This is a genomic window from Streptomyces sp. NPDC055189, from assembly GCF_053606765.1.
In genome coordinates this window covers 1-49162 of the sequence record NZ_JBSGSG010000074.1, presented here as the reverse complement: position 1 = coordinate 49162, position 49162 = coordinate 1, and the positions used below count along the sequence as shown (strand labels likewise).

The following is a 49162-nucleotide window of genomic DNA, read 5'->3' as shown; positions in this document are numbered from 1 at the left end:
GTCACCCGGTGGGTGACCGCCCCTTCTATGTCTTCGTGCGCGTCAGCCGAGCGTCGCCCTGCCCGGCAGCTCCACCTTCGCGCCGAGCTCCACGAGCTTGTCCATGAAGTTCTCGTAGCCGCGGTTGATCAGGTCGATGCCGTGCACGCGGGACGTGCCCTGCGCCGCCAGAGCCGCGATCAGGTACGAGAAGCCGCCGCGCAGGTCGGGGATGACCAGATCGGCGCCCTGGAGCTTCGTGGGGCCGCTGACGACCGCCGAGTGGAGGAAGTTGCGCTGGCCGAAGCGGCAGTCCGAGCCGCCCAGGCACTCCCGGTAGAGCTGGATGTGTGCGCCCATCTGGTTGAGCGCGGAGGTGAAGCCGAGCCGGGACTCGTAGACCGTCTCGTGGACGATGGAGAGGCCCGCGGCCTGCGTGAGCGCCACCACCAGGGGCTGCTGCCAGTCGGTCTGGAAGCCGGGGTGCACGTCCGTCTCCAGGGCGATCGCGTTGAGCGAGCCGCCCGGGTGCCAGAAGCGGATGCCCTCGTCGTCGATCTCGAAGGCACCGCCCACCTTCCGGTAGGTGTTCAGGAACGTCATCATCGACCGCTGCTGGGCGCCGCGGACGTAGATGTTGCCTTCGGTCGCCAGGGCCGCGGAAGCCCACGAGGCGGCCTCCAGGCGGTCCGAGAGGGCGTGGTGGTTGTAGCCGCCCAGGCTGTCGACGCCGGTGACCCTTATGGTCCGGTCGGTGTCCATCGCGATGATCGCGCCCATTTTCTGCAGGACGCAGATGAGGTCTTCGATCTCGGGCTCGACGGCGGCGTTCGAGAGCTCGGTGACGCCCTCGGCCAGCACGGCGGTCAGCAGAACCTGCTCGGTGGCGCCGACGGAGGGGTACGGCAGCTTGATCTTCGTGCCGCGCAGCCGCTGCGGGGCCTCCAGGTACTGGCCGCCCTCGCGCTTCTCGATGGTCGCGCCGAACTGGCGGAGCACCTCGAAGTGGAAGTCGATGGGCCGGCCGCCGATGTCGCAGCCGCCGAGGCCGGGGATGAAGGCGTGCCCGAGGCGGTGCAGGAGCGGCCCGCAGAAGAGGATCGGGATACGCGACGACCCGGCGTGGGCGTCGATGTCCGCGACGTTGGCGCTCTCCACGTGCGAGGGGTCCATGACCAGCTCGCCCGGCTCCTCACCGGGGCGGACCGTCACGCCATGCAGCTGCAGGAGTCCGCGTACGACGCGGACGTCGCGGATGTCGGGGACATTGCGCAGCCTGCTCGGAGCGCTGCCGAGCAGCGCGGCGACCATGGCCTTGGGCACGAGGTTCTTCGCGCCGCGGACACGGATCTCGCCCTCCAGCGGGGTTCCGCCGTGGACAAGCAGTACATCGTCGGTGACGGTCATGAATCTCGCGTTCCGATTGGATGGACGGGTGGACCAAAGGGCAAGCGTAATGGGCGTGTACCCCCTTCCCGTAAGGCCAAGGGCGTCCAGAACGCGTCATGAGTTCGTGACAACACGAACCGTTCGGAACCGGACACTCCGGGTCACCATCGAAAGCGTGCGCTCCGGACGCCCCGATGCGCCCCTGAGCTGCATTCACTCCTGTACGGGCATTGCCTCCCCCCGCGGGGCAAAGATGCGGGATCATGTCGTTCATGACGGAGGTGTCCTCGCTCACAGGGCGGCTGCTCGTGGCCACGCCTGCCCTGGCGGACCCGAACTTCGACCGCGCGGTGGTGCTGCTCCTCGACCACGACGAGGAGGGCTCGCTCGGCGTGGTCCTCAACAGGCCCACGCCGGTGGACGTCGCCGACATCCTGGACGGCTGGGGCGATCTGGCCGGCACTCCGGGGGTCGTCTTCCAGGGCGGCCCCGTCTCGCTCGATTCCGCGCTCGGCGTGGCGGTGATCCCCGGCGAAGAGACCGCACCCCCTTCTTCTCTTTCCTCTCCTTCCTCACCTTCCACTCCTGCCCCTTCGTCGCCCGGCACCCGGCCGCGCCCGGCCAGAGGCGAGCCGATCGGCTGGCGCCGGGTGCACGGCGCGATCGGCCTGGTCGACCTGGACACACCCCCCGAACTCCTGGCCCCCGCACTCGGCTCGCTGCGGATCTTCGCCGGATACGCGGGCTGGGGCCCGGGCCAACTAGAGGACGAACTGACGGAGGGCGCCTGGTACGTGGTCGAGTCGGAACCCGGCGACGTTTCCTCCCCGTCGCCGGAGAGGTTGTGGCGGGCGGTGTTGCGGCGGCAGCGGAGTGAGTTGGCGATGGTGGCTACTTATCCGGATGATGCTTCGCTGAACTGAGCGGCGGTTCGCAGGATTTGGGGTGGCGCGTGGCGTGGCCCGGGTGAGGCGATCGGCGCCAGATTGGCATATGCCGGAGTGTGCCGCTTGAGGTGCGCATGCAAATGTGGCTGGGCGCCCTGCGTTGACTGCTACGCAGTGTCGCAACCGGCATGCGGGCCCCACGAGCCCGGAGTGCGGAGCTGACTGCGCGCCGCGGCGTGCCTCACTCGCCCCGGCCGCTAGCGGAATCCGCTCTGTTGTCACCTGCGATGTCACGGATAGTGTTCGCGTGCTTACGCTAACCGCACCCCCGGAGACCAGAGTGAACCGCCCCGCCCGGCTCGTAGCAGCCGTGTTCGCCGCATGTGCGGCCCTGTGTACGGCCCTGCTGTTGACCGCCTGTGGTGGGTCGGCCGACGACATGGGCAACGACAAAATTGCCGGTACTGACGAAGGCGGCACGGAGTCGGCATCGGCATCGCCGTCGGCGGACGGGATCGACAGGCCGGAGATCAAACTGGCTTCGGACATGGAGAACGTCTTCGATGGCCAGGAGGCCGGTGACGCGGTGAAGAACGCGATCCTGGCGGACAACGAGCGCCGCATCAACGCGACGGACGCGGCGCTCGCGACGGGGGACCTGACGCATTCCGCCCTCGCCTTCTACGCCACGGACCGGGCATTGACCGGCCTCTACGAGTACGCCAAGGGCAACATCGACAAGAACACGAGTTGGGCGGGAACGGTCCGCTATTTCGACCGGCGGGTAACGGTGTTCAGCAAGACGTCGGCGGCGGTGACGTACTGCGTGGACGAGAGCCGGGCGAACCTCAAGGACCGCAAGACGAACAAGGTGACCAAGGCGGAGACGTCGCCCGACAGCTACGTCTTCTACAACACCGCGATGAAGAAGAACAAGGACGGCGTTTGGCAGACCCGGGACCTCGGCGAGGACCGCGGGTCGCAGAAGTGCCAGCCGTGATCTTGCATCGGGGCGGGACGGTGACTGTGTTCGCCGCCGTGGTGTGCGTTTTCGGAACCCATGAGGCCCTGGCCGGAGGCCGTGCCGACTCCGGATCTCAGGAGTCGGCGTCGTCGGGCCAGTCCTACGGGAGAGACCTGGTGTCGCGGGTCCTCTTCAAGGTGGAGGGCGGCTCCGCCGAAGCTGAGGGCTCCGGCGCTCTGACCCCCGCCGTGACGGACTGGAAGTCCCCTGCCTGCTGGTACGAGCCGTACTGGAAGGCCAAGGACTTCAAGACCTTCGTGGAGGCTCAGTGGTCCATCTACGAATCGGTCGGCGGAGACGCCGCGAGCATCGCGGGGGACAAGGCGCGCTACAAGGGTGGCAAGCCGTATAAGGACTTCAATGCCGACAAGAACGGCAAAGGTATGTGGTGGGTGGGCGTCAAGAACCCGGACATGGGGGAGGACCCGGCCACCGGCGCTTGTGGGCGCCAGCCCTTCTGGGTGAACAACGGCGAGCCTTCGAACGTCCCTCAGGCCATCGACCCAGAGACACTCGCCGCCCTCGCCTACCAGCAGACCAGGGTGCCGGACACCGAGATCGAGCTGAAGCCCGAGGCCAAGTCGACGGTGAATCTGCCTACTTGGGCCTGGCTGGACAAGGGCACGTTCAGGGCGGTCAAGGTCCGCGCCGTGCTGCCCGGCACCGGGTTGTGGGCGCAGACCACCGCGGAGCCGATCAGCCTCCACCTGGAGCCGGGTACGGCGGACGCGGAGACGTACCCGGTATCCGGTGAGTGCGAGTTCAACAAGGACGGCAGTATCGGAATTCCGTACACCAAGGGCGCTTCTCGGCGGAAACCGCCGTGCGGGATCAATTATCTGCGGGCCACCAGCGGTCAGCCCTACCACTTGAAAGCGTCAGTGACCTGGGCGATCGAATGGTCCGGCACCGGTGGCGCAAAGGGTGACCTCCCGGACGGCACGTTCGAGACCACCCAGAACATGAACGTCCAGGAGATCCAATCCGTCAACCGCTGAAGGCGGTTCGTCCGCACGCTGCGAGTTCAACCGAATTGACCGTCTGGGAAAGGGGAGTCCGGATAAGTGTCTGATTTGACTGTCGACTATGAGTTGCTCAATAAGTCGGCGAAGCAGCTGGGAGCCATTCAAAGGGAGTTCAAGAACCTGGGTGAGTGGAAAGATGACATTAAGGCGGTCGTCGGGGCTTCCGGAATTAAAGGGGCCATGTCTGATTTTATCGACAACTGGGACGACAATCGCAAGCGTCTTCTTGAGTCGCTGGACGCTGTCGGGGCGATGGTCGAGGGAACCCGGAATGCGTTTTGCGGACTCGATGACAAGTTGTCGGAGTCCGGCAGGAAGAAGAAATAGTGATGCGTCAAGCACGTCGGCCTGCTAGCTGGCTTCGGGGGGAAAGTGGCGCGACCAAAGGATTGGCATCCTCTGTGCGAAGTTGATCCTGTACCGGGTGATCCCGACGGGATTCGTGACCAGGTCAAGCACATGAAGAAGATCGCCGAGTATCTGCGCACCCAGGCGGCGGCGCTCAATGCGATGGCTGACGCCGACAATCTCAAGGGAAAGTACGCGGAGAAACTCGCTGAGGACGCGCGTGGTTTGGGCCGAAAGCTCGATGAGGCGGAAGACCGGTACCGCGAGGTAAAAGGTCACCTGTCCTGCTGGGGCAACGAGCTCGAAGAGTTCCAGAGGAGGGCGGACAAGGCGCTTGGTGACGCCAAGGACGCCCAACACGTGATCGACACCCGTGAGGGCAAGGCAGACGACAAGCCCGGTTCCGGCGAGAGTGAAAAGGGTCCTGATGCGAAGGACCCCGCGCTCAAGCGCGCCAAGGAAGACTTGGAGAACGCTCGAGGGCGACTTGCCGTGGCGGTCGGCGAATACGACGAACGCTCCGGTCATTTCGCCGGCAAGATCCGGTACTCCATCGACGATGACATGAAGGACAGCTTGTGGAACGACGCCAAGGGGGCCGTTGCTGACGCGGAATGGATCGGCGAATGGGCAGACAGGCTGAGCTGGGTTGCGACGGCAGTAGGCGTGGCCGCCATGCTCTTCCCTGGTATCGGCTGGATTGCGGCCGCCCTGACCGTAGCCGTGCTGGCTGCCCACGTCGTGCAGGCGGCAACAGGGAACGGGTCATGGTTCGACGTTGTCATGGACATCGGGGCGTTGAAGCTGGCGCGTATTGGCGTGAAGGCGGCCAAGGGGATGAAGCTCCTGCAGGAGAGCTCACGTCAAGTCGCTGCCAAATCGGCCGGTACTGCCCAGCGGGTGCAGAGCGCGTCGAGAACCGCGGGGTCGCGGGCCAGCTCGGTGGCGAAGTCCAAGAAGGGGGGTGGCAGGTCGGGTAATGCGCGCAAGAACGCCAGAGCCCGTAACATGCGCCAATTGACCAAAAGCCAGGCAGACGGGAAGAAGGCGGCCGGCGAGGTGCGCGATGCCGAGATGCCGCAGATTACCGCGCAGGAGAAGGCGGGTGTGCTGGGAGACGCCCAGCTCGGCCGTCAGATGAAGGACATCAAGAAGTGGCGGGACGAGTTTCCCCGCAACACGCAGCTCGCGGACAACGCCCGCGAGGCCGATCGTCATAAGGACGCGCTCGTAGGATCGTGGGGAGCCAGCACGGTTCTCGATAGCGGAGACAAGGGCGGCGACGTGGTCTCGGATGGTGAGTACAGCAGAATGAAGGATCGCATGACGAGGCCGGTTGGCTCGCAGTGGTGAGGAAGAGTGGGTCGATGACCGCGGAAAGTTCCGACCGGGCAGCCCGCAGTGAGCGGCGATTGGCGTTGCACCTTGGCTTCTTCAAATGGTTCTTCCTGCTGTCCATGCTGCGCATGTTCGCCACACCCGCGAGCAAGGACTTCTTTGGCAGGGAACTGGTGCCGTGGCCGACGTGGGACTGGGCCCTATGCGCGGTGGTGCCCGTTCTCCTGATCTATCTGTCCCGGCGCTCGGATGATTGGAAGGACCTGCGAGGCGAGCGCAGCCTCATCAAGTGGGCACTCATTCTGTATCTCTTCTACGCATTGATGGGAGCCGTGGGCAGAGGCTTTTGGGTTCTCTGGCTCGCTGTGGGTATCTGTCTCGCCGGCTTCGCGGGAATGTGGCATCTCAACCGCGAGGAGCGACTTCGTGCTCACTGACCAAAGCAGGCCGACCCTGCAGGCCGAGGATGCGGGCCGTCCGGTCACCGGCTACCGCGTCATCATCCCTGATGAGTGGGCCCAAGTCCCCCTGCGCCAGGGCACGGAGGACGCCGTCCGCCGGATCCTCGACGACGCCTGCGCCCGCATTCCCGACGATGCGCCGCACGACAAGATCGGTCCCTACAAGCGTGAGCTGGAGCGCCGCTTCCGGGAAGCCGTCGGGCAGGCTGCGAAGAGCAAGGCTCTGGACCTCTACCTGCCGGTCAAGCCGATGGGCGGAGTCAGCATCGGGGCCTCGATCCTCGTCTCCGAAAGCCTTCTGCCCCGACGTTCGGGGCTGTCGCAGAGTGGGGTCGAGCCGACCGAGGCGGCGGTTCAGCTCCTCTCCAGGGACGGTGTAGAGGGCGCCGACCTGAGTTCGGGGGAGGTCGACGGGGCCCTCGCGGTCCGCCGCGAGCATGTGGTCGAGGCCGACCGCGGTCAAGGAGTGGAACTCGCCTCCCGGCGCGTCGAATACATGATCTCCGTGCTGGATGACCCGGATCGATGGTTCGTGGCTGCCTTCTCGACCGTGGGTGGCAGCAGCCCCCAGGACGAGCTGGCCGAGGTCCTCGTCGAATGGTTCGACGCCCTTATGGCGAATTTCCGCTGGGTGCGGGGATGAGCGAGTACTTCCGGGCCGTCATCGACATCGAGGACGTCGACCCCACGCCCTGGGTCATGGTGCCGCCGCGGTCCGGGCTGACGGCTCCCTGGTCCGTGTGGGAGGACATCCGCGCCTGGTCGCGGGAGGTCGCCGAAGAACTGTGGGAGGACCACGATCTCGACCCCGGACCGAACGGTGTGGACTTCGTCGCGGGCACCTTGCAACGCTGCGCCGAGGCCTTTGCGCCCCCTGGATCGGACCACTGGGTCTTCCTCCATCTCGATGACCCCACCGATCTGCCGCTCCCGGTCTGCGTGGCGATCGGGCCCGCGTCGGGTGCTCGTGAGGCGACCCTGCGTGGCCTCACTGAGGCGGACGATCCGACAGTCGTCGAGCCTGCGGTCGTGAAGAGTGTCAAGTCCGAGAAGCTGGGCGAAGGGCTGACCACGTTCCGCTATGTGCCGCAGGAGGACTCGCCCCACCTGTTGGCCTGCGTCCGTTACGGCTGGCAGGTGGAGGAGTACGAGGCGGATGTCGTCGTATGGACGGCCACCACCGATGTCGGCCATCTCCTGCGTGCCGCCGATGACCTCGAGGACCTGGCACGGTCGCTCAAGATCTGGGTGGTTCCCTGAAGCTCGCGCGCGGGTGGCACGCACCTGACGGCGACAATAGACGGGAGACTCGGTGCGTGGCGGTCACCGAGTGCAGCACCCGGCACACACGATGCCCGCGTCCGGACGATGCCCGGACGCGCCCGCCGTAGGTACCCTTGGATGCCATGAGCACTCTTGAGCCCGAGCCCGAGCGCGGGGCAGGTACGGGGACCCTCGTTGAGCCGACGCCGCAGGTGTCGAGCGGTGACGGTGACCACGAGCGCTTCGCGCACTATGTCCAGAAGGACAAGATCATGGCGAGCGCGCTCGACGGTACGCCCGTCGTCGCGCTCTGCGGCAAGGTGTGGGTGCCGGGTCGTGACCCGAAGAAGTACCCCGTATGCCCCATGTGCAAGGAGATCTACGAGTCCATGAGCGCCGGCGGCGACAAGGACAAGGGTGGCAATGACGGTAAGGGCGGCGGCAAGAAGTAGCCCGCCCGGAGCTGAAGCCCGGAGCTGATCCGAACCTCCTCGCGTAGGGGCGTTGCGTGTACCGCAACGCCCCTTTTGCGTTGTGCAATGGCATGGCAGCCTCGCCGCATGACCTTTGAGCAACTCATCCCGGCGCCCGCACGCGCCGAGGGACCGCATTCCGAAGGCTTCATCCTCGACTCCTCGACCGCGCTGCGGGCCGGACCCGGCACCGAGTCCACCGAGCGCTGGCTGCGCGCCACCCTCGGCGGCGCGCTCGGGCTGCCCCTCGCCCCGGGGGAGGGCAAGGGAGTGTCGCTCACGATCGACGACTCCCTCGCCGCCGAGGCGTACCGGCTCGGAGTGACGGAGAACGGTATCGAGATCGCCGGTGGCGCCGCCCCCGGCGTCTTCTGGGGCGCGCAGACCCTGCGCCAGCTCGTGGGGCCGCAGGCGTTCCGGCGGGCCCCGCTGCGGGCCGCCGAGAGGCACGCCGTCGCGGGGTGCCTCATCGAGGACAGCCCGCGCTTCGGGTGGCGCGGCATGATGCTCGACGTGGCCCGGCATTTCATGCCCAAGGACGGGGTTCTGCGGTATCTCGATCTTCTTGCCGCGCATAAGTTGAACGTCTTTCACTTTCATCTCTCCGACGATCAGGGCTGGCGCGTCGAGATCAAGCGCTACCCGAAGCTGACGGAGGAGTCCTCGTGGCGGCCGCGCTCGAAGTGGGGGCACCGCGCGTCCGAGCTGTGGAACGACACCCCGCACGGCGGCTACTACACGCAGGACGACATCCGCGAGATCGTCGCGTACGCCCATGAGCGGCACATCGCCGTCGTACCGGAGATCGACATCCCCGGGCACTCGCAGGCCGCCATCCACGCCTATCCGGAACTCGGCAACACCGACGTCGTCGACACCGCATCGCTCGGCGTCTGGGACAGCTGGGGCATCACCCCGAACGTCCTCGCACCGACCGAGAACACCCTCCGTTTCTACGAGGGGGTGTTCGAGGAGCTCCTTGAGCTTTTTCCCTCCACCTTCATTCACGTGGGTGGGGATGAATGTCCCAAGGACCAGTGGAAGGCATCGGCCACCGCGCAGGCCCGCATCAAGGAGCTCGGAGTCGGTGACGAGGACGGCCTTCAGAGCTGGTTCATCCGGCACTTCGACACCTGGCTGACCGAGCGCGGCCGTCGTCTCATCGGCTGGGACGAGATCCTGGAGGGTGGTCTTGCCGAAGGGGCCACCGTTTCCTCCTGGCGCGGGTACGGCGGTGGCATCGCGGCGGCCAAGGCCGGGCACGACGTCGTCATGTGTCCGGAGCAGCAGGTGTACTTGGACCACCGGCAGCACGGCGGGCCCGACGAGCCCGTGCCCATCGGCTTCGTCCGCACCCTGGAGGACGTGTACCGCTTCGAGCCGGTGCCGCCTCAGCTCACCGAGGAGGAGGCCCGGCACGTCCTCGGCACCCAGGCCAACGTCTGGACCGAGGTGATGGAGTACCACGCACGCGTGGACTACCAGGTGTTCCCGCGTCTGGCCGCCTTCGCCGAGGTCGCCTGGAGCACGCTGCCCGCGCCCGCCGAGCGGGACTACGCGGACTTCGAGCGGCGAATGACCGAGCACTACGCGCGACTTGACGCACTCGGCGTCGACTACCGCCCGCCCGGCGGCCCGTTGCCGTGGCAGAAGCGCCCGGGCGTGCTCGGACGCCCGATCGAGGGGGCGCCCCCGAACAGGTGAGGCACACCCCGTAGTCCGCGTGTCGGGCTGCCCGCGCTGGGAGCGTGGGCAGCCGGACCAAAGGCGGACAATGATCACCGAAGAGTGGCAATTCCCGCTGACCGGCAAGGGAGTGCGAAAACGGTTCATCTCCCAGGACTGCGGACGAATGGCTCCTAGCGGACCCCCGCGCCGGGGGCCGGGGAAGATGTGCCAGAGTTGCCACGTCCGGGCTGTGAACACGTACCGTACGGCGGAACAGGCGTAACGGTGAGAACGGCGAGAAGGCCGCCGGGCATCGGGAAGGGGCAGCCGGTTTGACCACGCACGCACCGCAGGCGGCGCAGAACGCGCAGACGGCGAAGCTGCCTGGGACGTTGGACGAGGCCGTCGAGGCGCTCGCCGCGATGCCCGCCGCCGTGCCCGTGGCCGGCGGCACCGACCTCATGGCCTCCGTCAACGCGGGCCTCCTGCGCCCCGCCGCGCTCGTCGGCCTCGGCCGCATCAGCGAGATCCGCGGCTGGCAGTACCAGGACGGCCACGCGCTGCTCGGCGCGGGCCTCACCCACGCACGCGTCGGACGGCCCGACTTCGCCGCCCTGATCCCGGCGCTCGCCGCTGCCGCGCGCGCGGCGGGACCCCCGCAGATCCGCAACGCGGGCACCCTCGGCGGCAACATCGCCACCGCGGGGCCGACCGGCGACACCCTGCCCGTCCTGGCCGCCCTGGAAGCCGTCCTCATCATCGCGGGACCCGGCGGCGCGCGCCGCGAGGTGCCCGTCTCGCACCTGCTCGCGGGGATGGACATGCTCCGCCCCGGCGAGCTCATCGGTTTCGTACGGCTGCCGCTCCTGCACGCCCCGCAGGTCTTCCTGAAGGCCACGGGGCGGACCGGACCCGGCCGCGCCACCGCGTCCGTCGCGCTGGTCCTCGACCCCGCGCGGCGCGGGGTGCGCTGTGCGGTCGGCGCCGTCGCGCCGATGCCGCTGCGGCCCCTTGAGGCCGAGCAGTGGGTGGCCTCGCTGATCGACTGGGACGGCGGCCGGACGATCGTGCCGGAGGCGCTCACCGCCTTCGGTGAGTACGTCGCCGCCGCGTGCATCCCCGACCAGCCCCCGGCGGAGGACGGCTCCCCGCAGCCGCTGCCGCCCGCCGTACTGCATCTGCGGCGCACCGTCGCCGCGCTGGCCCGACGAGCACTGGGGAGGGCGCTGTCGTGAGCGACGACCAGAACAACAACAACGGCGGCTGGCAGCCGCATCCGCAGGGCGAGTACGACTCGGACGCCACGGCCTTCGTGCAGCTGCCGGAAGGCGCGCTCGACTCCTTCGACCACTCGCCGCTCGCCGCGCCCGGACACGGCTACGTGCCGCCGCAGATAACGGTCACCCCGACGACCGCCGACGCGACGGACCCGGCGGCCACGGGCGTCTGGGCGATGCCGCCCGAGGTGACCGGCGTCCAGAACGTGCAGTGGCCCGCCGCGGGCGGGGCCGGCGGGGTGCCCGAGCCGGCCGGTCACGACGTGCAGGAGCACGCGTACGACCCGCGGGCCACCGGGCAGTGGAGCTTCCACGAGGCGGAGGAGCACGCGCCCGCCGCCCCCGCCCCGGCCGATGTCACCGGCCAGTGGTCAATTCCTGTCGCCAATGGTGATCTTCCGGATGAATCGGGCGAGTTCACCGCGTCTTCGCTCGCCGCGCAGTGGGGCGGCACGCCGCCCGCGACGCTGCCTGGCGGTGCCGCGGCGCCGTGGGCGACCGGCGGCGCGGACGCGGGCGCGCCGTGGTCGGAGCCGGTGCAGCAGCCGCACGTGGAGCCGCAGCAGTACGCCGAGCCGCATCCGCATCTGAACCCGCACCCGCATGCCGGGCCCGAGCCGTACGCCCAGCCGGATCCGTACGACCACCAGCACCAGCACCAGCAATACGTCGAGCCGCAGCACCACGAGCCCGTTGTGCCCCCGGAGCCGTTCGTTCCCGAGGCGCCGGTCGCTCCGGAGATGCACGTGGTGGTGCCCGAGGCGCCTGCCGTCCACCCGGAGCCGGAGCCGGAACCGGAACTCGTGCCCGATCCGGAGCCCGAAGCCGAAGCGGCGCCCGCGCCCGAAGCCGAGCCCGAGCCGGAGCCGGACACCCCGGCCGAAGCGGAAGCCGAAGCTGAGGCCGAGGTCGAGGCCGAGGCCGAGGGAGAGGGCGAAACCGAGGCCGCCCCCGAAGCCCCCGAAACCGACGAAGAGGCAACGGCGGTCACCACCACCGTCCTCGGCGACGAACACCCCCTCTGCTCGTACGTCCTGCGCGTCAACGGCACCGACCGCCCCGTCACGGACGCCTGGATCGGCGAGTCCCTGCTCTACGTCCTGCGCGAGCGCCTCGGCCTCGCGGGCGCCAAGGACGGCTGCTCGCAGGGCGAGTGCGGGGCCTGCAACGTCCAGGTGGACGGCCGCCTCGTCGCCTCCTGCCTGGTGCCCGCGGCCACCGCCGCCGGCAGCGAGGTCCGCACCGTCGAGGGCCTCGCCGTCGACGGCAGACCCTCCGACGTGCAGCGGGCGCTCGGCGCCTGCGGTGCCGTCCAGTGCGGCTTCTGCGTACCGGGCATGGCGATGACCGTGCACGACCTGCTGGAGGGCAACCCCGCCCCGACCGACCTGGAGACCCGCCGCGCCCTGTGCGGCAACCTGTGCCGCTGCTCCGGCTACCGCGGTGTGCTCGACGCCGTGCAGGAGGTGGTCGCCGAACGCGAGGCGTCCGCGTCCGCCGCCGAGCCGTCGGCCCGCGGCGACCAGTCGGGCGAGGCGCGCATCCCGCACCAGGCGGGACCCGGCGACGGAGGGGTCAACCCGACGGCGCAGGACGGCACGTACGAAGGTCCCTACGGCCAGGACGGAGGCCAGGCGTGAGCAACGAAGCCGCGGCGCACACCGCGACCGCCGTGGAGACGCAGCCAGGACCCGAGCCGCTGCCGCACGGCATCGGCGCCTCGCTGCCGTCCGCCGAGTCCCGCGCCAAGACGGAGGGCACGTTCCCCTACGCGGCCGACCTGTGGGCGGAGGGGCTGCTGTGGGCGGCCGTCCTGCGCTCGCCGCACGCGCACGCGCGCATCGTCTCCATCGACACGTCCCAGGCGCGCGAGATGCCCGGCGTGCGCTCCGTCGTCACGCACGAGGACGTGCCCGGCGAGGCGCTGCACGGCCGCAAGACCGCGGACCGCCCGGTCTTCGCCTCCGACGTCGTACGCCACCACGGCGAGCCCATCGCCGCAGTGGCCGCCGATCACCCCGACACGGCGCGGATGGCCGCCGCCGCCATCTTCGTCGAGTACGAGGTGCTCGAGCCGGTCACCGACCCCGAGAAGGCGTTCGCGGCCGAACCCCTGCACCCCGACGGCAACCTGATCCGGCACATCCCGCTGCGGCACGGCGACCCGGAGGCGGCGGGCGAGCTCGTCGTCGAGGGGCTCTACCGCATCGGCCGGCAGGACCCGGCGCCGATCGGCGCCGAGGCGGGTCTTGCCGTACCGCGTCCGGACGGGGGCGTGGAGCTGTACATCGCCTCCACCGACCCGCACACCGACCGCGACATGGCCGCGTCCTGCTACGGCATCGACCCGGACATCGTGAAGGTCGTCGTGACCGGCGTGCCCGGTGCGACCGCCGACCGCGAGGACGCCAGCTTCCACCTCCCGCTCGGCCTGCTTGCCCTCACCACCGGCTGCCCGGTGAAGCTGACGGCGACCCGCGAGGAGTCCTTCCTCGGCCACGCCCACCGCCACCCGACCCTGCTCCGCTACCGCCACCACGCGGACGCCGAGGGCAAGTTGGTGAAGGTGGAGGCGCAGGTCCTGCTCGACGCGGGCGCGTACGCGGACACCTCGTCGGACGCGCTCGCCGCGGCCGTCTCCTTCGCCTGCGGTCCGTACGTGGTCCCCAACGCCTTCATCGAGGGCTGGGCGGTCCGCACGAACAACCCGCCCTCCGGACACGTCCGGGGCGAGGGCGCCATGCAGGTCTGTGCCGCGTACGAGGCGCAGATGGACAAGATCGCCAAGAAGCTGGGCATCGACCCGGCCGAGCTGCGGCTGCGCAACGCGATGGCGACGGGCGACATCCTGCCCACGGGCCAGACGGTGACCTGCCCGGCGCCGGTCGCCGAACTCCTCGCCGCCGTACGGGACTTCCCCCTCCCCGAGCTGCCCAAGGACACCCCCGAGGACGAGTGGCTGCTGCCCGGCGGCCCCGAGGGCGCGGGCGAGCCGGCCGCGGTGCGCCGCGGCGTCGGCTACGGCCTCGGCATGGTCCAACTCCTGGGCGCCGAAGGCACGGACGAGGTCTCCACGGCCACGGTGAAGGTCCACGACGGCGTCGCGACCGTCATCTGCGCGGCGGTCGAGACGGGCCAGGGCTTCTCCACGCTCGCCCGCCAGATCGTCCAGGAGACGCTCGGCATCGACGACGTCCGCGTGGCCCCCGTCGACACGGACCAGCCCCCGGCGGGACCGAGCTGCCACGGCCGCCACACGTGGGTGTCGGGCGGTGCGGTGGAGCGCGCGGCGAAGATGGTCCGCACGCAGCTCCTGCAGCCCCTGGCCCACAAGTTCGGGATGTCCACGGAGCTGCTCCAGATCACCGACGGCAAGATCACCTCGTACGACGGCGTGCTGAGCACGACCGTCACGGAGGCGATGGACGGCAAGGAACTGTGGGCCACGGCCCAGTGCCGCCCGCACCCCACGGAGCCCCTCGACGAGGCGGGCCAGGGCGACGCGTTCGTCGGGATGGCCTTCTGCGCGATCCGCGCGGTCGTGGACGTGGACATCGAGATCGGTTCGGTACGGGTCGTGGAGCTCGCGGTCGCCCAGGACGTGGGCCGCATCCTGAACCCGACCCAGCTGAAGGTGCGTATCGAGGCCGGCGTAACGCAGGGTGTCGGCGCGGCCCTCACGGAGAACCTCCGCACGCCGCGCGGCCTGGTCCGCCACCCCGACCTCACGGGTTACGCCCTCCCGACCGCCCTGGACACCCCCGACATCCGCATCGTGAAGCTGGTGGAGGAGCGGGACGTGGTGGCTCCTTTCGGCGCGAAGGCGGCGAGCGCGGTGCCGGTCGTGACGACTCCGGCGGCGGTGGCGTCGGCGGTGCGTGCGGCCACCGGGCGCCCGGTGAACCGCCTCCCGATCCGCCCGCAGGCGGCGGTCGCGACGTGACGGAGCCCTTGGCCGGTGTCGTCGTCATCACCGGGATCATGGCCTCGGGCAAGTCCACGGTGGCGCAGGCGCTCGCCGAACGCCTTCCGCGCGCGGCGCACGTGCGGGGCGATGTCTTCCGCCGGATGATCGTGTCGGGCGGCGAGGAGTACGAGCCCGGGGCGTCGGAGGAGGCTGCGGCCCAACTCCGCCTGCGTTACGGCCTGTCGGCGGCGACAGCCGACGCCTACGCCGCCGCGGGCTTCGTCGCGGTGGTCCAGGACGTCATCCTGGGCGAGGAATTGAAGACGTACGTGGATCTGCTGCGTACGCGTCCCGTGCACGTCGTCGTCCTGGCCCCGCGCCCGGACGCGGTCACCGCGCGGGAGGCCGGCCGCGGCAAGACCGGCTACGGCGCGTGGACCGTGGAGGCCCTGGACTCGGGGTTCCGCGCCACGACCCCGAGGCTCGGCCTCTGGCTGGACAGCTCCGACCTGACGGTCGACGAGACGGTGGACGCGATTCTCGCGGGGCTCGAAGGGGCGCGGATCTAGGGGCAGGGGGTCCGACTTCTGCGCGCGCCATCGGGCCCGTCGGACCGGTCGCGTGCGGGCCCGGTGGGGGCTGGTCGCGCAGTTCCCCGCGCCCCTTCGGGGCGCTCTTTGAGGCCGTGGCGGGAATCGAACCCACGTAACTCGCTTTGCAGGCGAGTCCCTAAACCACTCGGGCACACGGCCGAGTTCGAACTCGACTCCTTGAACCTAAGCGCCCGGAACCGGCCGCTCAAGGAAATCGCCGCCCCCGCAACGGGACTGCCACACCCCGTTCATGAACGGGCTCCGACGGGGCGAGTGGTCGTACGACCAAGGGACCAGTACCGTCCCGCCTCCGGACAGGGGCCATCTCGTAGTACGCCCCTTACGCTGGCCAGCATGAGCGCCCTCGAACCCCGCGACGCCGAAGTCGCAGCCGCCCCGATAGCCCCGCCCTCCGAGCTCGAGGGCGGAGTGCTGCGCGCCCCCTATCGCGCGCTCAGCCTCGGCATCGTCTCCGTGGTGCTGCTCATCGCCTTCGAAGCGACCGCCGTCGGGACCGCGATGCCGGTTGCCGCCCGTGAGCTGGACGGCATCTCGCTCTACGCCTTCGCCTTCTCCGCGTACTTCACCACCAGCCTCTTCGGCATGGTGCTCTCCGGGCAGTGGGCCGACCGGCGCGGGCCCCTCGGGCCGCTCGCCACCGGGATCGCCGCCTTCGCGGCGGGGCTGCTGCTCTCCGGGACCGCCGGGGCCATGTGGATGTTCATCCTGGGGCGGGCCGTGCAGGGGCTTGGGGGCGGTCTTGTCATCGTCGCCCTCTACGTCGTCGTCAGCCGGGCCTACCCGGAGCATCTGCGCCCGTCCATCCTCGCGGCGTTCGCGGCCAGCTGGGTCGTGCCGTCCGTGGTGGGGCCGCTGGTCGCCGGGACGGTCACCGAGCACCTGGGGTGGCGCTGGGTCTTCGTCGGGATTCCTGTCCTCGTCGTGGGGCCGCTCGCCCTCGCGCTGCCCGCCATCCGGCGCACCGCGTCCGGGCCCGTCGACCCCTCCGCGCCCGCCGAGGCCTTCGACCGGCGGCGCGTACGGCTCGCGCTCGGGATCTCGCTGGGGGCGGGGCTCCTCCAGTACGCCGGCCAGGATCTGCGCTGGCTCTCGCTGCTCCCCGCGGCCGTCGGCGCCGCCGTGCTCGTGCCCGCCGTGCTCGGGCTGCTGCCGCGCGGCACGTACCGGGCCGTGCGGGGCCTGCCCTCCGTCGTGCTGCTGCGGGGCGTCGCCGCCGGGTCCTTCATCGCCGCCGAGTCCTTCGTGCCGCTGATGCTGGTCACCGAGCGCGGACTCACCCCGACCATGGCGGGGCTCTCGCTGGCCGTGGGCGGTGCGACCTGGGCGTTCGGGTCGTTCGTGCAGTCGCGCCCGGCCATGGAGCCGCACCGGACCCGGCTCACGGTCGTCGGGATGATCCTGGTCGCCGCCGCCATCGCCACCGCGCCCACAGTCCTGATCGACGCCGTCCCGGTATGGATCGTCGCGGTGGCCTGGGCCTTCGGCTGCCTCGGCATGGGCACGGTCATCGGGTCCACCAGCGTCCTGCTCCTGCGCCTCTCGCCCCCGAAGGACGCGGGCGCCAACTCCGCCGCCCTCCAGATCTCGGACGGCCTCTCCAACGCCCTGCTCCTGGCCGTGGGCGGCGCGGCCTTCGCCGCACTCGGCGGCGGCATGGTGGGCGCCGGACACGTGGCGGGCGAGGCGAGCGGGTCCCATCCGGGGGCCTTCGTCGCGGTCTTCCTGCCCATGGCGGTGGTTGCCCTGGTCGGGGCCTGGGTGGGGACGCGCCTGAAGGAACGCACGCCCTGAGCAAGCCGTGTGACACCCGTCGCACCTGCCCCCGGCCCCGCATTGTCATCGGACTCGCGTCAACACATCACCGGTAGGGTGGCCCGGTTGTCGTACGTACCCGCCGTATCCGTCGTACTCGCCTGTCGTCCGTACCCGAGCGCCAAAACCGGAGACCGTGACTACCACCGCCGCCAACTCCGCCTCGTCCCACCACCTCTCTCCCGCCTTCCCCGGCCGCGCCCCCTGGGGCACCGCCAACAAGCTGCGTGCCTGGCAGCAGGGCGCGATGGAGCGGTACCTCCAGGAGCAGCCGCGTGACTTCCTCGCCGTCGCGACACCCGGCGCCGGCAAGACGACGTTCGCGCTGACGCTCGCGTCCTGGCTGCTGCACCACCATGTCGTGCAGCAGGTGACGGTGGTCGCGCCTACCGAGCACCTGAAGAAGCAGTGGGCGGAGGCCGCGGCGAAGATAGGGATCAAGCTGGACCCCGAGTACAGCGCGGGGCCGCTCAGCAAGGAGTACCAGGGCGTCGCCATCACGTACGCGGGTGTCGGCGTGCGGCCCATGCTGCACCGCAACCGCGTCGAGCAGCGCAAGACCCTGGTGATCCTCGACGAGATCCACCACGCCGGTGACTCGAAGTCGTGGGGCGAGGCCTGCCTGGAAGCCTTCGAGCCCGCGACCCGGCGGCTCGCGCTCACCGGTACGCCCTTCCGCTCCGACACCAACCCGATCCCCTTCGTCGCGTACGAGGAGGGGAACGACGGCATCCGGCGCTCGGCCGCCGACTACACGTACGGATACGGCAGCGCGCTCGGCGACGGCGTCGTCCGGCCCGTCATCTTCCTCTCCTACTCCGGCAACATGCGCTGGCGCACCAAGGCCGGTGACGAGATCGCGGCGCGGCTCGGCGAGCCGATGACCAAGGACGCCATCTCGCAGGCCTGGCGCACCGCCCTGGACGCGCGCGGCGAGTGGATGCCGAACGTGCTGAAGGCCGCCGACCAGCGGCTCACCGAGGTCAGGAAGGCCATCCCGGACGCGGGCGGGCTCGTGATCGCCTCGGACCAGGACTCCGCACGCTCGTACGCCAAGCTCATCCGCGAGCTCACCGGGGAGAAGGCCACCGTCGTCCTCTCCGACGACACCGGCGCCTCGAAGCGGATCGACGACTTCACCGCGAGCAACGACCGGTGGATGGTCGCGGTCCGCATGGTCTCCGAGGGCGTCGACGTGCCGCGCCTGGCGGTGGGCGTGTACGCGACCACGATCTCCACGCCGCTCTTCTTCGCGCAGGCAGTGGGCCGTTTCGTACGTTCCCGGCGGCGCGGCGAGACCGCGTCCGTCTTCCTGCCGACCGTCCCCGACCTCCTCGGCCACGCCAATGAAATGGAGGTCGAGCGCGACCACGTGCTCGACAAGCCGAAGAAGGAAGGCGAAGAGGACCCCTACGCCGAGTCCGAGAAGGAGATGGACGAGGCGAACAAGGAGGAGGACGAGGACACCGGGGAGCAGGAGCAGTTCTCCTTCGAGGCCCTTGAGTCCGATGCCGTCTTCGACCGGGTTCTCTTCGACGGCGCCGAATTCGGCATGCAGGCTCACCCGGGAAGCGAGGAGGAGCAGGACTACCTGGGCATCCCGGGTCTCCTCGAACCCGACCAGGTGCAGATGCTGCTCCAGAAGCGGCAGGCCCGGCAGATCGCGCACAGCAAGAAGCGGCCCGACGACGAGGCCGATCTTCTCGAACTGCCCGCCGAGCGGCGGCCCGTCGTCTCCCACAAGGAGATGCTGGAGCTGAGGAAGCAGCTCAACACCATGGTCGGCGCGTACTCCCACCAGAGCGGGAAGCCGCACGGCGTGATCCACACCGAGCTGCGGCGCACCTGCGGCGGGCCGCCCAGCGCGGAGGCCACCGCGGGGCAGCTGCGGCAGCGCATCGCGAAGGTCGGGGAGTGGGCCACCCGCATGAAGTAGGGCCCCTCTCCTGGTGACCGGGGGCCCTTCTCCCGGCGGTCGGGGGAGGAGGGGTGTGTTCCGTGTGTGGGGGAGTCGTGCGTACTCCTGCCCGCAGGCCCCGCGTATAGGGCATTGCGCCCCTAACAGTCGGCTGCATGCCCGGATTCTGGACGGAGTCTTCCGCTGAGCGGGACGGTCTCGCTAATGTCCCCGAAACGTACACGCCCCGTGGCAGCGCCGCCGCGGAGCGCAGCCGGAGTTCCGACCGGCGGCCTCTGACGCGCGTCGCCCACGGGACCGGCGACGCAACCGCCGCGTAAAGGGGCCGTCGACCCTCACCTAAGGAGTGGGCGTCGTGACCGCGGAGACTTCCCAGACCCTCGACAGAGGGCTGCGTGTCCTCAAGTTGTTGGCCGACACCGATCACGGGCTCACCGTCACCGAGCTCTCGAACAAGCTCGGTGTGAACCGCACCGTGGTGTACCGCCTTCTCGCCACCCTTGAGCAGCATGCCCTGGTCCGCCGCGACCTGGGCGGCCGCGCCAGGGTCGGCCTCGGGGTGCTGCGCCTGGGCCGCCAGGTGCATCCGCTGGTGCGGGAGGCGGCACTGCCCGCTCTCCGCTCGCTGGCGGAGGACATAGGGGCCACGGCGCATCTGACGCTGGTCGACGGCACCGAGGCCCTCGCCGTCGCCGTCGTCGAGCCGACCTGGACGGATTACCACGTGGCCTACCGCACCGGCTTCCGGCACCCCCTGGACAGGGGCGCCGCGGGCCGGGCGATCCTCGCCGCCAGGCAGGGCCTCGCCACCGACCCCGGCTACGCGCTCACGCACGGCGAGCTCGAGGCGGGCGCGAGCGGGGCCGCGGCACCGCTGGTGGGCGTCACCGGCATAGAGGGCAGCGTGGGGGTCGTCATGCTGTCGGACTCGGTGCCGGAGCGGGTGGGGCCGCGGGTCGTCGACGCGGCCCGTGAGGTAGCCGATGCGTTGCGCTGACTCCTGCCCGTCGCGCCGGTCGCGTTAGATTGATCCCGTGTTCTCCCTCTCCAGCCTCACGCGCCCCAAGGCCCTCGCTGTCTGTGCCGTCCCCGTGGTCGCCCTGCTCGCCGTCACCGCGCTGGCGCCGCTGCCCTTCGCGGTGGCCCAGCCGGGGTCGACGGCGAACGTGCTCGGCATGAGCGAGGGCAAGCCGGTCATCACGATCACCGGTGCGCCCACCCGCGAGACGAGCGGGCAGCTGCGCATGACGACGATCGTGGCGACGGGGCCCGAGATGGACGTGAGCCTGGGCGACGTGGTGGACGGCTGGTTCCGTACGGACCGTTCCGTGATGCCCAAGGACTCGGTGTACCCCACCGGCGACAACGACGAGGAAGTCGAGAAGCACAACCTCGGCGACATGAAGAAGTCGCAGGACACGGCCACGGAGGCCGCGCTCTCCTATCTCAAGGAGAACGGCGTGGACGGCACCGACAAGGTGAAGGTGAAGGTCGACCTCGGCAAGATCGGCGGCCCCAGCGCGGGCCTCTTCCTCTCGCTCGGCATCATCGACCTGATCGACGGGAACGGCAGCGGCGGGGACCTCACGGGCGGCCGGAAGATCGCGGGCACCGGCACGATCGCCGCCGACGGCAAGGTCGGCCCGGTCGGCGGTGTCTCGATGAAGACGCAGGCCGCGAAGCGTGACGGGGCGAGTGTCTTCCTGGTCCCTCAGGCGGAGTGCTCGGACGCGCAGGCGGAGCTGCCGAAGGGCCTGCGGCTGATCCCGGTCAAGACACTGAAGGAAACGGTCGAGTCGCTGCGGGCGCTGGACAAGGGCGGGAAAGTTCCGAGCTGCTGACCAGCTTTAACCCCAACTCGACCATGGTCCAGCCCAGTTGCGTACGCAGAGGCGGGCGCCGGGGGCGTGGGGGAGCGGCCTGGTGCAGTTCCGCGGCCCTGGCGTGGTGCAGCAGCAGGTGTACGTCGGAGTGCATGACTGGCTGAGCCCTTTCACTCGGTGTAGTTCGTCGGGAAGATGTGCGTGTGCAGGCGCACCCTGGCGGAGCCCGGATGCGTCTCGTCGACCGTCAGCGCGCGGTAGCTCTCGATGAGTTCCTCGATCTTTCCCTCCAGTTCGGTGGTGAGCTCGGGCGTCAGGCGCAGTGTGTAGTCACTCATGTCGGAGCTCTCGATCCACTCCGTGGACCACTCGTGCTGGGTGCCGATCCAGGTGGAGAGTTCCGTGGCGTGGAACGTCGCGACCTCGTGGAGGTAGAGGGAGACCGCGCCGCGCACCGCCGGGTCCGGGTCGCTCATGAGCGAGTCGTTCAGGCGCATTCCCTGGTGCGCCGACTGCCACCAGCGCTCGCGTCCCTTGCCGCGCTCCGGTGCGTCCTCGACGAAGCCGTGGGCCGCGAGCTGTCGCAGGTGATAGCTGGTCGCCCCGCTGGACTCGCCCAGGCGGTCCGCCAGTTGGGAAGCGGTCGCCGGTCCGTCCTTGCGCAGTGAGACGAGCAACTGCATGCGCAGCGGATGCGCGAGCCCCCGCAGCGAGCGAGGGGTGAGGTTGTGGATCTTCCGGGTCTCTGGCTCTGCCGTCTGTGGCTCTGCCGTGCCGTCCGTCATGCCTAGAAGGTAAGCATGCAAAGACTCCGTTGCAACCCTTTCTTTGCAACGGAGTCTTTGTAACTTCCGGAAGCTGCACTTCCGTTGGGCGCCCCGCCAGGTCAGGCGCCCCCGCCAGAGCTACTCCTTGACGAACCCCTCCTGGATCAGCCACTCCTTCGCGACCTCATGCGGGTCCTGGCCGTCCACGTCCACCTTGGAGTTCAGCTCCTGGGCCACCTTGTTGTTCAGTTTCTTCGTGATGGGGGCCAGGACCTCCGCCATCTCCGGGTGCTCCTTCAGGGACTTGCTGTTGATCTCCGGGGCGACGTTGTAGTTGGGGAAGAAGTGCTTGTCGTCCTCCATCGGCGTCAGGTTCATCGCCTTGATGCGCCCGTCGGTGGTGAACACCTCGCCGTACACGCACGATCCCTTGGCGGCCTGGGTGTAGATGATCCCGGTGTCCATCTTGGTGATGTTGGAGTTGGGGACCTTCATCCCGTACTCCTTCTGCATGCCGGGCAGGCCGTCCTCGCGCGAGGAGAACTCGCTCTCCACGCACAGCGTGACCGCCTTGGGGTCCGACTTCGACAGCGCCGCCACGTCGGAGAGCGTCTTTGTTTTGTACTTGGCCTTGTTCTTTTCGTTGAGGGCCAGGGCGTAGGTGTTGTTGAGCTCGGCGGGCGGCAGCCAGCTGACGCCGTTCTCCGCGTCCGCCTTGCGCACCGCCTGCCACTGCTTCTGCGGGTCGTCGATGGGTTCGGAGTTGCCGAGGTACGTGATCCAGGCGGTGCCCGTGTACTCGTACATGGCGTCCGCGTCACCGCTCTTGACGGCCTCGCGGGCGCCGATCGAGCCCTGGATGCCCGTCCGGTCCAGGACGTCCGCGCCGGCCGCCTCGAAGGCGATGCCCATGATCGCGCCGAGGATCAGCTGCTCGGTGAACTCCTTGGACGCCACGGTGAGGTCGGCGCCCTTCAGGGGCAGCCCCTTGCCGACCGTGCCCGGCTTGACGTCGTCCACCATCGGGCTGCCGCTGGTGAGGCCGCAGCTCACGAGCAGCGCCCCGCCCATGACACCGGCGACCGCCGTACGCAGCGTCATCGTCATCCTCATCCTCATGACCCGGCCTCCAAGCCGCGCGGACGCAGGACCAGTTCGGCCAGGGAGGCCAGCCAGTCCACGAGCAGCGCGAGCGCGATCGTCAGGATCGAGCCGAGCATGAGCACCGGCATCCGCTGGTTGGTGATCCCGGTGGTGATGAGGTCGCCGAGCCCGCCGCCACCGCCGAAGGTGGCGAGCGTCGCCGTCCCGACGTTCAGGACGAGCGCGGTGCGCACACCGGCGAGGATCAGCGGTACGGCCAGCGGGAGTTCGACCTTGCCGAGGACGCCCAGCGGCGACATGCCGATGCCGCGCGCGGCCTCCAGGAGGGTCGGGTCGTTGGCGTTCAGGCCCGCGATCGTGTTGGAGAGGACCGGCAGGACGGCGTAGATGATGATGCCGATCAGGGCGGACTTCTCGCCGATGCCGATCCAGATCACCAGGAGGGCGAGGAGACCGATCGCCGGGGTCGCCTGGCCGATGTTGGCCAGGGCCATCGCGACGGGAGCCCCTTTGCGGAGCCTTCTGCGGGTCAGCAGGATGCCCAGCGGGATCGCGATGATCAGCACGAAGAACGTGGAGATCACCGTCAGCTGGATGTGCTGGCGGAGCCTGAGCCAGACGTTGCCGTCCGCCAGGGCGTTCTTCGAGATCGAGTCCAGGTCGGCCTGCTGGAACCACAGCCAGGTGAGCAGCAGGAGCAGGACGAGGAACGCGGGCAGCACGGTCAGCTTCAGCCAGCTGATCCGCCGCGGCCTGCCCGTGGCCGCCGGGGGAGGGGGCTCCGGCTCGCCCTCGCCCGTGTCGCGGAAGAGATGGCCCTTGACCTCGTGCTCGCCCTCGGGACGTGGTTCGGGGGCGTCCAGGGGCGAGGGCTTGTGCTCGGGGATCCGGGGGTTGTTCCCGGGGATGCCGCTCACGCCTTCGCCGCCCCTCCGTCACCCTCCTGCTCGTGGTGGGTCAGCAGAGCCCGCTGCTCCTGGAGTTCGTGCTGGTGCTCCACGGCGTCGAGGCGGTCGGCCTCCAGCATTTCGTGGACGGAGTTCATCAGGGTCTGCATGTCCACGACGCCGGTGAACTCGCCGCGCCGCCCGGTGACCGCGACCCGCCCTGCGTTGTCGGTCAGGACCGCTTCGAGCGCGTCGCGCAGGGTGGCGTCACGGGTGACCGTGTCGTGGACGAGGGTGCCCGCGCGGGCAAGGGATCCCTCGGCGCGCATCAGGTCGCCGCGCCGCAGCCACTTGTAGGGGCGGCGGCGCTTGTCCAGGAGCAGCAGTTCGTTCGTGCCGCTGTCACGCAGCTTGTCGAAGATGTCCTGGAGCGGGTCGTCGACGGTCACCGTCGCGAAGTCGGCGATCTCCACGTCCCGTACGCGGGTGAGGTTGAGCCGCTTCAGGGCCGCGCCCGCGCCCACGAAACCGGAGACGAAGTCGTCGGCGGGGTTGGTGAGGATGGCTTCCGGGGTGTCGAACTGCGCGATGTGCGAGCGCTCCCGGAGGACGGCGATGCGGTCGCCGAGCTTGATCGCCTCGTCGAAGTCGTGCGTGACGAAGACGATCGTCTTGTGCAGTTCGTGCTGGAGTCGGATCAGCTCGTCCTGGAGGTGGTCGCGGGTGATCGGGTCGACCGCGCCGAACGGCTCGTCCATCAGGAGGACGGGCGGGTCGGCCGCCAGGGCCCGCGCCACGCCCACGCGCTGCTGCTGGCCGCCGGAGAGCTGGCGCGGATAGCGGCCGTGGAACTCGGCGGGGTCGAGCCCGACCAGGTCGAGCATCTCCTCGACCCGGTTCTTGGTCTTCGTCTTGCCCCAGCCGATCATCTTCGGCACGAGAGCGATGTTCTGGGCCACGGTCATGTGCGGGAAGAGCCCGGACGACTGGATCGCGTACCCGATCTTGCGGCGCAGCTTGACCGGGTCCATGTCGGTGACGTCCTCGCCGCCGATGCGGATACGGCCGCTCGTCGGCTCGATGAGGCGGTTGATCATCTTCAGCGTGGTCGACTTACCGCAGCCCGAGGGGCCGACGAGGATGACGATCTCGCCCGCCTTGATCTCCATGCTGACGCTGTCCACCGCGGGGTCGCCGCTGCCCGCGTACCGCTTGGTGAGGTTCTCCAGCTCGATCGTCGCGCCCGTGGTGTCGCCGGGGGCCGCCGCGCCCTCGGCCGTCGCCCCGTCGGTGGAAGTCGCGGTGGTCTCAGACACGGATCCCCCTCGGGATGGTCAGCCGGCCGATCAGGATGTACGCGGCGTCGAAGAGCAGGGCAAGGACGATGATCCCGAGCGTGCCCGCGAGTACCTGGTTGAGCGCGTTCTTGCTGCCGAGCGAGCCGATGCCGCGGAAGATCTCGTTGCCGAGGCCGGGCCCCGACGCGTACGCGGCGATGGCCGCGATGCCCATCAGCATCTGCGTGGAGACGCGGATGCCGGTCAGGATCGGCGGCCAGGCGAGCGGCAGCTCCACCCGCAGGAGGCGGGCGGCCCGCGACATCCCGATGCCTTTCGCCGCGTCGACCAGCGAGGGGTCGACGCCGCGCAGGCCGACGATGGCGTTGCGCACGATGGGGAGCAGGCCGTAGAGGGTCAGGGCGATGACTGTCGGGGCGACACCGAGGCCGACGACGGGGATCAGCAGACCGATCATGGCGAGCGAGGGGATCGTCAGGATGGTGGAGGTCGCGGTCGTTGCCAGGCTGCCCGCCCACTCGCTCCGGTACGTGATGACGCCGATCAGTACTCCGATGACGGTCGCCACGACCATGCACTGGAAGACCGCGCTCGCGTGCTGGTAGGCGTCCGCCAGCAATTGCTGGTGGCGGTTGCCGAGGTAGTCCCAGAAGTTCACTGAACTGCTCACCTCGTCCGGGCGCGGTTCAGACGGCTCCGGGAGTCTCCCGCAGCCCGCGTGCTGCGTACGTAGTGGGGCCGTACCGCCCTGTGTCCGTCCGGCCGTCCGTTCTCCTACTTACCCGCATCAGGTGCCCTCTGACGCCTGTTCGACCAGCGGGATGATCCGCAGCGGAACAGGGTTCTCCATGACGATCGCCGTGGAGGCCCGGACGATGCCATCAAAACCCAGGACCCGGTCGATCACACGTTGGAGATCGGCGTTCGAACGGGCGACGAGACGGCAGAGCATGTCCCCGTGGCCGGTGATGGTGTGCAGTTCCAGGACCTCGGCCACGGTCGCCAAATGCGCCCGTACGTCCGCGCCCTGGCCCTGTTTGATCTCCAGCGTGGCGAAGGCGGTGACGGGGTAGCCGAGGGCGGCGGGGTCGACCTCCGGGCCGAAGCCGCGGATGACTCCGTTCGACTGAAGACGGTCCATCCGGGCCTGCACGGTCCCGCGCGCGACGCCGAGCCGGCGCGACGCCTCCAGGACACCGATGCGGGGCTCGCGCGCGAGCAGCACGATGAGCCTGCCGTCCAGATGATCGATCGTCATGGGGTGTTCTTCTCCGCTTCAGAAGTGGTCATCGTGTACAGATGGTCCGCTCACTCTGCCCTGTCGCTGTGCAGATTGCCCACTGAGTACGCAAACTATTGCGCACCTTGCGATACGGCGGGAGCCTGCGGGCATGGCAGCTACCGCGAACACCCAGCACACGGCCACCACCCCCCACACCGCGCGCGAGGCCGATCCCTTCCCGGTCAAGGGAATGGACGCGGTCGTCTTCGCCGTGGGCAACGCCAAGCAGGCGGCGCACTACTACTCCACGGCGTTCGGCATGAAACTCGTGGCGTACGCCGGACCTGAGACGGGCAGCCGCGAGACCGCGTCGTACGTCCTCACGAACGGCGGCGCCCGCTTCGTCCTCACCTCCGTCATCAAGGCATCCACGGACTGGGGCCACTTCATCGAGGGCCACGTCGCCGAGCACGGTGACGGCGTCGTCGACCTCGCCATCGAGGTGCCGGACGCGCGCGCCGCGTACGCGTACGCCGTCGAGCACGGCGCCCGCGGCCTCACCGAGCCCTACGAGGTCAAGGACGAGAACGGCACGGTCGTCCTCGCCGCCATCGCGACGTACGGCAAGACCCGCCACACGCTGGTCGACCGCACCGGATACGACGGCCCCTACCTGCCCGGCTACACCACGGCGGCCCCGATCGTCGAGCCGCCCGCCAAGCGCACCTTCCAGGCGATCGACCACTGCGTCGGCAACGTCGAACTCGGCAAGATGAACGAGTGGGTCGCCTTCTACAACAAGGTCATGGGCTTCACGAACATGAAGGAGTTCGTGGGCGACGACATCGCCACCGAGTACAGCGCGCTGATGTCGAAGGTGGTCGCGGACGGCACCCTCAAGGTGAAGTTCCCCATCAACGAACCCGCCATCGCCAAGAAGAAGTCGCAGATCGACGAGTACCTGGAGTTCTACGGCGGCGCGGGCGTCCAGCACATCGCGCTCGCCACGAACGACATCGTGGAGTCCGTACGCACCATGCGCGCGGCCGGCGTCCAGTTCCTCGACACCCCCGACTCGTACTACGACACCCTCGGCGAGTGGGCCGGCGAGACCCGCGTCCCCGTCGAGACCCTGCGCGAGCTGAAGATCCTGGTCGACCGCGACGAGGACGGCTACCTCCTGCAGATCTTCACCAAGCCGGTCCAGGACCGCCCGACGGTCTTCTTCGAGATGATCGAGCGGCACGGCTCCATGGGCTTCGGCAAGGGCAACTTCAAGGCCCTCTTCGAGGCGATCGAGCGCGAGCAGGAGAAGCGCGGCAACCTCTAGGGCGACCCGGGGATCACTGGCTAGAGTGCGGGCATGGCCAGGATCAACGACGTCGGCGGGATGACGGGCTTCGGGCCCGTCGACACCACCGACGACACGGAGCCCTTCCACGCGGACTGGGAGGCGCGGGTGTTCGCGCTCAACAGTGCGCTGGTGCGCGAAGGCGTCTACAACCTGGACGAGTTCAGGGACGCCGTGGAGACGATGCCGCCGGGGGAGTACCTGGCGGCGTCGTACTACGAGCGGTGGTTCCACGCGATCCGCGTGCTGCTCGAACGCAAGGGCGTCGTGGCGGCGGGTGATCTTGATGACTGACCGGTTCGCGCCGGGCGCCCGCGTCCGCACCGCCCACCACGACCCGACGCACCACACCCGCCTGCCCCGGTACGCCCGCGGCAAGCGGGGCGTGGTGGTCGAACCCGAGGGCAGGCACCCGCTGGCGGACGTCAGCTCGCAGGGGCGTGGCGACGCGCCCCTGGAGCAGGTGTACGCGGTGCGGTTCGCCGCCCGTGAGCTGTGGGGCGAGGGCGACCACGGGGTGGTGCTCGACCTGTGGGAGAGCTACCTGGAGCCGGAACCGGAGGTACGGAACTGATGTCCGGCACGCACTCGGATGCGGCGATCTCCCGCCAAGTACGCAAGCTGGAAGCCCTGTTGGAGGAGCGCGGGATCGTCGCAGGGGCAGCCCTCGACGAGGCACTGGACGCGTTCCTCGCCGGATCGTCCCCACTGAACGGGGCCCGCGTCGTGGCCAGGGCGTGGACGGACCCGGCATTCAGGGAGCGCCTGCTCGCGGACGGTACGTCGGCGGTGGCCGAGCTCGGCTACGCCGCGGGCGGCGTACAGCCGCAGCGCCTGCGGGTCGTGGAGAACACCGCCCGCACCCACAACGTCGTCGTCTGCACCCTCTGCTCCTGCTATCCGGTACGGCTGCTCGGCCCTTCCCCCAGCTGGTACAAGAGCGAGGCCTACCGGTCCCGGGTGGTGCGGGAGCCGCGGGCGGTCCTCGAGGAGTTCGGCTGCGCGGTGCCCGACGACACGGAGATCACCGTCTGGGACTCCAGCGCGGAGACCCGCTACATGGTCCTGCCGCGCCGCCCCGAGGGCACGGAAGACCTCACGGAGCAGGCCCTCACCGACCTCGTCACCCGCAACGCCCTGATCGGCACGGCGGCGCTGTAACCGCGGGCGAGCGGGGTCAGCTCTGCTGCGTCGGCTTCGGCTTGGGTTTGGGCTTCGACGTCGGAATGGGGTCGGGGGTCGACCCCGGAGGCGCGTACATCTGGTCCGGGCCGCCGTCCGGGGGATCGCCCAGGGCCTCCATCGCCTCCTTGGCTGCGGGGGCCAGCAGGGGCGAGAAGTACGGGTTGATGCGCAGGGCCTCGCCGATGTGCCGCCGCGCGGCCCCGTACTTGCCGATCTCCCGCTCGATCTCGCCCCGGTGATAGGCGAACAGCGCGCTGATCGGCCCCTTCTCCGTCGCCCGCGTCGCGAACTTCAGGCCCTCCTTGCTCTCACCGTCCCGGTGCAGCGCCCAGCCGAGCGCGTCCGCCACCTCCGGACTCGGGTGGCGCTTGAACTCCGCCCGCAGCCGGTCCACCGCCGCTTCCGGGTCCCCGTGGTCGGCTTCGTAGAGGCCGAGGATCCGCTCGTCGTTGACGCCGTTGACCCCCTCCTGCTTCACGCGGGCCCGCAGCACGTCGTACTGGGCGCGGGATGCCGGAGCGAGCCGCAGCGACTCGTACAGCTCGCCGAGCGCCAGGGCGTACTCCGGGTTGGGCTGCCTTCTCAGCGCGTTCTGATAGGAACGCAGCGCGTCCGCCGTACGGCCGAGCGCCGCCAGCGCGCGGCCCTTCCCGGCGAGGGAAGGGTGATGGTCCGGGTCCGCGACCAGCGCCGTGTCGTAGTAGCGAAGGGCCTCCGCGGGCTCGCCGCGTTCCCACGACAGCTCGCCCACCCGGTACAGACAGACCGCCTTCTGCGCGGGACTCTCCGCGAGCGACGCCGCGTCCATCAGCGACGTGGCCGCGTCCTCGCGCCAGCCGCGGTCCCGGTAGACCTGCCCGGACCTGGCCTTCACCGCGGCGCCCGACTTCAGCTCCTTGAGCGTCTCCAGGGCCTTCTCCACGCCCTTCGCGTCGCCGAGGCCGCTGTACGCGTCGATCAGGACGGGATACGTCGACCACCGCTTCGGCGCGAGGGCGACCGCGGCCCCGGCCCACTTCTTCGCCCCGCGGAAGTCGTGCCGCGCGTTCGCGAGCACCGCCATGCCGGTCAGCGCCTGCGTGTTCCCCTGCGGCCTGGTCTTCAGCGACGTGCGCAGCGCCTGCTCGGCCTTGGGGTAGTACGCGGAGTCCGCGGTCCGCAGCCCACGCTCGACGTAGGCGGCCCCGAGCACCGCCCACGACTCGTCGTCACCGGGATGCTTGCGCACGTGCGCCTCCCGCTCCCCGATCAGGACCGTGAGATCGGGCAGCGCGGCAGGCGCACCGGCCCCCGCCGCCGCCATCGCCCGCCCGGCGGGCCCGAGGGCGGGCGGCGGCGCCTTCTCGTCCTCGGGCAGCAGCACGAGGACGCCGCCGAGCACCACGCACCCGGCGACGGAGGCGATCAGGGCGCGCCGCAGGAGGGGGGACCGGCGCGAACCCCGTGGCGACTCGCTCCAGACGCGGGGCGCGGCCGGCGGCCCCTGTTCCTTCGCCGTCACGGTCTCCGACCGGCTCTCGATCTCCATGGCGTTCACTGTGCGTCAATACGAAGAGCACATCCCGGCATGCGGACCGGCGTCGCACACGGGTTCACACCGATGGCCCCGGGTGCGAGGCTGTGATCATGAGCCGCACACTCATCGAACTCCTCCGGGAGGGCCAGGACGGCCTCCCCGCCGAGGCCGTCCTCACGGACCCCGACATCACGTCCTCGTACGCGAACGACATGGCGAGCTTCTGCGACGCGGGCACCCCGGCCGTCGTCGTCCTGCCCCGCACCGTCGAGCAGGTCCAGCACGTCATGCGCACGGCCACCGAGCTACGGCTCCCCGTGGTCCCGCAGGGCGCCCGCACGGGTCTCTCGGGCGGCGCGAACGCCAGCGAGGGCTGCATCGTCCTTTCGCTGGTCAAGATGGACCGCATCCTGGAGATCAACCCCGTCGACCGGATCGCGGTCGTCGAACCCGGCGTCGTCAACGCCACGCTCTCCCGCGCAGTGAACGAACAAGGTCTCTACTACCCGCCGGACCCGTCCAGTTGGGAGACCTGCACCATCGGCGGGAACATCGGCACGGCCTCGGGCGGCCTGTGCTGCGTGAAGTACGGCGTGACGGCGGAGTACGTACTCGGGCTCGACGTCGTCCTCGCCGACGGGCGGCTCATGAGCACCGGACGCCGCACGGCCAAGGGCGTCGCGGGATACGACCTCACCCGGCTCTTCGTCGGCTCCGAGGGCAGCCTCGGCATCGTCGTGCGCGCGACCCTCGCCCTGAAGCCGCAGCCGCCGCAACAGCTCGTCCTGGCAGCGGAGTTCGGCTCGGCGCAGGCCGCCTGCGACGCCGTCTGCAAGATCATGGAAGGGGGGCACGTCCCCTCACTCCTTGAACTGATGGACCGTACGACCATCAGGGCCGTGAACGCCCTGGCCCACATGGGCCTCCCGGAGACCACCGAGGCGCTGCTCCTCGCCGCCTTCGACACCTCGGATCCGGCCGCGGACCTCGCGGCCGTCGGCGCGCTGTGCGAGGCCGCGGGCGCCACCCAGGTGGTCCCGGCCGAGGACGCGGCGGAGTCCGAACTCCTCCTCCAGGCGCGGCGGTTGTCGCTCACCGCGCTCGAAGCGGTCAAGGGCACGACGATGATCGACGACGTGTGCGTGCCGCGCTCGAAGCTCGCCGACATGCTCGAAGGCGTGGAGCGCATCGCCGAGAAATACAGCCTCACGATCGGGGTCTGCGCGCACGCGGGCGACGGCAACACCCACCCCACCGTCTGCTTCGACGCCGCGGACGCCGACGAAGGCCGCCGAGCCCGCGAATCCTTCGACGAGATCATGGCCTTGGGCCTGGAACTCGGCGGCACGATCACCGGCGAGCACGGCGTGGGCGTCCTGAAGAAGGAATGGCTGGCGCGCGAGATCGGCCCGGTGGGCGTGGAGATGCAGCGCGCCATCAAGACGGCGTTCGACCCGCTCTCCCTCCTCAACCCCGGCAAGCTGTTCTGACCCCGCGCGTACCCCCGTGGCCGCGCGGTTCACTCACCGTCCTTGGACTCGTCCGAGGGCCACGGGTCGCGCAGCCAGAGCTCGTCGACGCGGCCCGTGGTCGGCATGAGCAGCTCGGCGAGGCCGTCGTCGATGCCGAGCCGCTCAGCCTCGGAACCCGGAGGGACCACCCGCAGAGTGCGCTCGAGCCAGGCGGACACGGCGGGCGCCGGCGCCTCCAGGAGGGCGTCACCGTCGGGTGAGGTCAGCGCCATCAGTACGACGCTGCGCCCTTCGACCTTCGTGGGCCACACCCGGACATCGCCGTGCCCGCAGGGCCTGAACACCCCCTCGACCAGGAGCTCGCGGGCGAACGTCCAGTCCACGGGGTGGTCGGAGCCGATGTGGAAGGAGATGTGGACGGCGTAGGGGTCGTCGGTCCGGTAGGACAGGCGGGCCGGGACGGGGACGGCGCGTTCCGGCGAGATGACGAGTTTGAGCTCTAGCTCGCGTTCCACCACGGTGTGCATGTCGGTGCTGTTCCTTCCTCGTTCGGAACCCTGGAGCGGGTCCGTGCAAGGAGAGAGCGCGCCCACGGCGGAGCGTTACGCGGGTTTCGGAAAGTTTCTCCGTACGAGTTCGGAACGAGTTTCGCGTGAGTTCCGTATGTGGTTGAACTGTGCCCGGAAAGTGGTCTGTGAGGCAGGACCCGCACTGTGAGGCGCGGAGGTCTGATAGATGTGGAGCCTCAAAAAGACCCCCGAGCAGATACGGGACGACGGACATGAGCGCCCCAACTCCGGCCCCAGGCGACGACAGGCCCCGCGAAGGCTACTACCCCGATCCGTCCATTCCCGGATATGTCCGGTACTGGAACGGCGCGGCCTGGGTACCCGGAACAAGCCGTCCCGCACCGACCGACGGCGAATCGCTGCCGGCGCCTCCCGGGTCCGGGTCCGCGCCCTCGGCCGCGCCTGTGTCCGGGCCCGTGTCCGCGCCCTCCGCGGAGGAGACCGGACCGCACTTTTTCGACGAGGAACCGACGTCCACGTCGACGCAGGACCCGGCTCCCGGCGTGACGGGCGGTGCGGTTGACGCCGATGTCTCACAGCATGGGACGAGGCCCGAACCCGCATCGGCGTGGCAAGCGGACGCGGCTCGGCAGGCGGGGCTCGGGGGCGAACAGGATCAGCGAATTTCCTGGGGCGGACCCGAGCAGCAGAGCGCGGCGAGGACCGCGGATCCACGGGTGCCGAGCGGATCGACCCCCGGGGACGCCCCGTCCGCTTCCTCTTCCCCCTCTCCCGCGCCTGCGTCTCCGGCATCTCCTGCGTCCTCTGTGTCTCCTGCGTCTCCCGCTGTTCCGGAGACGCACAATCCCGGCACGGTGCAGATCCGTGCGATCAAGCCGGGCGGGGCGAGCGGCTCCGGTACGCCCTCGCAGCAGCAGCAGCAGCAGCAGCAGCAGCAGCAGCAGCAGCAGCAGCCTCCGACGGACGGCACGGTGACGTTCCGCAGGCCCACGGGGCCGGTGCGGCCCACCGCGGCCGCGCCCGCCACCGAAGGCACCATGGCGATCCGGGCGCTCCGTCCGAAATCCTCCGGCGCGGGGGCGCAGACCCCGGCGCCTCCGCAGGCCGCCGTTCCGCCGCAGGCCGCAGCGCCCGCCCCTGCGCCGGCACCTGCGCCCGCGCCTGCCCCCGCTCCCACGCCCGTACAGCCGTCCGTTCCGCAGCAGGGCGGTGCGGCCTCGCCCGTGACCTCGGGGCCCGGTGGCGGCTCGCCCTCGTGGGCACAGCAGGTGCACCAGCTCGCCGAGGGGGACGGCCAGCAGCAGCCCGTCGTGCCGTGGAAGCCGGTGGCCAACGACCCGTTCCTCGCGATGGCGCAGAACCAGGCGTCGGGGCGGCCCGCGGGGCTCGGCAAGCGGTTCGCGGCGCGGCTCATCGACACGATCGTCCTCGTCGCCGTGACCAGCGCCGCGGCGCTGCCGCTCGGCACGAAGGCCGCTGATCACGTCGACAGCAAGATCGACGCGGCGAAGCTGTCCGGCGAGAAGGTCACCGTGTGGCTGCTCGACGGCACCACGGCGGGCTATCTGGGGATGGTCCTCGCCGTGCTGCTCCTCTTCGGCGTCGTCTACGAAGTCCTGCCCACCGCCAAGTGGGGTCGGACGCTGGGCAAGCGGGTGCTCGGGCTGCAGGTGCGGGACATGGAGGAGCACGATGCGCCGACGTTCGGAGCGGCGTTGAAGCGGTGGCTCGTCTACGCGGTGCCGGGGGTCCTGGTGATCGGCGTCGTCGGCGTCCTGTGGTGCGTGTTCGACCGCCCGTGGCGCCAGTGCTGGCACGACAAGGCCGCGGGAACGTTCGTGGCGGGTTAGTTCTCCGCCGGGCACGGATCCGGCCCGGCCGGCGTTCGAGGCCGTCCTTAACCCGGACAGCCGCGCGCCGGATGCGCCTCCGCCGCCCCCGCGGTCCACTCGGCCCATGAGTACCGAACCGCCGCAATACCCGCCGCCCCCGGACGACAACGACCCCTTCAGGAAGCAGCCCCCGCAGGACAGCGGCGGTGGCTCTCCTTACGACAGGCCCCCGCAGGACGGCGGCGGCTCCCCTTACGGCACGCCCCCGCCACCGCCGCCGTACGGCGGAGGCGCAGGTGGCGGGGATCCCTACGGCGGAGCCGGGGACCCGCTGGCCGGTATGCCGCCGCTCGCGGAGAGCGGCAAGCGCGTACTCGCCCGCATCCTCGACATGATCCTGGTCGGCGTGGTCGTCTGGCTGCTCTCGTGGGGCTTCGGCACCAATGAGTTCGACGTCGACCCGGACAAGGTCCAGTACGGCAAGAGCTTCGGGCAGTCCCTGCTCGCCGCCGTGCTCTACATCGCGTACGACAGCTTCATGATCTCCAAGACGGGCCAGACCCTGGGCAAGAAGTGGCTGGGGCTGCGGGTCGCGAACCTCAACGACGGGGCGACGCCCACCCTGCAGACCGCACTCGTCCGCGCGGCCGTCCTCTGGCTGCCGTTCGCCTTCTGCTGCGCCTGCATCTGGACGGCGATCTGCGGCGGCTGGAGCTTCTTCGACAAGCCCTACAAGCAGGGCCTGCACGACAAGGCTGCCAAGACGGTGGTGGTCAGCACCGGCTGACGGCACTGGACACGGCCACCGCGGCGGCAACAGGTGCGGCGGCGACAAGCGGCAGACCGGGCGGGCTCGTGATCCTTACGGGCCCGCCGGCTCGCTCACGGACTCGGCAAGGACGGGCGCGGCGGCCCGCTGGGCCGGAACGCGCTCGTCGGCGGTCCTGGCGGCGGGGGCGACCCGTGCGGCAGGAGAGGCCGCGGGTTCGGGTTGGGATTGGGATTGGGATTGGGGCTGGGGAACAGTCATGGCCACGAGTAAGCCGAGACCGAGCGCGGCGGCTGATATCACCGCGACACCGATCCCCGAACTCGTCTGGGAGAGCAGCAGCATGGCGAGCGTCGAGAAGACGACCGTCAGCGTGCCGTAGGTGATCTGGGCGGGAGTCGGACGAGGCAGCGGCATGGGACGAGGCATGGCGTAATCCGTCCTCGGGACAGCGGATGCGGGGGTGGTCGTGCCCAATGTGAAGCTGTGTATACGAATCAAAGGGTGCCCGGCTGCGACGACTTGAGATTGTCGCCACGCGCCATGACGCACCGACGAATGACTCTAATCCGCTGCATGCCCGACGGGAACAGCCAGTAAGCGTGACCTAACCCACGGTGCGGCAGCACAGGGGGCGCACTGGTTCATGATGTCCAGCAAGTGGACGACTGGACGCGCCTGTTGACCATGCCGACGGGTGGGCGCACATGTCCGAATAGCGGATCTCCAGATCTGCATAGTGCACTTGGCCTGTTCAAGTCAAGGTCTGTCTTTTCTCCCGTATCTCCGGTCGAATGTCGTCACTTGTGACGCGTATCGCGCGCGGACCTCCTCCGACCGGGACCTCGGCCCGCCTCCGCGCGGACGCGGGGGAGGACAGCATCAAGTGACAGTCAGAAGACGGACGTTCAGAGCCACCGCGGCTGCCGTGGCGATGGCCACCGCAGCCGCCACGTTCTCGGCAGCCGCCGCAGCGGCCGATGACAGTGGGTCCACCGGAGCTCCCGCCATCGATCGGCAGGACCCGGGCAGGGCCAAGGCGCAGGTCGACCACGACCTCGACGGGCCCTTCAGCAAGCAGCAGGCGCAGCAGCGCAAGGCGGCGCTCCAGCAGGTCGTCGCGGGCGACGCCAAGGTGCAGAAGCGCGGCGGCTCCCAGGTCGTGAAGCTCGACGACAAGAAGTACGTCGAGCTCGGCCGGGAGAAGACCGACAAGATCTTCACGATCCTGGTCGAGTTCGGGGACAAGGTGGACGACACCACCATGTACGACCCCGACGGTGCGGACGGCCCCGAGCCGCCGGTCAAGAAGTACGGCGGTAAGCCCGGCCCGGCGCACAACAAGATAGCCGAGCCGGACCGTGCGAAGGACAACAGCACGGCCTGGCAGAAGGACTACAACCAGAAGCACTTCCAGGACCTCTACTTCGGTGAGGGCAAGGACTCCAAGGGCAAGCAGAAGGAGTCCCTGAAGACCTACTACGAGAAGACCTCCTCCGGCCGTTACTCGGTCGACGGCGAGGTCTCCGACTGGGTCAAGGTCGACTACAACGAGGCCCGTTACGGCTCGAACTACTGCGGCGACACCAACTGCCCCAACGTCTGGGACGCGGTCAAGGACGGCGTGACCGCCTGGACCAAGGACCAGAAGGCGCAGGGCCGCACGGACGCCCAGATCAAGGCGGACCTCGCCAAGTACGACCTCTGGGACCGCTACGACTTCGACGGCGACGGCGACTTCAACGAGCCGGACGGCTACATCGACCACTTCCAGCTCGTGCACGCGGGCGAGGACGAGTCGGCCGGCGGCGGCGCCGAGGGCACCAACGCCCTGTGGGCGCACCGCTGGTACGCGTACGGCAACGACGCGGGCAACACCGGCCCCGGCAACAACAAGGCCGGTGGCACGCAGATCGGCGACTCGGGCATCTGGGTCGGCGACTACACGATGCAGCCGGAGAACGGCGGCCTCGGTGTCTTCGCCCACGAGTACGGCCATGACCTGGGCCTGCCCGACCTGTACGACACCTCGGGCAAGGGCGAGAACTCGGTCGGCTTCTGGTCGCTGATGTCGGCGGGGTCCTGGCTCGGCACCGGCAAGAACGCCATCGGTGACCTGCCCGGCGACATGACCGCCTGGGACAAGTTCCAGCTGGGCTGGCTCGACTACGCCAAGGCCAAGGCCGCGACGACGTCCGAGCACAAGCTGGGCGTCTCGGAGTACAACACGCGGCACCGCCAGGCGCTCGTCGTGGACCTCCCCAAGAAGGCCGTCACCACCACGGTCACCAAGCCCACCGAGGGCTCCAAGCAGTGGTGGAGCGACCAGGGAGACGACCTCAAGAACACCCTGACGCGCTCGGTCGACCTGACCGGCAAGTCCAAGGCCGCGCTCTCGCTCGACGGCTGGTGGGACATCGAGGCCAACTACGACTACCTCTACACCGAGGTGTCGACGGACGGCGGCGCCAACTGGACGCCGGTGGACGGCACCGCGGACGGCAAGGCCATCCCGCGCGACGCCGGTGACAAGCCCGCGTTGACCGGTGCGTCGGGTGCGTACAAGAAGCTCGCGTTCCCGCTCGACGCGTACGCGGGCAAGAAGATCGACCTCCGCTTCCGCTACTCGACGGACGGCGGCGCGGGCGGCAAGGGCTTCGCGGCCGACGCCCTCGCGGTCACCGCGGACGGCGCCAAGGTCTTCGAGGACGGCGCCGAGGGCGACGACAACGGCTGGACGGCGAAGGGCTTTTCGCGCATCGGCGAGTCCTTCACCAAGAAGTACGACCAGTACTACCTCGCCGAGAACCGCCAGTACGTGTCGTACGACAAGACCCTGGAGAACGGCCCGTACAACTTCGGCTTCTCCAAGTCCCGTCCGGACTGGGTCGAGCACTACGCGTACCAGACCGGCCTGATGGTCTGGCAGTGGGACACCTCGCAGAAGGACAACAACACCAGCGCCCACCCGGGCGAGGGTCTGATCCTTCCGGTGGACGCGCACGCCAAGCCGCTCAAGTGGGCGGACGGCACCCTGCTGCGGAACAAGATCCAGCCGTTCGACGCGCCCTTCAGCAAGTACGCGACGGACAAGTTCACGCTCCACAACGCGGACGTCGCGCTGAAGATCAAGTCCCAGAAGGGTGTTCCGGTCTTCGACGACCACAAGGGCACCTACTGGTACAAGGAGAACGGCACGGGAAGTGTCAAGGTCACTGACACCAACACCCAGATCAAGATCATCAAGCAGCCGAAGGATGGCTCCTCGATCACGGTCCAGGTCGGCCCCTCCAAGAAGTAATTAGCGTTTTCGCAGGTCAAGCCATGATCGGCCGTCGCCCTCTAGCGGGCGGCGGCCGATCGTGTTTAGGTGCGTCCTGTGGATTTCTTATTGACACGGAGCCCGGCCAGGGGCTTCGTGCGACGTCTCACGGGGGTGTGACCAGCCATGTCCGCAGGAGGTTTCAGCAAGCTGCCGAACGGCAGCGTGGTGGTGGCCCTGACCCTGCCCAGCCCGTACGCGGGCGGCGGCAACGTCAGGATGATCGTCCACTCGATGAACCGCGCGAGGGCGTTGACGCGGCTGCGGAATCTGGGCATGCGGGCGGTGTATCTGCGGGGTAACGCGGAGCCGCCTACGCCGGATGAGATCACGGCGGTGCTGCATCATCCGGACGGGTTGATATGGCGGGCGGCGCCGGACGCTGCGGCTGAGCTTTGGCATCCCATTCGCGCCCTTAAGCGGCAGGCGCTGCAGGGGCAGAGACCCGGCCGGCCGGAGGCCAGACCTTCGGGCGTGTGAGTTGCCTCTGCGGGCCGGTGGGGGCTGATCGCGCAGTTCCCCGCGCCCCTGAAGGGGCGCTGCCCCTGCGGGATCTTTGTCAGACCACCGGCTTGCCCGTCAGTTCTACCCCCGCCTCGCGGAGCTCCTCCAGAGCCCGCTCCGTCGTTTCCTTGGAGACGCCGGCCGTCAGGTCCAGGAGGACCGTCGTGGCGAAGCCCTCTCGTGCCGCGTCGAGGGCCGTGGCGCGGACGCAGTGGTCCGTGGCGATTCCCACCACGTCCACCTCGGTGATCTTCCGGGCCCGCAGCCAGTCCGCGAGCGGGACGCCGTTCTCGTCGGCGCCCTCGAAGCCGCTGTAGGCGGCCGAGTGGGCCCCCTTGTCGAAGACCGCGTCGATCGCCCCGGACGCGACGACCGGCGCGAAGTTCGGGTGGAAGCCGACCCCCTCCGTCCCCGCCACGCAGTGCGGGGGCCAGGAGTCGACGTAGTCCGGGTGGTCCGAGAAGTGGTCGCCGGGGTCGATGTGGTGATCGCGGGTGGCCACCACGTGGCGGTAGCCCGCGGGTGCCTGCCCGGTGAGGTCGGTGATCGCGGCGGCAACGTCGGCTCCCCCGCTGACCGCGAGGCTGCCGCCCTCGCAGAAGTCGTTCTGCACATCGACGACGATCAGAGCGCGGCGCATCGGGTGTCCTTCGGTCGGGCAAAACTCGCAGCGGCGGGGACTCGGCCGGATGAACCGAGCGTAGAGACTTCGTACGCGTTGCGGGAGAGGGCGTTCGAACGCCCTGCTCTCCGCTCCGGCGCACAATCGAACGTATTGGTCAGACGTTTCCGTCGGACCTGTGCCTTCGGGCCTGTTCCTCAGGCGTTTTCAGATGTGCGCATTCAGATGTATTCCGTCGGGATGACGGCCTCGCCCTTCGACAGCTGCGTCGCCGACAGCGGAAGCCGCTCCCGTGCCGCCGCGTGCCGGTCGCGCACGGTGTCAAGCGGCTCGCGCGCAAGCACCTCACCGCCCTTGATCAGCTCGACGAGGAGCTGGTGGTCGGCGAGCTCCGCAGGCACCGCACCCGTGCCGATCACCTCGGCCTCGGCGACCCCGTGCTCGTCAGGGCGCCGGGCGGACCACTTGCGGCCGCCCACCGACGACTTGGCGCCGAGCGACTTCTTGGCCACCGGTTCGAGCGGAGCCTTCGGGTCCGCCGAGTGGGCGCGGGCCACCAGTTTGTAGACCATCGAGCAGGTGGGGTGCCCGGACCCGGTGACGAGCTGCGTGCCCACGCCGTACGCGTCCACGGGCGCCGCCGCGAGCGAGGCGATGGCGTACTCGTCCAGGTCGGAGGTCACGACGATCTTCGTCTTCGTGGCGCCGAGCTCGTCCAGCTGCTGCCGCACCCGGTGCGCGACAAGGAGCAGGTCACCGGAGTCGATGCGCACGGCACCGAGCTCGGGCCCGGCGACCTCGACGGCGGTGCGGACGGCGGCGGTCACGTCGTACGTGTCGACGAGCAGGGTCGTGCCGGGGCCGAGCGAGTCGACCTGGGCCCGGAAGGCGTCGCGTTCGTTGTCGTGCAGGAGAGTGAAGGCGTGGGCCGACGTGCCGACGGTGGGGATGTCGTAGCGGAAGCCGGCCGCCAGGTCGGACGTGGTGGTGAACCCGCCGACGTACGCGGCGCGGGACGCCGCGACGGCCGCGAGCTCGTGCGTGCGCCGGGCGCCCATCTCGATCAGCGGGCGCTCCCCGGCGGCCGAGGCCATCCGGGACGCGGCGGCCGCGATCGCCGAGTCGTGGTTGAGGATGGAGAGGATCACCGTCTCCAGGAGCACGCACTCCGCGAAGGAGCCCTCGACGCGCAGAATGGGCGAGCCGGGGAAGTAGACCTCGCCCTCGGGGTAGCCCCAGATGTCGCCGCTGAAGCGGTACGAGGCCAGCCACTCCAGGGTCGCCTCGTCCACGACACGCCGTTCGCGGAGGAATCCGATGACGTCGGCGTCGAAGCGGAAGTTCTCCACGGCGTCCAGGACCCGGCCGGTACCGGCCACCACTCCATAGCGGCGCCCCTCGGGCAGTCTGCGCGTGAAGACCTCGAAGACGGAGCGCCGGTCGGCGGTGCCGGCCTTCAGTGCGGCCTGCAGCATCGTGAGCTCGTAGTGATCCGTGAAGAGCGCTGTCGACGGAACATCCACCGGCAGCCCAAGGTCCGCTGTGTTCATACGAAGGATGCTACCCCGCATCTCGTCACTCTGACGATTTCCTGAGCCCATTTGTGCGAGGGCCCCCTGCGGGTGGCAGCATGGGACAGGTGAGTACGGCTCCCGCAGAGATCACCCGCCCGGAATCGGCAGAGGAAACGTTCGCCGTTCCGGAGCCGGATGTCCCATGGATCACGTTGGTCCACAACGACCCGGTCAATTTGATGAGTTACGTGGCTTACGTGTTCCAGTCCTACTTCGGGTACTCGAAGGAGAAGGCCACGAAGCTGATGATGGACGTGCATCACAAGGGCCGTGCCGTCGTCTCCACCGGCTCCCGCGAGGAGATGGAGCGCGACGTGCAGGCCATGCACGGGTACGGGCTTTGGGCCACCCTCCAGCAGGACCGGAAGTAGCGACGCATCTGATGCCAGGACAATTCGAAGCCATCCCCGGGGGCGGCGCCGCCGTCGCGCTCGACGAGGTCGAGATCTCGATCATCCGGTCCCTCGCCGTGCAGCTCCTGGAGCTGATCGGTCCCGGCCCGGCCGAGGACGCCTCCGACGACCCCCTCGCGGAGCTGTTCGCGGAGGGCCCGAGCGAGCCGCCCACCGACCCGGTCCTCCAGCGGCTGCTCCCGGACGCGTACGGCGGCCCCGGCAGCGAGAAGGCCGATGAGGACGAACTGCGCGCCTACTCCTCCGAGTTCCGGCGCTTCACCGAGAACGACCTGCGGGCCAAGAAGCGCGACGACGCCCTGGTGGTGATCCGCTGCCTCGACGCCACGGCGTCCAAGGGCGAGGGCGGCGCCGTCCTGAAGCTGTCCGCCGACGAGTCGCGGCACTGGCTCGGCGCGCTCAACGACCTGCGCCTGGCGATCGGCGCCCGCCTCGAAGTGACCGACGAGGACGACACGGACCGCCTCTTCCGGCTGCCCGACGCCGATCCGCGCAAGCCGATGGTGATGGCCTATCTCTGGCTCGGCGGCCTCCAGGAGACGCTGGTGGGCACGCTCATCGGTTAGAAGTCACACCGTTGCCGCCGCAAAGTCGTTGTATGTAGCAGCGGTTACCCCCTGTTCGCTCATCGGACGCTCAAATCCGGATAACGATCGCGTTACTGCCGTGCCCGCGTTTGACGCCGCGAGGGAATTTTGTCCGGTTCTTCTCGTGGCGTGGGCCACACGCGCCCCGGCCGATCACTGTTGCGGCCGTGATAAATCTTCACGACCACTCGGTGACGCCACCCATGTCACCGGTGGCGCTCGGGCCGGCAGACCGCCGGTAGCACTCCATCCATATCCGGGGGGATCAGGACCTGATCCGTGGCCATACGCAGACGCGGGCACGGATCTAGCGTGGAGAAAGGCGTCACCATGACCTCAGTGCAGGTCGAAGAGCATCACGACGGCAATGAGGCCGACGGAGCGGGCGGTTCGTCCGGTTCGTCAGGCGAGGGCTATCAGCGCGGGCTCGGGGCCCGGCAGATCCAGATGATCGCGATCGGCGGTGCCATCGGCACCGGCCTGTTCCTCGGCGCGGGCAAGGCCATTCACAAGGCCGGTCCGAGCCTCATCCTGGCGTACGCCATCGCCGGCCTTGTCATCTTCTTCATCATGCGGGCCCTGGGCGAGCTGCTCATGTACCGCGCCGTGTCGGGCTCCTTCTCGGAGTACGCGCGCGAATTCATCGGCCCCTTCTTCGGGTACGTGACCGGCTGGACGTACTGGCTCTTCTGGGTCGTCACCGGCATCACGGAAGTGACGGCGGCCGCCCAGTACATGCAGTACTGGACACACGACTCCATTCCACAATGGGGCTACGCGCTGATCTTCACGGTCATCCTCTACGGCGCCAACCTGATCTCCGTGAAGCTCTTCGGCGAGCTCGAGTTCTGGTTCTCGATGGTGAAGGTCACCGCGATCATCGGCATGATCCTGATCTGCGCCGGCATCCTCACCATCGGCTTCTCCGACGCCGGTGACACCGCGTCCGTCTCCCACCTGTGGGACCAGGGCGGCTTCTTCCCGAACGGCATCGGCTCCACGCTGATGACCCTGCAGATCGTGATGTTCGCCTTCCTCGCCGTCGAGCTCGTCGGCGTCACCGCGGGCGAGTCCAAGGACCCCAAGACCGTCCTGCCCAAGGCCATCAACACCGTGCCGTGGCGCATCGCCGTCTTCTACGTCGGCGCGCTCATCATGATCCTCTCGGTCGTGCCGTGGACGGAGTTCGTGCCGGGCGTCTCGCCGTTCGTCGCCGCCTTCGACAAGATGGGCCTCGGCGTCGGCGCCGCGATCGTCAACTTCGTCGTCCTGACGGCCGCGCTCTCCTCCTGCAACTCCGGCATGTACTCCACCGGCCGCATGCTGCGGGACCTGGCGCTCAACGGCCAGGGACCGAAGTTCTTCACCAAGCTCACGAAGAACGGCCTGCCGCTCGTCGGCACGACCTTCTCCGCCGCGCTGATGCTGGTCGGCGTCTGGATCAACTACCAGTGGCCGGGCGAGGCGTTCAACTACGTCGTCTCCTTCGCCACCATCTCCGGCATGTGGGCCTGGATCATGATCCTGGTCTGCCAGATCAAGTACCGCCGCAAGGCCGACCGCGGCGAGCTGCCGCAGTCCACCTTCCGGGCGCCGGGTGCCCCGTACACGAGCTGGTTCGCGCTCGCCTTCATCGCGATGGTCATCGTGATGATGGGCATCGACAAGGACGCGCGGATCTCGCTCTACGCGGCCCCCGTCTGGGCCCTGATCCTGGGCGTCGGCTACCTGGTCATGCAGAAGCGCAAGGACTCGCAGCCGACGGGCGGCGGTGAGGCGGGCCCGAAGGACGCGATCAAGTCCTGACCGCGGCCCGACAGCTCCACCTTCCAGCTGATCCCAGCATGTGGGCCGGTTCGTACCACTCCTCGGTACGGGCCGGCCCTTCTGCTTATCCTGGCTGCCATGCTGACCCTCACCCAGGCCCTCCACGACCAGATCGTCGCGCACGCGCGCCAGGACCACCCCGACGAGGCCTGCGGTGTGGTCGCGGGCCCGGAGGGCACAGGCCGCCCGGAACGCTTCATCCCGATGCTGAACGCGGCCCGCTCGCCCACGTTCTACGAGTTCGACTCGACCGACCTCCTCAAGCTGTACCGCGAGATGGACGACCGCGACGAGGAGCCGGTGATCGTCTACCACTCGCACACGGCGACCGAGGCATACCCCTCGCGCACCGACATCTCGTACGCGAACGAGCCGGGCGCCCACTACGTCCTGGTCTCCACGGCCGACACCGACGACGCCGGTGACTTCCAGTTCCGCTCCTTCCGGATCGTCGAGGGCAAGGTCACCGAAGAAGAGGTCGAGATCGTCCAGGCATACTGAGCTCACCTTTGAGGCGGCAGGACCCAGGAAGCCGGTGCGAATCCGGCACGGTCCCGCCACTGTGACCCCACCCTCCGCGGGCGGGGCAGTCAGGAACTGACCTGCCGCCTTCTTCTCCCACGACGCAGGGGACGCGGAAATCCCCTGGAGGAGGCAGCTCAGTCATGTCCCGCCCCATACGCCTGCTCGCGGCCGCAGCCCTGCTCGTCCCGCTCGCCGCCTGCTCGTCCGCCGCGGACTCCGCATCGGACAAGCCCGCCGCGAAGGCCGCAGGATTCCCGTACACGGTCACGAACTGCGGCACGAAGACGACGTACGAAGCACCTCCGAAGCGTGCCGTGACGATGAACCAGCACGCGACGGAAGTGATGCTGGAGCTGGGCCTGAAGAACCGCCTGGCCGGTACGGCGTACCTGGACGACAAGGTCCTGCCGAAGTACGCGAAGGCGTACGCGGACACCCCGGTCCTCGCCAAGGAGTACCCCTCGTACGAGAAGCTCCTGGCCGCGAACCCCGACTTCGTCTACGGCGGCTACGCGAGCGCCTTCCTTGCGGGCGAGGGCCGCAGCCGCGGGGCCCTGGCGAAGTCCGGCATCGACAGCCGCCTGAACGTCGAGGGCTGCGCGAAGAAGGCCGTGACCATGGACGACGTCTACCGGGAGGTCCGCGAGGTCGGCAGCACGTTCGGTGTACGGCCGCGGGCGGACAAGTGGGTGGACGAGGCCAAGCGCGAACTGTCCGGGACGAAGGCCGGGTCGAAGAAGCCGGTCCCGGTCTTCGTCTACGACAGCGGCGACAAGACCGCGTTCACGGCGGGCGGCCGGGGCATCGGCAACGACATCATCGAACGGGCCGGCGGCCGCAACGTCTTCGCCGACCTCGACAAGTCCTTCGGCGACGCGTCCTGGGAGTCGGTCGTCGACCGCAAGCCCGAGACGATCGTGATCCTCGACTACGGCGGCACGACGGTCGCCCAGAAGAAAAAGCGCCTCTTGGAAGACCCGGTCCTGGCAGACGTCCCCGCCATCAAGCACAAGCGCTTCGCGGTCCTGCCGCTGTCGGACGCGGTGACGGGGGTGCGGGCACCGGGGGCGGTGAGCAAGCTGGCGGACCAGCTGTGAACATCCAGCCCGTCCGGCGTTTGAGGACGAACTCGGCGGAGCCGGTGATCGACGGCAACCGTGACAGGGTCGGTAGAAAACTCCGTTATGGCACGGTTGTCGTAGGTCTGCTCATGGCCCTCGCGGCAGCGGTCGTAGCCGGCCTTGCGCTGGGCTCCGTAAGGATCCCGGCACCCCAGGTACTGGAAATCCTCACGGGGAGGGCGGAGCTCTCCCCGTACCGCACGATCGTCCTGGACGTAAGACTCCCCAGGGTCCTGCTCGGCGCAGCCGTAGGCGCGGGCCTCGCGGTCATCGGCACAGTGCTCCAGGCCCTGGTGCGCAACCCCCTGGCCGACCCCTTCCTCCTCGGGGTCTCCTCAGGCGCCTCCGCGGGAGCCGTCGCCGTCATCGTGCTCGGCAGCGTCTTCGGGATGGGCGCGGGCCTGGCCACCACCGTCACCATCCCCGCCGCCGCCTTCGCCGGAGCCCTGCTCTCCCTGCTCGTCGTCTACACCCTGGCAAGGTCGGGAGGCGGCGGCTTCGCCACCGGACGGCTGATCCTGGCGGGCGTGGCCGTCTCGTACATCCTCTCCGCCCTGACCAGCCTCATCCTGATCATGGCCGACAGCGCGGACCACCTGAAGGAAGTCCTGTACTGGACGCTCGGCGGCCTCGGCAGCGCCCGCTGGGACATGCTCGCCCTGCCCGGCATCGCCCTCATCGCGGGCACGGCGCTGCTCGTCGCCCTGGCCCGCCCCCTGGACCTGCTCCTGGTCGGCGAGGAGGGCGCCACCGTCCTCGGCCTGGACACCGCCCGCTTCCGCGCCGCCGTCTTCGTCCTCGCCTCGCTCCTGACCGGCGTACTCGTCGCGTACAGCGGAGCCATCGGCTTCGTCGGCCTGATGGTCCCGCACGCGGCCCGGATGCTGGTCGGCGCCGCCCACCGGGCGCTCCTGCCGGTGGTGGCCCTGATGGGCGCGGTGTTCCTGGTGGCCGCCGACCTCGCCGCGCGCACGGTCGCGGCGCCGCAGGACATCCCGGTCGGCGTCCTCACCGCGCTGACGGGCGGCCCGTTCTTCCTGTGGATGCTGCGAAGGAACCGTACGGAGGCAACCGCATGAGTCACCCGGCGTCGATCCTGACCACCGAGTCCCTCACCTACCGCACAGCTCCAGGCGGAAAAACCCTCGTCGACGACATCACCCTGCACGCCGCCGAAGGCGAGACCATCGGCCTCGTCGGCCCCAACGGCAGCGGCAAGACCACCCTCCTGCGCTGCGTCTACGGCACCCTCACGCCCACCGCAGGCCGCGTACTCCTTGACGGCACCGATCTCGCGACCCGCTCGGCCAAGGACCGCGCCCGCCGCATCGCCACCGTCCCGCAGGACGGGCACACCGGCTTCGAGCTCACCGTCCGGCAGATCGTCGCCATGGGCCGCTCCCCGCACAAACGCTTCTGGGAGGCGGACACCGCGCGGGACGCCGTCCTGGTCGACGAGGCCCTGGCACGCGTCGGCGCCGCCGACCTCGCCCACCGCGCCTTCGCCGGGCTCTCCGGCGGCGAGCGGCAGCGCGCCCTGGTGGCGAGGGCGCTGGTGCAGGAGCCCGCGGTCCTCGTGCTCGACGAGCCCACCAACCACCTCGACATCCGCTACCAGCTGGAGATCCTCGCCCTGGTCCGCGACCTCGGCACCACCAACCTGCTTGCTTTGCACGACCTGAATCTCGCGGCCTACTACTGCGACCTCCTGTACGTTCTCGACGGCGGACGCCTCGTCGCGTCGGGGCCGCCGAAAGAAGTGCTGACCAGCGAGCTGCTCGCCGAGGTGTACGGGGTCACGGCGGAGGTCTCGGTGCACCCCGTGACCGCCGCGCCGACGGTCACGTACCTCCCCCCATCCACGTGATGGACGCGAACCGTCCACCATGCGAGATCACATTCCAGAACCCGGACCGGGAATCGATACGATGACCGCATGGTTCCCCACGACGTGAGCGACAAGATGCCGGGCATGCTGCTCGTTGCGCGTCTGCACGTCGATTTGTGCAGGCTTTCCAGCGCGATCTGTTCGCGCTGACAGCCGCCGCCGTACGGCCGTGAGCCGCGGCGCCATCCCCGCGTAGCGCCTCGCGCAGCAAGCAGCAAAGCCTTACGCACCCGAACGCCTTACGCACCCGAACTCAAGCACCCGCACCACCGGGCCGCCGCGCGCCCACCCACGTGACTTCCCCGACAGGAGCTCCCAGCCATGGCCATCGAGGTCCGCATCCCGACCATCCTCCGCACCTACACCGACGGCGCCAAGGCCGTCGAGGGCAGCGGTGACACCCTCTCCGAGCTCTTCGCCGACCTCGACTCGCGGCACGCGGGCATCGCCGAGCGCATCGTGGACGACGGCAAGCTGCGCCGCTTCGTGAACGTGTACCTGAACGACGAGGACGTCCGCTTCCTGGACGGCATCTCCACCAAGCTCACGGACGGCGACAACGTCACGATCCTCCCGGCCGTGGCCGGCGGCATGGTCTGATCGCGGATGCCTCGCTACGACTCCCCGCTGGAGGCCGTGGGCAACACGCCCCTCGTCCGCCTGCCGCGTCTGTCCCCGTCCGACGACGTCCGCATCTGGGCGAAGCTGGAGGACCGGAACCCGACCGGTTCCATCAAGGACCGCCCGGCGCTGCACATGGTGGAACAGGCGGAGAAGGACGGGCGGTTGACGCCCGGCTGCACGATCCTGGAGCCGACGTCCGGCAATACGGGCATCTCGCTCGCGATGGCCGCCAAGCTCAAGGGCTACCGCATCGTCTGCGTCATGCCGGAGAACACCTCGCAGGAGCGGCGTGAACTCCTGGCCATGTGGGGCGCGGAGATCATCCCGTCCCCGGCGGCGGGCGGCTCCAACACGGCGGTACGCGTCGCCAAGGAGCTGGCGGCCGAGCACCCGGACTGGGTGATGCTCTACCAGTACGGCAACCCGGACAACGCGGGCGCGCACTACGCGACGACCGGTCCCGAGATCCTCGCGGACCTGCCCTCCGTCACCCACTTCGTCGCGGGCCTGGGCACCACGGGCACGCTGATGGGCGTGGGCCGTTTCCTGCGCGAGCAGAAGCCGGACATCAAGATCGTCGCCGCGGAGCCCCGCTACGACGACCTCGTGTACGGCCTGCGCAACCTCGACGAGGGCTTCGTCCCCGAGCTGTACGACGCGTCGGTCCTGACCACGCGCTTCTCGGTCGGCTCGGCGGACGCCGTGACGCGCACCCGCGAACTGCTCCAGCAGGAGGGCATCTTCGCCGGGGTCTCCACCGGCGCCGCGCTGCACGCGGCGATCGGCGTCGGCAAGAAGGCGGTGGCGGCGGGGGAGTCCGCCGACATCGTGTTCGTGGTGGCCGACGGGGGCTGGAAGTACCTGTCGACGGGCGTCTACACGGCGGAGACGACCGAGGCGGCGATCGAGACGCTGCAGGGCCAGCTCTGGGCGTAGGGCTCTGGCGCCCGGCGGAGCGGTTTCATCACCGGCTCCGCCGAGTTCGTCCTCAAACGCCGGACGGGCTGAATTTCTCC

General features: G+C 69.4%; 49 protein-coding genes, 1 tRNA gene and 1 riboswitch. Of the genes, 37 read left to right on the top strand and 13 right to left on the bottom strand.

Annotated features, from left to right (window positions below):
- Positions 1-42 precede the first annotated feature (42 nt).
- Positions 43-1386, bottom strand: a complete 1344-nt coding sequence (gene murA / locus ACWFR3_RS35805; RefSeq protein ID WP_361186749.1) for a UDP-N-acetylglucosamine 1-carboxyvinyltransferase — start codon at positions 1384-1386, stop codon at positions 43-45.
- 245 nt (positions 1387-1631) lie between these two features.
- Here murA and ACWFR3_RS35800 point away from each other — a divergent pair, with 245 nt between their 5' ends.
- From ACWFR3_RS35800 to ACWFR3_RS35735, 14 genes are all read left to right on the top strand, one after another.
- Positions 1632-2291: a YqgE/AlgH family protein gene (locus ACWFR3_RS35800; RefSeq protein ID WP_453738864.1), complete on the top strand. Its 660-nt coding sequence runs from the start codon at positions 1632-1634 to the stop codon at positions 2289-2291.
- A gap of 304 nt (positions 2292-2595) precedes the next feature.
- Complete coding sequence (locus tag ACWFR3_RS35795) at positions 2596-3255, top strand: hypothetical protein (RefSeq protein WP_453738863.1); 660 nt, start codon at positions 2596-2598, stop codon at positions 3253-3255.
- Positions 3256-3275: 20 nt separating this feature from the next.
- A complete protein-coding gene (locus ACWFR3_RS35790) occupies positions 3276-4277 on the top strand; it encodes a hypothetical protein (protein ID WP_453738862.1) in 1002 nt (333 codons plus the stop codon).
- A 66-nt stretch (positions 4278-4343) separates the two neighbouring features.
- On the top strand, positions 4344-4631 hold the full coding sequence (locus ACWFR3_RS35785; protein WP_453738861.1) for a hypothetical protein: 288 nt from the start codon (positions 4344-4346) through the stop codon (positions 4629-4631).
- A gap of 132 nt (positions 4632-4763) precedes the next feature.
- The gene (locus ACWFR3_RS35780) at positions 4764-6005 is read left to right on the top strand and encodes a hypothetical protein (protein ID WP_453738860.1); all 1242 of its coding nucleotides are present in this window, start codon (positions 4764-4766) and stop codon (positions 6003-6005) included.
- Positions 6006-6019: 14 nt separating this feature from the next.
- Positions 6020-6427, top strand: a complete 408-nt coding sequence (locus ACWFR3_RS35775) for a hypothetical protein (protein WP_453738859.1) — start codon at positions 6020-6022, stop codon at positions 6425-6427.
- Positions 6417-7094 carry a hypothetical protein gene (locus tag ACWFR3_RS35770; protein WP_453738858.1) on the top strand — a complete coding sequence of 226 codons (678 nt, stop codon included), beginning with the start codon at positions 6417-6419 and terminating at the stop codon, positions 7092-7094. Before ACWFR3_RS35775 ends, ACWFR3_RS35770 begins: the two co-directional genes overlap by 11 nt.
- Entirely contained in the window at positions 7091-7711 is a 621-nt protein-coding gene (locus ACWFR3_RS35765; RefSeq protein WP_453738857.1) for a hypothetical protein, read from the top strand. The genes ACWFR3_RS35770 and ACWFR3_RS35765 overlap by 4 nt, the downstream gene beginning before the upstream one ends.
- A gap of 146 nt (positions 7712-7857) precedes the next feature.
- The gene (locus tag ACWFR3_RS35760) at positions 7858-8166 is read left to right on the top strand and encodes a DUF3039 domain-containing protein (RefSeq protein ID WP_383275550.1); all 309 of its coding nucleotides are present in this window, start codon (positions 7858-7860) and stop codon (positions 8164-8166) included.
- A gap of 108 nt (positions 8167-8274) precedes the next feature.
- Positions 8275-9891 carry a beta-N-acetylhexosaminidase gene (locus ACWFR3_RS35755; RefSeq protein ID WP_453738856.1) on the top strand — a complete coding sequence of 539 codons (1617 nt, stop codon included), beginning with the start codon at positions 8275-8277 and terminating at the stop codon, positions 9889-9891.
- Positions 9892-10187: 296 nt separating this feature from the next.
- Positions 10188-11090: an FAD binding domain-containing protein gene (locus tag ACWFR3_RS35750; protein ID WP_453738855.1), complete on the top strand. Its 903-nt coding sequence runs from the start codon at positions 10188-10190 to the stop codon at positions 11088-11090.
- Positions 11087-12772: a 2Fe-2S iron-sulfur cluster-binding protein gene (locus ACWFR3_RS35745; RefSeq protein ID WP_453738854.1), complete on the top strand. Its 1686-nt coding sequence runs from the start codon at positions 11087-11089 to the stop codon at positions 12770-12772. The genes ACWFR3_RS35750 and ACWFR3_RS35745 overlap by 4 nt, the downstream gene beginning before the upstream one ends.
- On the top strand, positions 12769-15075 hold the full coding sequence (locus ACWFR3_RS35740) for a xanthine dehydrogenase family protein molybdopterin-binding subunit (protein WP_453738853.1): 2307 nt from the start codon (positions 12769-12771) through the stop codon (positions 15073-15075). Before ACWFR3_RS35745 ends, ACWFR3_RS35740 begins: the two co-directional genes overlap by 4 nt.
- Before the next feature lie 38 nt (positions 15076-15113).
- Entirely contained in the window at positions 15114-15608 is a 495-nt protein-coding gene (locus ACWFR3_RS35735) for an AAA family ATPase (RefSeq protein ID WP_453738867.1), read from the top strand.
- A 111-nt stretch (positions 15609-15719) separates the two neighbouring features.
- Here the strand turns inward: ACWFR3_RS35735 and ACWFR3_RS35730 are convergent.
- Positions 15720-15791 (bottom strand) — tRNA-Cys (locus tag ACWFR3_RS35730).
- 195 nt (positions 15792-15986) lie between these two features.
- On the opposite strand from ACWFR3_RS35730, the gene ACWFR3_RS35725 reads away from it, so the two are divergent.
- The 4 genes from ACWFR3_RS35725 to ACWFR3_RS35710 all read left to right on the top strand — a co-directional run bounded on the left by ACWFR3_RS35725 (position 15987) and on the right by ACWFR3_RS35710 (position 21224).
- Positions 15987-17444, top strand: a complete 1458-nt coding sequence (locus tag ACWFR3_RS35725) for an MFS transporter (protein ID WP_453738852.1) — start codon at positions 15987-15989, stop codon at positions 17442-17444.
- A gap of 157 nt (positions 17445-17601) precedes the next feature.
- Complete coding sequence (locus ACWFR3_RS35720; protein ID WP_389908415.1) at positions 17602-19401, top strand: DEAD/DEAH box helicase; 1800 nt, start codon at positions 17602-17604, stop codon at positions 19399-19401.
- 337 nt (positions 19402-19738) lie between these two features.
- Entirely contained in the window at positions 19739-20380 is a 642-nt protein-coding gene (locus ACWFR3_RS35715; RefSeq protein ID WP_190080202.1) for an IclR family transcriptional regulator, read from the top strand.
- 37 nt (positions 20381-20417) lie between these two features.
- Positions 20418-21224 carry a S16 family serine protease gene (locus tag ACWFR3_RS35710; RefSeq protein WP_453738851.1) on the top strand — a complete coding sequence of 269 codons (807 nt, stop codon included), beginning with the start codon at positions 20418-20420 and terminating at the stop codon, positions 21222-21224.
- Positions 21225-21376: 152 nt separating this feature from the next.
- Here the strand turns inward: ACWFR3_RS35710 and ACWFR3_RS35705 are convergent, their stop codons facing one another.
- From ACWFR3_RS35705 to ACWFR3_RS35680, 6 genes are all read right to left on the bottom strand, one after another.
- Positions 21377-21991, bottom strand: coding sequence for an ArsR/SmtB family transcription factor (locus ACWFR3_RS35705; protein WP_453738850.1), 615 nt, complete (start codon positions 21989-21991; stop codon positions 21377-21379).
- Between the two features lie 120 nt (positions 21992-22111).
- Entirely contained in the window at positions 22112-23080 is a 969-nt protein-coding gene (locus ACWFR3_RS35700) for a glycine betaine ABC transporter substrate-binding protein (protein WP_453738866.1), read from the bottom strand.
- Between the two features lie 8 nt (positions 23081-23088).
- Positions 23089-23940: an ABC transporter permease gene (locus tag ACWFR3_RS35695; protein WP_453738865.1), complete on the bottom strand. Its 852-nt coding sequence runs from the start codon at positions 23938-23940 to the stop codon at positions 23089-23091.
- 50 nt (positions 23941-23990) lie between these two features.
- Positions 23991-25280, bottom strand: coding sequence for a betaine/proline/choline family ABC transporter ATP-binding protein (locus ACWFR3_RS35690; protein WP_453738849.1), 1290 nt, complete (start codon positions 25278-25280; stop codon positions 23991-23993).
- Complete coding sequence (locus ACWFR3_RS35685; RefSeq protein ID WP_453738848.1) at positions 25273-25920, bottom strand: ABC transporter permease; 648 nt, start codon at positions 25918-25920, stop codon at positions 25273-25275. Before ACWFR3_RS35685 ends, ACWFR3_RS35690 begins: the two co-directional genes overlap by 8 nt.
- Positions 25921-26049: 129 nt before the next feature.
- Positions 26050-26520, bottom strand: a complete 471-nt coding sequence (locus ACWFR3_RS35680; RefSeq protein ID WP_361186698.1) for an Lrp/AsnC family transcriptional regulator — start codon at positions 26518-26520, stop codon at positions 26050-26052.
- A 133-nt stretch (positions 26521-26653) separates the two neighbouring features.
- On the opposite strand from ACWFR3_RS35680, the gene hppD reads away from it, so the two are divergent.
- From hppD to nthA, 4 genes are read left to right on the top strand one after another with little or no spacing between them, the layout of a single operon-like run.
- Positions 26654-27814, top strand: coding sequence for a 4-hydroxyphenylpyruvate dioxygenase (gene hppD / locus ACWFR3_RS35675; RefSeq protein WP_453738847.1), 1161 nt, complete (start codon positions 26654-26656; stop codon positions 27812-27814).
- Between the two features lie 33 nt (positions 27815-27847).
- Positions 27848-28129: a hypothetical protein gene (locus ACWFR3_RS35670; RefSeq protein WP_453738846.1), complete on the top strand. Its 282-nt coding sequence runs from the start codon at positions 27848-27850 to the stop codon at positions 28127-28129.
- Positions 28122-28409: an SH3-like domain-containing protein gene (locus tag ACWFR3_RS35665; RefSeq protein WP_453738845.1), complete on the top strand. Its 288-nt coding sequence runs from the start codon at positions 28122-28124 to the stop codon at positions 28407-28409. The genes ACWFR3_RS35670 and ACWFR3_RS35665 overlap by 8 nt, the downstream gene beginning before the upstream one ends.
- Positions 28409-28996 carry a nitrile hydratase subunit alpha gene (gene nthA, locus ACWFR3_RS35660; RefSeq protein ID WP_453738844.1) on the top strand — a complete coding sequence of 196 codons (588 nt, stop codon included), beginning with the start codon at positions 28409-28411 and terminating at the stop codon, positions 28994-28996. The genes ACWFR3_RS35665 and nthA overlap by 1 nt, the downstream gene beginning before the upstream one ends.
- 16 nt (positions 28997-29012) lie before the next feature.
- On the opposite strand, the gene ACWFR3_RS35655 is transcribed toward nthA, so the two are convergent.
- Complete coding sequence (locus tag ACWFR3_RS35655; RefSeq protein WP_453738843.1) at positions 29013-30548, bottom strand: tetratricopeptide repeat protein; 1536 nt, start codon at positions 30546-30548, stop codon at positions 29013-29015.
- 98 nt (positions 30549-30646) lie between these two features.
- Here ACWFR3_RS35655 and ACWFR3_RS35650 point away from each other — a divergent pair, with 98 nt between their 5' ends.
- On the top strand, positions 30647-32026 hold the full coding sequence (locus ACWFR3_RS35650; RefSeq protein WP_453738842.1) for an FAD-binding oxidoreductase: 1380 nt from the start codon (positions 30647-30649) through the stop codon (positions 32024-32026).
- Between the two features lie 29 nt (positions 32027-32055).
- Here ACWFR3_RS35650 and ACWFR3_RS35645 read toward each other — a convergent pair whose 3' ends face one another.
- Positions 32056-32535 (bottom strand): SsgA family sporulation/cell division regulator, encoded by a 480-nt coding sequence (locus ACWFR3_RS35645; RefSeq protein WP_453738841.1) that lies wholly within the window; start codon positions 32533-32535, stop codon positions 32056-32058.
- A gap of 254 nt (positions 32536-32789) precedes the next feature.
- Between ACWFR3_RS35645 and ACWFR3_RS35640 the strand changes: the two genes are divergently transcribed.
- Together ACWFR3_RS35640 and ACWFR3_RS35635 are read left to right on the top strand one after the other, a co-directional pair.
- Positions 32790-34388, top strand: a complete 1599-nt coding sequence (locus ACWFR3_RS35640) for an RDD family protein (protein ID WP_453738840.1) — start codon at positions 32790-32792, stop codon at positions 34386-34388.
- Between the two features lie 106 nt (positions 34389-34494).
- Positions 34495-35157, top strand: a complete 663-nt coding sequence (locus ACWFR3_RS35635) for an RDD family protein (RefSeq protein WP_453738839.1) — start codon at positions 34495-34497, stop codon at positions 35155-35157.
- Positions 35158-35232: 75 nt separating this feature from the next.
- Here ACWFR3_RS35635 and ACWFR3_RS35630 read toward each other — a convergent pair whose 3' ends face one another.
- Positions 35233-35556 (bottom strand): hypothetical protein, encoded by a 324-nt coding sequence (locus ACWFR3_RS35630; protein ID WP_453738838.1) that lies wholly within the window; start codon positions 35554-35556, stop codon positions 35233-35235.
- A 469-nt stretch (positions 35557-36025) separates the two neighbouring features.
- Between ACWFR3_RS35630 and ACWFR3_RS35625 the strand changes: the two genes are divergently transcribed.
- Together ACWFR3_RS35625 and ACWFR3_RS35620 are read left to right on the top strand one after the other, a co-directional pair.
- A complete protein-coding gene (locus tag ACWFR3_RS35625; RefSeq protein WP_453738837.1) occupies positions 36026-38440 on the top strand; it encodes an immune inhibitor A domain-containing protein in 2415 nt (804 codons plus the stop codon).
- Between the two features lie 147 nt (positions 38441-38587).
- Positions 38588-38941, top strand: coding sequence for a hypothetical protein (locus tag ACWFR3_RS35620; protein WP_453738836.1), 354 nt, complete (start codon positions 38588-38590; stop codon positions 38939-38941).
- Between the two features lie 79 nt (positions 38942-39020).
- On the opposite strand, the gene ACWFR3_RS35615 is transcribed toward ACWFR3_RS35620, so the two are convergent.
- Entirely contained in the window at positions 39021-39605 is a 585-nt protein-coding gene (locus ACWFR3_RS35615; protein ID WP_453738835.1) for a nicotinamidase, read from the bottom strand.
- Between the two features lie 203 nt (positions 39606-39808).
- Complete coding sequence (locus tag ACWFR3_RS35610) at positions 39809-41137, bottom strand: nicotinate phosphoribosyltransferase (RefSeq protein WP_453738834.1); 1329 nt, start codon at positions 41135-41137, stop codon at positions 39809-39811.
- 80 nt (positions 41138-41217) lie between these two features.
- Here ACWFR3_RS35610 and clpS point away from each other — a divergent pair, with 80 nt between their 5' ends.
- The 10 genes from clpS (at position 41218) to ACWFR3_RS35560 (ending at position 49082) form a co-directional block, all read left to right on the top strand.
- Positions 41218-41532 carry an ATP-dependent Clp protease adapter ClpS gene (gene clpS / locus ACWFR3_RS35605; RefSeq protein ID WP_361836503.1) on the top strand — a complete coding sequence of 105 codons (315 nt, stop codon included), beginning with the start codon at positions 41218-41220 and terminating at the stop codon, positions 41530-41532.
- An 11-nt stretch (positions 41533-41543) separates the two neighbouring features.
- Positions 41544-42140 (top strand): DUF2017 domain-containing protein, encoded by a 597-nt coding sequence (locus tag ACWFR3_RS35600; RefSeq protein ID WP_453738833.1) that lies wholly within the window; start codon positions 41544-41546, stop codon positions 42138-42140.
- Between the two features lie 351 nt (positions 42141-42491).
- Entirely contained in the window at positions 42492-43967 is a 1476-nt protein-coding gene (locus ACWFR3_RS35595; protein ID WP_453738832.1) for an amino acid permease, read from the top strand.
- A 99-nt stretch (positions 43968-44066) separates the two neighbouring features.
- The gene (locus ACWFR3_RS35590) at positions 44067-44489 is read left to right on the top strand and encodes a Mov34/MPN/PAD-1 family protein (RefSeq protein WP_453738831.1); all 423 of its coding nucleotides are present in this window, start codon (positions 44067-44069) and stop codon (positions 44487-44489) included.
- A gap of 1 nt (position 44490) precedes the next feature.
- A riboswitch (cobalamin riboswitch) is annotated at positions 44491-44608 on the top strand.
- 45 nt (positions 44609-44653) lie between these two features.
- A complete protein-coding gene (locus tag ACWFR3_RS35585; RefSeq protein WP_453738830.1) occupies positions 44654-45610 on the top strand; it encodes an ABC transporter substrate-binding protein in 957 nt (318 codons plus the stop codon).
- 113 nt (positions 45611-45723) lie between these two features.
- Positions 45724-46713: a FecCD family ABC transporter permease gene (locus tag ACWFR3_RS35580; RefSeq protein WP_453738829.1), complete on the top strand. Its 990-nt coding sequence runs from the start codon at positions 45724-45726 to the stop codon at positions 46711-46713.
- Entirely contained in the window at positions 46710-47501 is a 792-nt protein-coding gene (locus ACWFR3_RS35575; RefSeq protein WP_453738828.1) for an ABC transporter ATP-binding protein, read from the top strand. Before ACWFR3_RS35580 ends, ACWFR3_RS35575 begins: the two co-directional genes overlap by 4 nt.
- 69 nt (positions 47502-47570) lie before the next feature.
- Entirely contained in the window at positions 47571-47672 is a 102-nt protein-coding gene (locus ACWFR3_RS35570; RefSeq protein WP_336605789.1) for a putative leader peptide, read from the top strand.
- Positions 47673-47843: 171 nt separating this feature from the next.
- Positions 47844-48122: a MoaD/ThiS family protein gene (locus tag ACWFR3_RS35565; protein WP_361186652.1), complete on the top strand. Its 279-nt coding sequence runs from the start codon at positions 47844-47846 to the stop codon at positions 48120-48122.
- 6 nt (positions 48123-48128) lie between these two features.
- Entirely contained in the window at positions 48129-49082 is a 954-nt protein-coding gene (locus ACWFR3_RS35560) for a PLP-dependent cysteine synthase family protein (RefSeq protein ID WP_453738827.1), read from the top strand.
- Positions 49083-49162: the final 80 nt, after the last annotated feature.

Bases quoted from the DNA above. Each gene is read 5' to 3' on its own strand.
- murA (WP_361186749.1), bottom strand. From the start codon at position 1,386: ATGACCGTCACCGACGATGTACTGCTTGTCCACGGCGGAACCCCGCTG.
- ACWFR3_RS35800 (WP_453738864.1), top strand. From the start codon at position 1,632: ATGTCGTTCATGACGGAGGTGTCCTCGCTCACAGGGCGGCTGCTCGTG.
- ACWFR3_RS35780 (WP_453738860.1), top strand. From the start codon at position 4,764: ATGAAGAAGATCGCCGAGTATCTGCGCACCCAGGCGGCGGCGCTCAAT.
- ACWFR3_RS35775 (WP_453738859.1), top strand. From the start codon at position 6,020: ATGACCGCGGAAAGTTCCGACCGGGCAGCCCGCAGTGAGCGGCGATTG.
- ACWFR3_RS35765 (WP_453738857.1), top strand. From the start codon at position 7,091: ATGAGCGAGTACTTCCGGGCCGTCATCGACATCGAGGACGTCGACCCC.
- ACWFR3_RS35760 (WP_383275550.1), top strand. From the start codon at position 7,858: ATGAGCACTCTTGAGCCCGAGCCCGAGCGCGGGGCAGGTACGGGGACC.
- ACWFR3_RS35755 (WP_453738856.1), top strand. From the start codon at position 8,275: ATGACCTTTGAGCAACTCATCCCGGCGCCCGCACGCGCCGAGGGACCG.
- ACWFR3_RS35735 (WP_453738867.1), top strand. From the start codon at position 15,114: ATGGCCTCGGGCAAGTCCACGGTGGCGCAGGCGCTCGCCGAACGCCTT.
- ACWFR3_RS35725 (WP_453738852.1), top strand. From the start codon at position 15,987: ATGAGCGCCCTCGAACCCCGCGACGCCGAAGTCGCAGCCGCCCCGATA.
- ACWFR3_RS35705 (WP_453738850.1), bottom strand. From the start codon at position 21,991: ATGACGGACGGCACGGCAGAGCCACAGACGGCAGAGCCAGAGACCCGG.
- ACWFR3_RS35700 (WP_453738866.1), bottom strand. From the start codon at position 23,080: ATGACGATGACGCTGCGTACGGCGGTCGCCGGTGTCATGGGCGGGGCG.
- ACWFR3_RS35680 (WP_361186698.1), bottom strand. From the start codon at position 26,520: ATGACGATCGATCATCTGGACGGCAGGCTCATCGTGCTGCTCGCGCGC.
- hppD (WP_453738847.1), top strand. From the start codon at position 26,654: ATGGCAGCTACCGCGAACACCCAGCACACGGCCACCACCCCCCACACC.
- ACWFR3_RS35670 (WP_453738846.1), top strand. From the start codon at position 27,848: ATGGCCAGGATCAACGACGTCGGCGGGATGACGGGCTTCGGGCCCGTC.
- ACWFR3_RS35665 (WP_453738845.1), top strand. From the start codon at position 28,122: ATGACTGACCGGTTCGCGCCGGGCGCCCGCGTCCGCACCGCCCACCAC.
- nthA (WP_453738844.1), top strand. From the start codon at position 28,409: ATGTCCGGCACGCACTCGGATGCGGCGATCTCCCGCCAAGTACGCAAG.
- ACWFR3_RS35655 (WP_453738843.1), bottom strand. From the start codon at position 30,548: ATGGAGATCGAGAGCCGGTCGGAGACCGTGACGGCGAAGGAACAGGGG.
- ACWFR3_RS35650 (WP_453738842.1), top strand. From the start codon at position 30,647: ATGAGCCGCACACTCATCGAACTCCTCCGGGAGGGCCAGGACGGCCTC.
- ACWFR3_RS35645 (WP_453738841.1), bottom strand. From the start codon at position 32,535: ATGCACACCGTGGTGGAACGCGAGCTAGAGCTCAAACTCGTCATCTCG.
- ACWFR3_RS35640 (WP_453738840.1), top strand. From the start codon at position 32,790: ATGAGCGCCCCAACTCCGGCCCCAGGCGACGACAGGCCCCGCGAAGGC.
- ACWFR3_RS35635 (WP_453738839.1), top strand. From the start codon at position 34,495: ATGAGTACCGAACCGCCGCAATACCCGCCGCCCCCGGACGACAACGAC.
- ACWFR3_RS35630 (WP_453738838.1), bottom strand. From the start codon at position 35,556: ATGCCGCTGCCTCGTCCGACTCCCGCCCAGATCACCTACGGCACGCTG.
- ACWFR3_RS35620 (WP_453738836.1), top strand. From the start codon at position 38,588: ATGTCCGCAGGAGGTTTCAGCAAGCTGCCGAACGGCAGCGTGGTGGTG.
- ACWFR3_RS35615 (WP_453738835.1), bottom strand. From the start codon at position 39,605: ATGCGCCGCGCTCTGATCGTCGTCGATGTGCAGAACGACTTCTGCGAG.
- ACWFR3_RS35610 (WP_453738834.1), bottom strand. From the start codon at position 41,137: ATGAACACAGCGGACCTTGGGCTGCCGGTGGATGTTCCGTCGACAGCG.
- clpS (WP_361836503.1), top strand. From the start codon at position 41,218: ATGGGACAGGTGAGTACGGCTCCCGCAGAGATCACCCGCCCGGAATCG.
- ACWFR3_RS35600 (WP_453738833.1), top strand. From the start codon at position 41,544: ATGCCAGGACAATTCGAAGCCATCCCCGGGGGCGGCGCCGCCGTCGCG.
- ACWFR3_RS35595 (WP_453738832.1), top strand. From the start codon at position 42,492: ATGACCTCAGTGCAGGTCGAAGAGCATCACGACGGCAATGAGGCCGAC.
- ACWFR3_RS35590 (WP_453738831.1), top strand. From the start codon at position 44,067: ATGCTGACCCTCACCCAGGCCCTCCACGACCAGATCGTCGCGCACGCG.
- ACWFR3_RS35585 (WP_453738830.1), top strand. From the start codon at position 44,654: ATGTCCCGCCCCATACGCCTGCTCGCGGCCGCAGCCCTGCTCGTCCCG.
- ACWFR3_RS35580 (WP_453738829.1), top strand. From the start codon at position 45,724: ATGGCCCTCGCGGCAGCGGTCGTAGCCGGCCTTGCGCTGGGCTCCGTA.
- ACWFR3_RS35575 (WP_453738828.1), top strand. From the start codon at position 46,710: ATGAGTCACCCGGCGTCGATCCTGACCACCGAGTCCCTCACCTACCGC.
- ACWFR3_RS35570 (WP_336605789.1), top strand. From the start codon at position 47,571: ATGGTTCCCCACGACGTGAGCGACAAGATGCCGGGCATGCTGCTCGTT.
- ACWFR3_RS35565 (WP_361186652.1), top strand. From the start codon at position 47,844: ATGGCCATCGAGGTCCGCATCCCGACCATCCTCCGCACCTACACCGAC.
- ACWFR3_RS35560 (WP_453738827.1), top strand. From the start codon at position 48,129: ATGCCTCGCTACGACTCCCCGCTGGAGGCCGTGGGCAACACGCCCCTC.